Raw genomic sequence first — 57671 nt, 5'->3', positions numbered from 1 at the left:
GGCGCGCCAGTTGCGCAACCTGCCATGCACCGAGATCGGAGAAGATTTTGCGCGTCAGCTCTACGCTTTTCTCGCGCAGACGATGCACTTCTTCGTCGATGTTAATATCCAGTTTCTCATCCTGACGGCTTACCGCAGTCAGGGAATCGATTTTCGCTTCCAGCTCTGCAATCGGCTGTTCAAAATCTAGGAAATTCAGACTCATAGTATTCCTGTATTAGTCAAACTCCAGTTCCACCTGCTCCGAGCCGATAAGGCCACGCAGATCGTTGAGTAAACGATCGCTCGGAGAGACGCGCCATGTTGCGCCGAAACGCAACCGCGCGCGTGCATCCGCCCTCTGATAGTAGAGGTGCACTGGAATGGTTCCCGAACGGTGGGGTTCCAGAGACTGACGGAGTCGGTTTAAAAGCTGGTCATCAATTTGCCTGTCCGTCAGCGAGATAGCAAGCCCGCGAGCATATTTTTCCCGGGCTTCGTCAATGTCCATGACTTCACGGGCAGTCATTTTAAGCCCCCCGCTAAAGTCATCAAAGCTGACCTGTCCGCTGACGATAAGTATGCGGTCTTTTTCCAGCAACTGCTGATATTTATCCAGCGCGTCGGTGAATAACATCACTTCCAGCCGCCCGGAACGGTCATCCAGGGTACAGATGCCGATACGATTGCCGCGCTTGGTGACCATTACCCGCGCCGCAATCACCAGCCCCGCCGCCGTGGTCACTTTTCCACGATCGGTCGGATGCATGTCTTTGAGCCTCACGCCGCCGACGTAGCGCTCAATCTCTTTCAGATACTGGTTAATCGGGTGCCCGGTCAGGTACAGCCCCAGGGTCTCCCTTTCACCATCCAGCACCACCTGCTCAGGCCACGGCTGGCAGCTGGCGTAGGACTGTTCAATCTGCTCGGGCTCTTCCGCCAGTACGCCGAACATATCAGCCTGGCCGATGGCCTCGGCTTTGGCGTGCTGGTCGGCGGCTTTCAGCGCATCGCCCAGCGAATTCATCAGCGCCGCACGGTGCGGACCGAGACGATCGAACGCCCCGGACATAATCAGCTTTTCCAGCACGCGACGGTTGAGCTTTTTAATATCGGTCCGCGCGCAGAGGTCGAACAGCTCGCGGAAATAACCGCCGTTGTTGCGCGCCTCAATGATCGCTTCGATCGGCCCTTCGCCGACGCCCTTGATGGCGCCGATACCGTAGACGATCTCGCCGTCGTCGTTGACGTGGAAATGGTACAGGCCGGAGTTAATATCCGGCGGCAAAATTTTCAGCCCCATCCGCCAGCACTCGTCCACCAGGCCAACGACCTTCTCGGTGTTGTCCATATCGGCGGTCATTACCGCCGCCATAAACTCAGCCGGATAGTGCGCCTTAAGCCATAGCGTCTGGTAAGAAACCAGCGCGTACGCGGCGGAGTGCGATTTGTTAAACCCGTAACCGGCGAATTTCTCCACCAGGTCAAAGATTTTCATCGCCAGTTCGCCGTCAATGCCGTTTTTCTTCGCCCCATCCTCAAAGATAGAACGCTGCTTGGCCATCTCCTCCGGCTTTTTCTTACCCATCGCGCGACGCAGCATATCCGCGCCGCCGAGGGTATACCCGGACAGCACCTGGGCAATCTGCATGACCTGTTCCTGATACAGGATGATGCCGTAGGTCGGCTCCAGCACCGGTTTCAGGCTTTCATGCTGCCACTGCACGTCCGGATACGAGATCTCTTCTCGGCCGTGCTTACGGTCGATAAAGTTATCTACCATCCCCGACTGCAGCGGGCCCGGGCGGAACAGGGCCACCAGAGCGATCATATCTTCGAAGCAGTCCGGCTGCAGGCGTTTAATCAGATCTTTCATGCCGCGCGATTCAAGCTGGAAGACCGCAGTGGTTTCCGAGCGCTGCAGCATGTCAAAGCTTTTCTTGTCATCCAGCGGGATGGCGGCGATATCCAGCGGCCCTTCGCCGTTCTTCTCACGGCGCTTATTAATCATCTCCAGCGCCCAGTTAATGATAGTGAGCGTACGCAGACCGAGGAAGTCGAATTTCACCAGCCCGGCGTATTCCACGTCGTTTTTGTCAAACTGGGTAACCGGATGCAGCCCCTGCTCATCGCAATACAGCGGGGCGAAGTCGGTGATTTTGGTCGGTGCGATAACCACGCCGCCCGCATGCTTACCGGCGTTTCGCGTCACCCCTTCCAGCTTACGCGCCATGTCGATCAGCGCTTTCACTTCTTCGTCCGCCTCGTAGATCTCCGGCAGCTGCGGCTCGGCCTCGAAGGCTTTCGCCAGCGTCATGCCCGGATCGGGCGGCACCAGCTTGGAGATGCGGTCGACAAAGCCGTACGGGTGACCCAGCACGCGGCCCACGTCGCGGATGACCGCTTTCGCCGCCATGGTACCGAAGGTGATGATCTGCGATACCGCGTCGCGGCCATACATATCCGCCACGTGCTCGATAACCTGGTCGCGTTTCTCCATGCAGAAGTCGACGTCAAAGTCGGGCATTGAGACACGTTCCGGGTTAAGGAAACGTTCGAACAGCAGGTCGAACTCCAGCGGGTCGAGATCGGTGATCTTCAGCGCGTAGGCCACCAGCGAACCGGCGCCGGAACCGCGGCCCGGGCCGACCGGCACACCGTTATCCTTCGACCACTGGATAAACTCCATCACGATCAGGAAGTAGCCGGGGAAGCCCATCTGGTTGATCACCTGCAGCTCGATATCCAGACGCTCGTCGTATTCCGGCCGGCGCTTCGCGCGCACTTCCGGATCCGGGAAGAGGAATTCCAGCCGCTCCTCCAGACCTTCTTTCGATTTCATCACCAGGAAATCTTCCGTGGTCATATCGCCGGTCGGGAACTGCGGCAGGAAATATTCGCCAAGCCGCACGGTGACGTTGCAGCGCTTGGCAATTTCAACGCTGTTTGCCAGCGCTTCCGGAATATCGGCGAACAGCTCGCACATCTCTTCCTCGCTGCGCATATATTGCTGCGGCGAGTAGTTGCGCGGCCGTTTCGGGTCGTCGAGGGTGAAGCCGTCGTGAATAGCGACGCGGATTTCATGGGCGTCAAAGTCGCCAGTGTCGAGGAAGCGGACATCGTTGGTCGCCACCACCGGCAGACCACGCGCTTCCGCCAGCGCCACGGCGGCATGAAGATAACTCTCTTCATCCTGACGACCGGTGCGGATCAGCTCCAGAAAATAGCGATCCGGGAAATGCTCTTCATAGAAGGCGACGCACTGCTCAACCAGCGGCATGTTGCCGCGGATCAGGCTGACGCCGACGTCGCCTTTACGGCCGCCGGAGAGCAGAATCAGCCCTTCCTGATGTTCCACCAGCCAGTCGCGATCGATCCACGGCCCCAGGGCGCCGTAGCCGCGCTGATAGGCGCGGGAAATCAGCAGAGTCAGGTTCTGGTAGCCGGTGTTATTCGCCGCCAGCACGGTCAGCTCGGTAAATTCGTCGCCGAGCAGGTCGCACTGCACGTGGAAATCGGCGCCGACGATCGGCTTAATCCCCGCGCCGTGTCCCGTCCCGTAGAACTTCACTAGCCCGCAGAGGTTGGTGAAATCGGTGATCGCCAGCGCTGGCATGCCAAGCGAGGCCGCCTTCTTGACCAGCGGCCCGGTCTTTGCCAGCCCATCGATCATGGAATAGTCGCTGTGCACCCGCAGGTGTACGAAACGTGGTTCAGCCATCTTTAGATCCCGGTGACTTAGTTGGACGCCAGGCCCAGGGCACGCTTCACCGGGCCAAAACTGCGCCGGTGATGCTCTGTTGCGCCGTGTTCCTGCAGCTTCTGCAGGTGAACAGCGGTGGGATAGCCTTTATGCTGGGCAAATCCGTAGTGGGGAAATGCGAGGTCCAGCGTGGCCATTTCGGCGTCACGAGTGACTTTTGCCAGAATAGACGCTGCGCTGATTTCTGCCACCCGGCTGTCGCCTTTGACTACTGCCAGGGAGGGCATCGGTAGCGATGGGCAGCGGTTGCCATCGATCAGAACAAACTCGGGTACAATGCTCAGGCCGGCGACGGCGCGCTGCATCGCCAGCATAGTGGCATGCAGGATATTCAGCTCATCGATTTCGTGCGGCTCGGCGCGTCCCAGGCTCCAGCACAGCGCTTTCTCTTTAATCTCATCGAACAGCGCCAGACGACGCTTCTCGCTGAGTTTTTTGGAATCATTCAGACCCACAATCGGCTTCGCCGGATCGAGGATCACCGCCGCGGTCACCACCGCGCCAACCAGGGGGCCACGCCCGACCTCATCGACGCCGGCAACCAGATGGGTATGCGGATAGACGAACTCCATCATTGTTTTGCTAACTCCAGTACGGCATCCGCCGCCTGCTCATCGGCGTTGCAGCGGATCTGCTGATGCAGCGCGCGGAATGTCTCATGCATCTCATGACTGGTTTTGCCATCGGCCAGCAGCGGCTGCAGAGCGGCAGCCAGCGCCTGAGGCTCGCACTCATCCTGCAGCAGCTCTTTAACCAGCTCGCGCCCGGCAAGCAGGTTCGGCAACGAGACGTAGTCGGTTTTAACCAACCGCTTCGCCAGCCAGAAGGTGAACGGCTTCATGCGATAGCCAACCACCATCGGGCATTTCGCCAACATACACTCCAGCGCCGCCGTCCCGGAGGCCAGCAGCGCGGCGTCGCTGGCGATCATCGCATCGCGCGCCTGACCGTCCAGCATATGGACGATCATATCCGGCGCCGTCTCAGCTTTAATTCGCTCAAACTGCTCCCGCCGTTTGGCATTAACCAGCGGCACCACCACCTGCAGATCGGGATAGCTAGCCCGCAGAAGCTGAGCGGTTTTCAGAAAGTCCGCGCTGAGCATTTCGACTTCTGCGCCGCGGCTGCCGGGCAACAGCGCCAGGCAACGCACGTCGTGCGGGATCCCTAACCGATCGCGCGCTGCGCCTTTGTCAGGATCCAGCGGCATCGCATCCGCCATGGTATGGCCGATAAAACGGCAGGGAACGTTAAATTTGTCATAAAACGCTTTTTCGAAAGGCAGAAAGGCCAGCACCAGATCGGTGGATCTGCCGATTTTGAAAACGCGTTTTTGTCGCCAGGCCCAGACCGACGGGCTGACGTAGTGAATGGTTTTGATGCACTGCTTTTTCAGATTCCCTTCGAGGGTAATATTGAAATCAGGGGCGTCGATGCCGACGAAGACGTCGGGACGCAGCTCGCCGAAGCGGCGGGTCAAATCGGCGCGAATATGGAGTAAGCGACGCAGGCGACCGAGCACTTCAACAATCCCCATCACCGCCAGCTCTTCCATTTCGTACCAGGCTTCACACCCTTCCGCCTGCATCAGCGGTCCCGCCACGCCGACAAAGCGCGCATTCGGGATGCGTGCTTTGAGGGCGCGGATGAGGCCGGCGCCAAGAATATCGCCGGAGGTTTCTCCGGCGACCAGGGCAATCGTCAGGGGACGCTGTTCAGTCATTAACGAATCAAGCCGCGGGTAGAGCGGGCGAAGAAATCGACAAACGGCTGGACTTCAGGATGCTGAGTCGCCAGTTCGGCGATCTCCGGCTTGGCTTCTTCCAGCGTCTTGCCGCTGCGGTACAGCAGTTTATACGCGTTGCGGATCGCGGTAATCGCTTCCCGGCTGAAGCCGCGGCGTTTCAGGCCTTCGATATTGACGCCGAATGGCGTCGCATGGTTGCCCTGGGCAATCACGAACGGCGGAACGTCCTGCGCCACGCCGGAGCAGCCGCCAACCATAACATGTGAGCCAATGACGCAGAACTGGTGCACCGCGGTCATGCCGCCGATAATGACATAATCATCCAGCGAAACATGGCCCGCGAGCGTCGCGTTATTGGCCAGAATGCAGCGATCGCCAAGCGTACAATCGTGCGCCACGTGGGCGTTGATCATCAGCAGGTTATCGTTGCCCACCTTTGTTAATCCACCGCCCTGTACTGTGCCGCGATGAATGGTGACGCTTTCGCGAATGCGGTTGCGATCGCCAATTTCCACCCGGGTCGGTTCGCCAGCATATTTCAGATCCTGGTTAACTTCGCCGATGGAAGCGAACTGATAGATCTCATTGTCACGGCCGATTTTGGTGTGGCCATTAACGACAACGTGAGACTTCAGTACGGTGCCTTCGCCGATTTCGACGTTGGCGCCAACAATACAAAACGGACCAATGTGGACGTTAGCGCCAATCACGGCGCCTTCTTCTACAATGGCGGTAGGATGAACAAAAGCGGTTTTATCAATCACGTATCAGGCCTCCCGGCTACGCGCACACATCATCGTCGCTTCGCAAACCACTTTACCGTCAACCAGCGCAACGCCTTTGAAACGGGTCAGGCCGCGGCGGGTTTTCTCGAAAGTGACTTCCATAATCATCTGATCGCCTGGTACTACCGGGCGTTTGAAACGTGCTTCATCGATGCCCGCGAAGTAATACAGCTCGCCTGGTTCCAGTTTTCCAACGCTTTTGAATGCCAGAATCCCGGTGGCCTGCGCCATTGCTTCCAGAATCAGGACGCCCGGCAAAATCGGCTTACCAGGGAAATGCCCCTGGAAAAACGGCTCGTTTACAGAAACATTTTTTACTGCGCGCAGAAAACGACCTTCTTCAAAATCCAGCACGCGATCTACCAGCAGGAACGGGTAACGGTGAGGCAGAAGTTCCAGAATCTCTTCAATGTGCAGAGTATGAGTGTCAGTAGTCAAAATACTCTTCCTGTCTAAATGTACTAAAAGGCAATAATAACACGGCCTGCGGCAATCTTTTAGCGAATGCAACAGGCCGGAAATGTCATGTGACCAAATGATGAATTAGTCTTGTTGATTAACCTTGCGCTCAATCGCTTTCAGGCGCTTGCTCATCTCGTCAATATTCATCACCAGCGCAGCGGTTTTACGCCACGCCTTGTTCGGCTGCAGCGGAATACCGGAGGAGTATACGCCAGGTTCGCTGATAGGACGCATCACCATCCCCATCCCCGTGACGGTGACCTTATCGCAGATTTCCATATGGCCGTTAATCACGCTGGCGCCGCCAATCATGCAGTAGCGGCCGATTTTCAGGCTGCCTGCCATGATAACGCCGCCGGCAACCGCGGTATTGTCGCCAATCACCACGTTATGTGCAATCTGGCACTGGTTATCGATGATAACGCCGTTGCCAATCACGGTATCGTCCAGCGCGCCGCGGTCAATTGTGGTGCAGGCGCCGATCTCCACGCGATCGCCAATAATGACGCGACCCAGCTGCGGGATCTTCACCCAGTTGCCGCGATCGTTGGCGTAGCCGAAGCCATCCGCGCCGATCACCGTGCTGGACTGGATCAGGCAATTCTCGCCGATCTCAATCTCATGGTAAACGGTCACATTGGCCCACAGACGCGAGTCGGCACCTATTTTCGTATTTTTCCCAACGAAGCAGCCTGCGCCGATGACCACGTTATCACCCAGCACTACCCCGGATTCGATAACGGCGTTGGCGCCGATGGCAACGTTGCTACCCAGCTTCGCCGTCGGATCGATAACCGCGCTCGGCGCGATATCCTGTGCCGGCTGCGGCGTGGTATCCAGAATTTGAGCCATGCGCGCATAGGTCAGGTAGGGATTACGCACTACCAGCGCGGCGCTATGGGCAAAAGGCAAATCATCCTGCGTCATCACAACGGCAGAAGCCTGGCAAGCGGCCAGGTGCTCACGGTACTTAGGGTTGACCATGAAAGTGATTTGGCCCGTTTTCGCGCTCTGCATGGACGCAACGCCGGTGATGACGATGTCGCCATCACCGTGTAATTCTGCATCCAACTGCTGCGCGAGATCAGCCAGTCGAATTGAAGGCATTACTTATTTAACCTGTTTCAGCACATCAGCGGTGATGTCTTTTACATCGCTGCTGTTGTATGCAACGGCATTCGCGTCAACCACCAGATCGATGCTCTGATCTTTCGCTACGCTCTGTACGGCAGTCTGGATACGGGTCACCAGTTTGCCACGCTCTTCGTTGGAACGACGAGCGCGATCCTGTTCAAACGCCTGCGCTTTCTGGGAGAAGGTCTGGCGCTGAGCCATCACGTCTTTTTCCAGTTTGGTACGATCGGCGCCCGGCTTCATGGACTGCAGACGCTGCATTTTAGACTGCAGGTCGCCTTCCATACGCTGCAGTTCGCTAGCGCGGCCTTTGAACTCGTTTTCCAGCGTGTTGGAAACGCCAGTTTTCTGGGCAACCTGTTGGAACAGGCTGTTCATGTTCACCAGGGCAATTTTATCTGCCGCCTGAGCGGAAGTTACCATTGCCAAACCCAGACCTGCAGCTAATAACCACTTTTTCACAATAAACTCCTTACCATCCCATGAGTACCCAGGGGTACCGTTATTTGCGTGGCGAGGCGATAAACGCGTTATCGCCTACGGTCAGCGCTATACTGCACTTGCATTCCGTTGCCGCCAACAATTACCAGGTTTTACCAATGTTAAACTGGAACTGTTCGGCTTTGTCTCCATCGTACTTTTTGAACGGTTGGGCGTAGGAGAAGACCAACGGCCCCAACGGCGACATCCACTGCACGGCAATACCCGCAGACATACGGATGTTGCTCGGATCGCTGTAATCCGGATATCCAGCGTACGCGTTCGAATCCCAGTGAGTATCCCATACGGTACCCATATCCCAGAAGAAGGAAGTCCGGACCGAGTTCGCATATTTGTCACTAATAAACGGCGTCGGGGTAATCAGCTCCAGGCTGGCCACCGCCATGGCGTTACCGCCCACCGCATCATCGGATTTACACGGTGCGGATTCGGTGCTCTTACAGTCGTTGGTATAGCCGCTGTCGCCATCATGACGGCTGCTCGACGGGAAGTACACCGCCTTCGGACCAATGGTGTTCGACTGGAAGCCACGCACGGTGCTGGAGCCACCTGCATAGAAGTTCTCATAGAACGGCATCTCTTTGCCGCCGATACCATCGCCATAGCCAAAGCGGGTACGACCCAGCACCACCCATTCATGATCGTTGTCGATCGGCACATAGGTGGCGGTATCCAACGTCGCTTTGTAGTATTCGTTGTCCGAACCCGGAATGGTCACTTTACCGTTCAGGTTGACGCGCGAACCTTCCGTTGGGAAGAAGCCGCGGTCAAGCTTGTTATAGGTCCAACCGTAGTTGAAGGTGAAGTCATTCGCACTGAACGAGTTCCGGTCGTTGGTGTTGTCCGGATACTGGCCCATCGAGTTCAGGTAACGCCACATCGCCACCTGCGGCTGCATATTGGACAGGGAGTTATGCACATACCCGACGCCCGCGCGCAGCGTGTTGTATTCGTTGACTGGGAAGCCCAGCGTGACGTCTGTACCATAGCTTTTGTTGGTATAGTCAGACAGATCCGCATCGTTCGCGTCAAAGTCATTATAGAAGATACGACCGCCGAGGCTCACACCGTCTACGGTGAAGTACGGGTTGGTCACCGACAGCTCGGTATAGGTCTGGTAGTCGTTTTTGGTGCCGTTGATCCCGACAGCATAGCCAGTACCTAACCAGTTATCCTGCTGAACGCCCGCCTGGAAGCTGACGCCGCTCTCGGTACCGTAACCGATACCGAAGTTGAAGCTACCGGTGTTACGCTCTTTTACCTTGTAGACTACGTCGACCTGGTCCGGGCTGCCTGGTACGCGCTGGGTATCGGTATCGACCGTTTCGAAGAAGCCTAAACGGTTGAGACGGTCTTTACCCTGATCGACGAGGTCGCTGCCCAGCCACGCGCCTTCCATCTGGCGCATTTCGCGGCGCAGAACGGCGTCTTTGGAGGTGTCATTGCCTTCGAAGCGAATTTTACGCACGTAATAGCGGTTGCCCGCGTCGACGTTGACGTGCAGCTTAACGGTTTTATCGCTGTCGTTGATCTCCGGCTGCGACTGTACGCGCGGGTAGGCGTAACCATAACGACCCAACAGTTTCTTGATGTCGTTTTCCATCTTGGTCACTTTCGCGCCGTTATACAGTTCACCCGGCTCGACTTTGGTCAGCGCTTCGATTTCCGCGGAATGGCCGGCGAGGTTGCCCGTCACCTGCACCCCGGAAAACTTGTACTGATCGCCTTCGGTGATGTTGACGGTGATGTAGATCCCTTTCTTATCCGGCGTCAGGCTGACCTGGGTAGAATCGATGTTGAAACGGGCATAGCCGCGATCCAGGTAGTAGCTGCGCAGGGTTTCAAGGTCGCCCGCCAGTTTCTGCTTCTGGTATTTACGGTCGCCGACCACGTTCCACCACGGCACTTCATCGCGCAGCTGGAAGTGGGAGATCAGCTCATCAGTCGAAAACGCATGGTTGCCGACGATGTTGATCTGCTGAATTTTAGCGGAGACGCCTTCCTGGAAGACCAGTTTCAGGTCGACACGGTTACGCGGCAGCGGGGTAACGACCGCTTTGACGCTGGCGCTGTATTTACCGACGCTGTAGTAGAAATCCTCGAGGCCCTTCTCGATATCCGCGATGGTCGTGCGGTCAAGCGACTCGCCCACCCGAACGCCAGAGGCCTCAAGGTTCTGCTTGAGCATGTCATCTTTCACCGACTTATTGCCGGAGAAGGTGATGCTGGCGATCGTCGGACGCTCTTTCACCTGCACCAGCAGGGTATCACCATCGCGCAGGACGCGGACGTCCTCGAAGTTGCCAGTGGCAAACAGCGCGCGAATAGTGTTACTGATATCATCGTCGGTCACCGTATCGCCAGGACGCACTGGCATACTGAGGAGGGCCGCACCAACAGCGACACGCTGCAAGCCTTCGAAATGAATGTCCTTCACCACGAACCCTTCAGCACCGTATACAGTCGCGCTGCTAAACAGCAGCGACGCTATGAGCAACTTTTTCATCGCCATCGTTATTATGCGTTCTTCCTAACAAACTCTCTTATAACCGAGAGAAATCATTGAAAAGTGCAAGCCCCATTAACAGCACCAGCAGTATTGAGCCAATGCGATAACTAAAGTCTTGAACTCGCTCGGATACCGGCCCGCCCTTCAGCTTTTCAATCGCCAAAAACAGCAGATGTCCCCCATCCAGTACGGGTAGTGGGAACAGGTTGATGATTCCGAGGTTCACGCTAATCAGCGCAAGGAACATCAGATAATAAATCAACCCAAACTCCGCTGACATTCCAGCCCCCTGAGCGATAGAGATCGGCCCACTGAGGTTGTTCAGTTTGACATCACCGGTTATCAATTTACCCAGCATCCTGACCGTCAGCGACATCAGCTGCCAGGTTTTATCCGTGGCTTCAGCGATGGCGGCAAACGGTCCGTACTGACGTACTGTCTTGTATTCTTCAGGCAGCGGGATGACCTTTGGCACCACCCCTGCGAACCCTTCTGCCTTACCTTTCACCGTTTTTGCATCCGGCGTCAGGGTTAACGGCAGCGCACTCCCCTGCCGTTCAATCTCCAGCGCCAGCGCTTTGCCCGGATTATCGCGCACCAGATTAACAAACGTCATCCACTGCGTTAACGGTTGACCATCGACTTTAACGATCCGGTCGCCCGCTTGCAAACCTGCTTTCTGCGCTGCCGAGCCCGCCTGGACCTCCGCCAGCACCGTATCAATCTGCGCGCTGCGCGGCTGGATCCCCAGCGACGTGACGGGATCTTGCTTGTCTGGCTCAAACGCCCAGTGCCGCAGATCGACGATTTTATCCTGGCGCTGATTAGTCCCGAAAGGGGCGACGGTAAGTATTGTTTGCGGGTTGCCGATTTTGGCCACCAGCTGCAGACGCACCGCATCCCAATCAGGCGTTTCGATACCATCTATCGCTTTAAGTTCCGTTCCTTTTGCAATTTGTGCTTGCGCGGCAACCGAATTGGGCGTTATTTCACCCACTACCGGACGGACCCCAGGAACGCCGATGATGAAGACCAGCCAGTAGGCAAAGATAGCGAAAAGGAAGTTAGCGATGGGACCGGCGGCAATCACCGCCGCGCGCTGGCCGATGGTTTTATTATTGAACGCGTAGTGGCGCATCTCCGGCGCCACCGCTTCAACACGCTCATCCAGCATCTTGACGTAGCCGCCCAGCGGGATCAGGGCAATGACGAACTCTGTACCCTGCTTATCCATCCGCCGCCACAACGCTTTGCCGAAGCCGATAGAAAAACGCTCAACCCGGATACCGCAGCGACGCGCTACCCAAAAATGGCCAAACTCATGCACCGTAATCAGTACGCCAAGCGCAATGATAAAAGCTGCCAGATTCCAGAGCACGCTCAGCATATCACCTTCCGTCAAATCGTCCTGAAGACCAACAGTAGCAGACAGGCGAAGACCGGCACCGCCGCCGTCAGGCTGTCGATACGATCGAGAATACCGCCGTGTCCGGGAATCAAGTGCCCGCTGTCCTTAATGCCGGCCTCGCGCTTAAACATACTTTCCGTCAAATCGCCCAGCACCGAAGCCAGGGCGGCTACCACCGAACAGACCAGCAGCACCGTTGGCGTAACGTCAAGATGGGCCCACACCCCGTAGGCCCAGGAGATCACCGCCGCGGTCAGCAAACCGCCAAAAAAGCCCTGCCAGGTTTTTCCCGGCGAAACCTTCGGCGCCAGCTTGTGCTTGCCAAACATTTTGCCAAACATATAGGCGCCGGAATCCGCTCCCCAGACCAGAATCATCACGTACAGGAGCCACAGCGCACCGCTGTAATGGTTATCGGTATAGTGCCAGGCGCGCAGCGCCAGCATGCCCCAGAAAAACGGGACAATGGTCAGGATACCGAAGATGAGGCGCAGCACTTTAGAGTGACGCCAGAATGCCGCCGACGCCGGATAAGAGAGCACCAGCAGCAGCGCGACGATCCACCAGGCGAAAGAGGCCCACAGCGAGCCTTCAACCATCGGTTGATGAACGTCATAATGGTATTCCGGCAGCAGAAACAGCATCGCCGCCAGCAGAAGGCCGCACAACACCGCCAGCCAGACCCGCTGCGACGTCGAGGTGAAACCACTCAGTTGCCCCCACTCCCATGCGGCGAGCATACAGACCACCAGGGTCACGATAGCAAACCCCATAGGCGGCAATAAAAACAGCGCCGCAATGACGACGGGGATTAAGACGAAAGCAGATATCAGGCGATACTTCAGCAAAAGTGCCCCCCATCAGGCATGACTGCCACCCGGCTCAGTGCCGCCGAAACGACGCTCTCGATTAACAAAGGCATGGAGTGCACCTTCAAAGTCCTGTTCAGCAAAATCGGGCCAAAGAACATCCGTAAAGTAAAGTTCGGCATAGGCAATTTGCCAAATCAGAAAATTACTTATTCGGTGCTCTCCCCCGGTCCTAATAACTAAATCTACGGGAGCCAGTTCATGCATGCAGACCTGCTGACTCAGCATGTCTTCCGTGATCTGCTCAGGCAGCAGCGTCCCGTCCTGTACCTGTTTCGCCAGCAAACGAACGCCCTGGGTAATATCCCAGCGACCGCCGTAATTGGCCGCAATATTCAGCGTTAAGCCGGTATTGTTCGCGGTCAGCGCTTCCGCTTTGCGGATACGCTCCTGCAGGCGCGCATTGAAGCGCGTGGTGTCGCCAATAATCCGCAAACGCACATTGTGTCGGTGCAGGCTTTTGACTTCGCTATCCAGCGCCCAGACGAACAGCTCCATCAGCGCACTGACTTCCTGAGCCGGACGGTTCCAGTTTTCGCTGCTGAACGCGTATAACGTTAACGCCTCAATCCCATTATTCGCCGCGAAAGAGACCGCGCGACGCACGGATTTCGCACCGGCCTTGTGCCCGAAAGCGCGAATTTTACCTTGCCGTTTCGCCCAACGGCCGTTGCCATCCATAATAATGGCGACATGACGGCAGCCATGTGTGGGCGATATTTCGCTGACAGTTTGATTAGCAGACAACATCACGCGTTTTAAGTCCATAATAAGGATTAACTAGCCACCAAACAGAGGCCACCGGGCCGCGCTGGATACGCATTTTTATCCGGTGCCGGGGCTGCAGCCAATCGCAGAGAACAACCAAAAGCTTTACGCAAAAAAGCCGTGTTTTGCCACGGCCACCGTAATCTTTAACAACAAAATGCAACGATCGGGTGGCGCAGACTATATCACTGAAGCTTTGCGCCCACAAATATCACCGCGTTACGCCTGGGTGACCAACCGTTTCAGCTGTTGATGAGCAACCGCGCGGGCCTCAGCGTCGATAACCAGAACGTCATCAATGCTTTGCGGCTCCTGCAGGTTCATCTTATCCAGCACAATCTGGTTAACCGCCGCAATATCGGTAAAGCGGATATCGCCATGCAGAAACGCGGCAACCGACTCTTCATTGGCCGCATTCAGCGTGGTGGTCGCCGCCTGGCCGACGTCAAACGCCTCCATCGCCAGCTTCAGGCACGGATACCGCGTATAGTCTGGCGCGGAGAAGCTCAGATTGCTCAGCTGGCAGAAGTCCAGCGGCTTAGCGCCGGAGTTAAGCCGCTGCGGCCAGCCCATGGTATGGGCGATCGGCGTGCGCATATCCGGCTCTCCAAGCTGCGCCAGCACGCTGCCGTCCTGATAGCGAACCATCGAGTGGATCACCGACTGCGGATGGATAAGGACCTCCATCTGCCGGGCCGAGGCGTTAAACAGCCAGCGCGCTTCAATATATTCCAGGCCTTTGTTCATCATCGTAGCGGAGTCAACGGAGATCTTGCGTCCCATCGACCAGTTAGGATGACGGCAGGCCTGATCCGGCGTCATCGCCGCCAGTTCAGCTACCGCTGTATCACGGAAAGGCCCGCCCGAGCCGGTCAGCAGGATGGATGAAACGCCATTCTGCGCCAGGTCAGCGTATCCCAGATGCTGCTGAATTGTCTCCGGCATACTCTGAAAAATCGCGTTATGTTCGCTATCGACCGGCAGCAATCGCGCCCCCGACCGTTGAACCGCCTCCATGAACAAGCGACCGCAGGTCACCAGCGACTCTTTATTCGCTAACAACACCGTTTTCCCGGCGCGGATCGCCGCCAGCGTCGGCACCAGCCCCGCCGCGCCGACGATAGCCGCCATCACCTGATCGACCTCCTCCAGCGCTGCGACCTCTGCCGCCGCCTGCTGGCCGCTCAGCACCTCGGTACGGCAGCCATGTTCCTGCAGACGGGTGCGCAATCGCTCAGCGCTTTGCGCATCGTCCATCACGGCGTAACGGGGGGTAAATTCAAGGCATTGTTCAACCATACGGTCAACGTTTTTCCCCGCGACCAGCGCGGCGACGGAAAAGCGACCGGGATTATGGCGCACCACGTCCAGCGTGCTACAGCCAATGGAGCCGGTCGAACCGAGAACGGTTAATTGCTTCATGAGACGTCCAGAAGAGTGGAAACAGAATAAAAAGCAAAACGCCGCCAGCAAGCCCCTACGCAGCAATTATCAGGGATAAGACGGCGGCATTAGGCCTTCAACTTAGCGCTAAAGGCTACAAGGCCAGCGGTCGCAACGCAATCCCGAGAATTGAGCGTACAGTCTTCTGTACGGCGTTTCGGATTTTACTCAGACCAGACGCTGTCAGGCCCGAGTAAGGGCAGAGCATCAGAACTGCATCAGTTCTGCTTCTTTGTCTGCCAGCGCCGCGTCAACTTTCTTGATGGCGGCGTCAGTCATTTTCTGCACGTCGTCCTGAGAACGGCGATCGTCATCTTCGCTGATCTCTTTCTCTTTCAGCAGCGCTTTGACTTTGTCGTTGGCGTCGCGGCGAACGTTACGTACGGCAACACGCGCCTGCTCAGCTTCACCACGCACGATCTTGGTCAGATCTTTACGACGCTCTTCGGTCAGCGGCGGCAACGGAACACGAATATCGCTGCCGGCAGAGCTTGGGTTCAGACCGAGGTCGGACGCCATGATCGCTTTTTCAACGGCCGCGGACATAGAACGGTCAAAGACGTTGATTTTCAGGGTACGGGAGTCTTCGACGGTGACGCTGGCCAGCTGGCGCAGCGGGGTCGGCGTACCGTAGTATTCAACAACAATCCCGTCCAGCAGGCTCGGAGAAGCACGACCCGTGCGAATTTTGCTGATTTGGTTTTTGAATGCTTCGACGCATTTTTCCATGCGGATTTCAGCATCTTTTCTGATATCGCTAATCACGTTACGAATCCTTGAAAGCTTGTCTCAGTCAGACCAGACGGGGCACCCGTCGGAAAATGAGCTAAGTATAGTCAGATTTAATGAAAATCACCGGGTAATATCCCCGCGAAAGTAAAGCGGAATATTACCCGGATTTGGCGCTGACGGGAATTATTCCGTGATCAATGTGCCTTCTTTTTCGCCCATCACCACGCGACGCAGGGCGCCAGGTTTGTTCATGTTGAAGACGCGAATCGGCAATTTATGGTCACGCGCCAGGGTGAAGGCCGCGAGATCCATCACTTTCAGCTCTTTTTCCAGCACTTCGCTGTAGGTCAGCTGATCGTACATCGTGGCGGAAGGATCTTTGGCCGGATCAGCGGTGAATACGCCGTCAACCTTGGTGGCTTTCAGCACCACATCGGCTTCAATTTCAATACCGCGCAGGCAGGCTGCGGAATCGGTGGTAAAGAACGGGTTGCCGGTACCCGCGGAAAGGATCACCACGCGGTTGTTGCGCAGCAGGCTGATCGCCTCTGCCCAGCTGTAGTTGTCACACACGCCGTTCAGCGGAATGGCGGACATCAGACGAGCGTTCACATAGGCGCGGTGGAGCGCATCGCGCATCGCGAGGCCATTCATAACCGTTGCCAGCATGCCCATGTGGTCGCCCACAACGCGGTTCATACCCGCTTTCGCCAGACCAGCACCACGGAACAGGTTACCGCCACCAATTACTACGCCAACCTGAATACCCAGCTCAACCAGCTCTTTGATCTCCTGAGCCATGCGGTCAAGTATGCTTGCATCAATACCGAAGCCTTCTGAGCCCTGCAGCGCTTCGCCACTTAATTTCAGCAGAATACGTTTGTAGACGGGTTTTGCATTGGTAGCCATGTTTCTTTCCTGAGACTGTCAACGAATGAGATGTGAGAATTCCGGCGACATTGTATGTCGCATTTCAGCGCGGTCACTATAAGCAGTTGGCTGAATTTACAAAATGGGCGCAAAAAGAAGCCGCCCTCAGGCGGCTCCTTGTAAAAATTAAGACTGCTTGGACATCGCAGCAACTTCTGCTGCAAAGTCAGTCTCAACTTTCTCGATGCCTTCGCCCACTTCAAAGCGGATGAAGCCAGTCACGTCAGCGTTGTGCTCTTTCAGCAGCTGACCAACAGATTTGCTCGGCTCCATGACGAAAGGCTGACCAGTCAGAGAAACTTCGCCGGTGAATTTCTTCATGCGGCCTTCAACCATTTTCTCTGCGATTTCTTTCGGCTTACCGGACTGCATCGCGATGTCCAGCTGAACCTGGTACTCTTTCTCTACCACTTCAGCAGACACGTCTTCCGGCTTAACGAATTCCGGCTTGCTTGCAGCAACGTGCATTGCCAGCTGCTTAACCAGCTCTTCGTCAGCGCCTTTAGCGGCAACCAGAACGCCGATGCGCGCACCGTGCTGGTAGCTGCCCAGAACGTCGCCTTCCAGAACAGCGATACGACGGATGTTGATGTTCTCACCGATTTTAGCAACCAGGGCAACACGTTCTTCTTCGAACTGCGCTTTCAGAACTTCAACGTCGGAGATTTTACCCGCAACAGCGGCGTCCAGTACTTTGTCAGCAAATGCCTGGAAACCACCATCTTTAGCAACGAAGTCAGTCTGGCAGTTAACTTCCAGAATGTAACCGTAGTTGCCTTCGATTTTGGTTTTGATCACGCCGTCAGCAGCCACGTTGCCTGCTTTCTTCGCCGCTTTGATCGCGCCGGATTTACGCATGTTTTCGATTGCCAGCTCGATGTCGCCATTCGCTTCAGTCAGCGCTTTTTTGCAATCCATCATGCCTGCGCCAGTACGTTCGCGCAGCTCTTTTACCAGGGAAGCGGTAATTTCAGCCATTCTAAAATCCTCGGGAGATGTGGATACTGCCCGGCCAACGGCCAAACAGCGTAAATTGAAAAAAGGGGCCGATAATGGGCCCCTATTCATACACGGTACTAATAAGGGCTTAAACCTTATTATTCAGCTTCTACGAAGCTTTCTTCCGCCTGAGAAGCCAGGTCCTGAGAGCGACCTTCACGAACGGTAGCAGCAACAGCGCCCAGGTACAGGCTTACTGCGCGGATTGCATCGTCGTTACCCGGGATAACGAAGTCTACGCCGTCCGGATCAGAGTTGGTATCAACGATAGCAAATACCGGGATGCCCAGGTTGTTTGCTTCTTTGATAGCGATGTGCTCGTGGTCAGCGTCGATTACGAACAGTGCGTCCGGCAGGCCGCCCATGTCTTTGATACCGCCCAGGCTGTTTTCCAGCTTGTCCAGCTCACGAGTACGCATCAGCGCTTCTTTCTTGGTCAGCTTGTCGAAAGTACCGTCCTGGGACTGAGTTTCCAGGTCTTTCAGACGTTTGATGGACTGACGAACGGTTTTCCAGTTAGTCAGCATACCGCCCAGCCAGCGATGGTTCACGAAGAACTGGTCGCAGCTCAGAGCAGCGTCTTTTACCGCTTCGCTTGCAGCGCGCTTAGTACCAACGAAAAGGATTTTACCTTTACGAGCAGCGATCTTGTTCAGTTCAGCCAGAGCGTCGTTGAACATCGGTACGGTTTTCTCAAGGTTGATGATGTGAACTTTGTTACGCGCACCGAAGATGAACGGCTTCATTTTCGGGTTCCAGTAACGGGTCTGGTGACCGAAGTGAACACCAGCCTTGAGCATGTCGCGCATGGAAACAGTTGCCATGTTTAAAACCTCTATAGATTAAATTGGGGTTATGCCTCCACGTATCCCATATTACCGACCCCAAAGGGCACCCCGGAATATGTGCCGATACGTGTGTGTTGTTACACAAAGTGAGATTTGTCGCTCCCGTCCATCCTGTGTATCTGAGATGGATCGGAAGTCCGGCGCGCTTTATACCACAAAATCCACCCAGACACCAACTCTTGTTGACGTCGCGTGCTGTTAATGATTCTCAGTTTGGCACCAGCCTGCCCGGACTGTTACCATTGACAGGACTTACTCTATTATTGTCGAAAATATCGACACTGCTGGACATACTCCATGGCTATCTCTATTAAGACATCTGAAGATATTGAAAAAATGCGCGTTGCCGGTCGCCTGGCCGCTGAAGTGCTGGAAATGATCGAACCCTGGGTTAAGCCGGGCGTCAGCACTGGCGAACTGGACCGTATCTGTAACGACTATATCGTTAACGAGCAGAAGGCCATTTCCGCCTGTCTCGGCTATCACGGCTATCCGAAATCCGTCTGCATTTCGGTCAACGAAGTGGTCTGTCACGGTATCCCTGACGACGGCAAACTGCTGAAAGATGGCGATATCGTGAATATCGACGTGACCGTCATTAAAGATGATTTCCATGGCGATACCTCCAAAATGTTTATCGTCGGCAAACCGACGATTCTCGGCGAGCGCCTGTGCCGCATCACTCAGGAAAGCCTGTACCTGGCGCTGAAGATGGTGAAGCCGGGCATCAATCTGCGCACCATCGGCGCGGCGATCCAGAAATATGTGGAAGCGGAAGGATTCTCCGTGGTTCGCGAATACTGCGGTCATGGCATCGGCCGCGGCTTCCATGAAGAGCCGCAGGTGCTGCACTACGACTCGCCGGAAACCAACGTCGTGCTCAAACCAGGCATGACCTTTACCATCGAGCCGATGGTCAACGCCGGTAAAAAAGAGATCCGCAGCATGAAAGACGGCTGGACGGTGAAAACTAAAGACCGGAGCTTGTCTGCACAGTATGAGCATACTATTGTGGTGACAGACAACGGCTGCGAAATTCTGACGCTACGTAAGGATGACACCATCCCGGCGATAATCTCGCACGATGAATGATGAAAAGCCGGCGCCCGCCGGCTTTTTTATTAGATAGTTTTTTCTTATGGTGACGCGATGAGCAACTCATTACCTGACACAGCCTCCCCTCTTCTGCCCATCCCGCCGGAACATCCGGTGAGCTGGCCGCAGGGCGATCTGAACTGTGCTGCAATAAAGGCGCACATCGATACCTTTCAGCACTGGCTGGGCGAGGCGTTTGACGCCGGTATCGCCGCGGAGCTGCTCATTGCGGCGCGCACCGAATTTATCGACCAGCTGCTGCAGCGGTTGTGGATCGCCAGTGGATTCGAATCCGTCTGCGACCTGGCGCTGGTGGCCGTCGGCGGCTATGGCCGCGGCGAGCTGCATCCGCTTTCTGACGTCGATCTGCTGATCCTCAGCCGCAAAAAGCTGCCGGACGACCAGGCGCAAAAGGTCGGCGAACTGCTGACGCTGCTGTGGGACGTCAAACTGGAGGTAGGCCATAGCGTACGCACTCTCGAAGAGTGTTTACTGGAAGGGCTTTCAGATCTCACCGTCGCCACGAACTTAATCGAATCGCGCCTGCTGATCGGCGATGTCGCGCTGTTCCTTGAGCTGCAAAAACATATTTTTAGCGACGGCTTCTGGCCATCAGAAAAGTTCTTCGCCGCCAAGGTCGAAGAGCAGAACGTCCGTCATCAGCGTTATCACGGCACCAGCTATAACCTCGAGCCGGATGTGAAAAGCAGCCCCGGCGGCCTGCGCGATATCCATACGCTACAGTGGGTGGCTCGCCGCCATTTCGGCGCCACCTCAATGGATGAGATGGTCGGCTTCGGTTTTCTGACCGAAACCGAGCGCAATGAGCTCAACGAGTGTCTGCATCAACTGTGGCGTATCCGCTTCGCGCTGCATCTCGAACTCACTCGCTATGACAACCGCCTGCTTTTCGACCGCCAGCTCAGCGTCGCCCGCCGGCTCGGCTATGAAGGCGACGGCAACCAGCCGATTGAGCATATGATGAAGGACTTCTTCCGCGTCACCCGCCGGGTGAGCGAGCTGAACCAGATGCTGCTGCAGCTGTTTGAAGAGGCCATCCTTGCGCTGACCGAAGATGAAAAACCGCGCCCGATCGATGATGACTTCCAGCTGCGCGGCACGCTGATCGATCTGCGTGACGATACGCTGTTTATTCGCGAGCCGCAGGCCATTCTGCGCATGTTTTATATTATGGTGCGCAACAGCACCATCACCGGCATCTACTCCACGACGTTGCGCCATCTGCGCCACGCCCGCCGCCATCTGACCCAGCCGCTGTGCTATATCCCGGAGGCGCGCACGCTCTTTCTCAGCATGCTGCGCCATCAGGGAGCAGTGAGTCGCGGACTGCTGCCGATGCATCGTCACAGCGTGCTGTGGGCCTATATGCCGCAGTGGTCCCATATCGTCGGCCAGATGCAGTTCGACCTGTTTCACGCCTATACCGTCGATGAACACACCATCCGCGTGATGCTCAAGCTGGAGAGTTTTGCTAAAGAAGATACTCGTAGCCGCCACCCGCTGTGCGTGGAGCTATGGCCGCGCTTAACGCACCCGGAGCTGATTTTAATCGCCGCCCTGTTCCACGACATCGCCAAAGGGCGCGGCGGCGACCACTCGATCCTCGGCGCGCAGGATGTGCTGAAGTTTGCCGAGCTGCACGGGCTGAACTCCCGGGAAACGCAGCTGGTCGCCTGGCTGGTGCGTCACCACTTGCTGATGTCGGTCACCGCCCAGCGGCGCGATATTCAGGATCCGGAGGTGATTAAGCAGTTCGCCGAGGAAGTGCAAACGGAAAATCGCCTGCGCTATCTGGTGTGTCTGACCGTCGCCGATATCTGCGCCACCAACGAAACCCTGTGGAACAGCTGGAAGCAGAGCCTGCTGCGCGAACTCTATTTCGCCACTGAAAAACAGCTGCGTCGCGGCATGCAAAGCACCCCGGACATGCGCGAACGCGTGCGTCACCATCAGTTGCAGGCGCTGGCCCTGCTGCGGATGGACAATATTAATGAAGAGGCGCTGCATCAGATCTGGAACCGCTGCCGCGCCAACTATTTCGTGCGACATACGCCGACGCAGCTCGCCTGGCACGCCCGCAACCTGCTGCGCCACGATCTGAATAAGCCGATGATCCTCCTGAGCTCGCAGGCCACCCGCGGCGGAACGGAGATTTTTATCTGGAGCCCGGATCGCCCTTACCTGTTCGCCGCGGTGTGTGGCGAACTGGACCGTCGCAACCTCAGCGTCCACGATGCGCAGATCTTCACCACCCGCGACGGCATGGCGATGGACACCTTTATTGTCCTCGAACCCGACGGCAGTCCGCTGTCCGCCGATCGCCACGAAGCGATCCGCCAGGGTCTGGAACAGACCATCACGCAGCGCAGTTGGGAGCCCCCGGCGCCCCGTCGTCAGGCGGCAAAACTGCGTCATTTCTCGGTGGACACCGAGGTAAATTTCCTGCCGACCCATACCGATCGGAAATCGTTTCTCGAGCTGATAGCCCTTGACCAGCCCGGGCTGCTCGCCCGTGTCGGTCAGGTATTCGCCGACCTCGGAATTTCGCTTCACGGGGCGCGAATTACGACAATTGGTGAGCGAGTAGAAGATTTATTTATAATCGCTACCGCCGACCGGCGTGCCCTTAATAATGAGCTGCAACAAGAAGTGCAACAACGGTTGACAGCGGCCCTCAATCCAAACGATAAAGGGTGACGTATTTTTTTTAGTGAATGGAAAGAAACAATGCAGCAGTTACAGAACGTTATTGAGTCCGCTTTCGAGCGTCGCGCCGACATCACGCCGGCTAATGTGGACACCGTGACCCGCGAAGCGGTTAACCAGGTTATCGCCCTTCTGGATTCCGGCGCGCTGCGCGTCGCTGAGAAGATCGACGGTCAGTGGGTGACGCATCAGTGGCTGAAGAAGGCGGTACTGCTCTCTTTCCGTATTAACGATAACCAAGTTATCGATGGTGCGGAAAGCCGCTACTTCGATAAAGTCCCGATGAAATTCGCTGACTATGACGAAGCGCGTTTCCAGAAAGAAGGTTTCCGCGTGGTGCCGCCGGCAGCGGTGCGTCAGGGCGCGTTCATCGCCCGCAACACCGTGCTGATGCCGTCCTATGTGAACATCGGCGCCTACGTTGACGAAGGCACCATGGTTGACACCTGGGCCACCGTCGGCTCCTGCGCGCAGATCGGTAAAAACGTTCACCTGTCCGGCGGCGTCGGCATTGGTGGCGTACTGGAGCCGCTGCAGGCGAACCCGACCATCATCGAAGATAACTGCTTCATCGGCGCGCGCTCTGAAGTGGTTGAAGGGGTGATTGTCGAAGAAGGCTCCGTGATCTCCATGGGCGTTTACCTCGGTCAGAGCACCAAAATCTACGATCGCGAAACCGGCGAAGTCTTCTACGGCCGCGTGCCGGCTGGCTCGGTAGTGGTATCAGGCAACCTGCCGTCGAAAGATGGTAAATACAGCCTGTACTGCGCGGTGATCGTGAAGAAAGTCGATGCCAAAACCCGCGGCAAGGTCGGCATTAACGAACTGCTGCGCACCATCGACTAAAGCAAATAAAAAGCGGGAGATATCCCGCTTTTTTTATATTTGATGCTGGCGAAAATGGATTTTTTCGTTAATTATTCAATGGTTATGATGCTATCAAAGGTACCGTTATGTACGATAATCTGAAAAGTCTTGGCATTACCAACCCTGATGAGATCGATCGCTATAGCCTGCGGCAGGAAGCTAACAACGACATTCTGAAAATTTACTTTCAGAAAGACAAAGGCGAATTCTTCGCCAAGAGCGTGAAGTTCAAATATCCGCGTCAGCGCAAAACCGTCGTCGCCGACGGCGTCGGCCAGGGCTACAAAGAGGTCCAGGAGATCAGCCCGAACCTGCGCTACGTTATCGATGAGCTGGATCAGATCTGCCAGCGCGATCGCACTGAAATCGATCTCAAGCGTAAAATCCTCGACGATTTACGCCATCTGGAAAGTGTGGTCACCAATAAGATCAGCGAAATCGAAGCCGATCTGGAAAAGCTCACCCGTAAGTAAGCGCATCCCCGGCGGCGCGTCGCCTGGCCGGGCTGGCGGTATCGAGCCGCTACCGACAGTATACATCGTCCAAGGCCGGGTATGGCGAGTCGCTACCCGGCATTTTTTTACCTCCACGCCTTAGCGTTGTTCATCCAGCTGCAGCGCAATATACAGCAGCAGCCGGTCGTCAAAGCTGCCAAGATCCAGCCCCGTCAGCTCCGAGATACGATTCAACCGGTACTCCAGGGTATTGCGATGAATAAACAGCGCCTTTGACGTCGCCAGGGGCTGCACGTTATGGCGAAACCACACCTGCAGCGTTCGCCGCAGCAGCCCGTTGTTGTCCATCGCCTTGAGACGCGCCAGCGGACGGGCCAGCTCATTGGCCTGCCAGCCGCCGCGCAGGCTGTCAAGCAGCACCGGCAGCATCAGATCCTGATAGAAATAGCTGCGGCTCTCCGGCATTCGTTGCTTACCCACCATCATCGTCGTGCGTGCGGTACGGTAAGAGCGGGCGATACTCCCGGGACCGGTGAAGAAGTTGCCCAGCGCCACGCGGAAGCGGAGCTGCCCATTCTCTTTCATCCTGGCGATAAGCTGCTCGACGCGGCGGACGTGATCGTCTGCGTCCCAGCGGCCAAAGCTGTTCAGCGCCGGTTTCAACACCACCATTTCCGTGAGCGAGACAATGGCCACCAGATTATTGCGATCGGGGGTGGTCAGCGCGTTCTGCAGCTGCTGTAGCTCTGCCATCGCGCTGTCCACGCCGAGCTGGCCGCTGTCCACCTCAATCATCGCCACTACGCGCGGCTGATTCAGATCAATTCCTAAACGCTGCGCCCATTCGTTCAGCGCCGGGGTATGCTCTTCCGCCTGAATCAGGTTCATCACCAGCTCTTCGCGCAGACGGCTGTCCTGCGCCAGGAGATGCATCAGTCGCGACTGCTCCAGCATCATCTCAGCCGTCATGCACACCAGCTCGCCATATTTTCGCAGCGACTCCGGCTCGCCGGTCAGGCCGATCACCCCGACGATCTCCCCCTCCAGGCGCAGCGGCAGGTTAATGCCCTGGCGCACCCCGTGGAGATGGCGAGCCACCGCGTCGTCGATATCCACCACCCGCCCCTGGGAAAGCACCAGCAGCGCGCCTTCGTGCAATTCACCAATCCTTTCCCGATCGCCGCTGCCGATAATCCGCCCGCGGGCATCCATCACGTTGATGTTGGTATCGATGATGCGCATCGTCCGCGCCACAATATCCTGCGCCATTTTGGTATCAAGATGCCAGCCAGCCATGTAATCCTCCCCTTTGCAGGGCACCAGCATAAAAGAGTCGTTGCTCTGCTGCATTGTGCATATGCCCGAAGCCCGGGTGAGATATGTGGAGTTGTGGAAGCGGTCACAGAACGAAAAAAAGCCCCTGCCCTCGGCGAGGGAAGGGGCTGGAGAGCGAGCGCTGACTGTTACTGCAGCAGCAGATAGATAGAGGCGTCGCCGCGCTGAATGTTCAGCGCCAGCACGGACGGTTTGGCGTCGAAGATTTTCCGCAGATCGGCGATGTTTTTCACCGGCTGCTGGTTCGCCCCGACGATGACGTCGCCTTTCTTGAGGCCAATCTGCGCCGCCGGGGTACCGGCTTTCACATTATTGACCACCACACCTTTGTCCTGACCCTTGTTGCTCATTTCCGCCCCTTCAATCCCGTTGAAGATGGTGCTGGAGTCAACCTGGGTCTGGTTGCTCTGCTGCAGTTCGACGGTCACGGTCACCGGTTTGCCGTCGCGCAGCAGACCAAGCTCAACTTTGCTGCCGATAGGCATGGTGCCGACCTGGGCACGCAGCGCGGCGAAGCTGCTGATCGCCTTCCCGTTGAGAGAGGTGATCACGTCGCCGGCTTTAATGCCCGCTTTCGCGGCCGCCGAACCCGGCATCACCTGGCTGACAAAGGCGCCGCGCTGGGCGTCGACTTTCATCGCTTTCGCCAGCTCAGAGTTCAGTTCGGTCCCCATGATGCCGAGCTCGCCGCGTTTCACCTGGCCATATTTCACCATCTGCTCGGTCAGGTTTTTCACCATGTTGCTTGGGATAGCAAAACCGATACCGATGTTGCCGCCGTCCGGCGCCAGAATGGCGGTGTTGATGCCGATCAGCTCGCCGTTGAGGTTCACCAGGGCGCCGCCGGAGTTCCCGCGGTTAATCGCCGCATCGGTCTGGATAAAGTTTTCGTAGTTTTCCACGTTCAGGCCGCTACGACCCAGCGCGGAAACAATCCCGGAGGTCACGGTTTCGCCCAGACCGAACGGGTTACCGATAGCCACGGTGTAGTCGCCAACGCGCAGCGCGTCAGAGTCGGCGAGCTTAATCGCCGTCAGGTTTTTCGGATCCTGAATCTGAATCAGCGCGATATCAGAGCGCGGATCTTTGCCAACCACTTTGGCATCAAACTTACGGCCATCGCTCAGTTGAACCTTAATTGTGGTGGCGTTGTCCACGACGTGGTTGTTGGTCACCACATACCCCTTGGCCGCATCAATGATCACGCCGGAGCCCAGCGCCATAAATTTCTGCTGCTGGCCGCCGTCAGGCTGACCGCCCTGTCCGCCGCCCTGGCAAAACGGCGAACTCTGGAAAGGAGAACCGTCCTGGCAGAACGGCGAATTATCGCCAAAGAACTGCTGGAAGTTACGTGGCATCCGTGGGGTATTAACGGTGGTGCTACCTTCAACGTTAATGCTCACCACCGACGGCATCACCTTCTCCAGCATCGGGGCCAGGCTTGGCATCTGCTGTGCATTAGTGGCCGAAGATGCCGTTTCTGCCGCGCTCGCAGAGAGCGGGGACAACGCCAGACCTAAACTCAGAGCCAGTGCACTCATTGCTAACGTGGTTTTTTTCATCAGTTTCAATCTCAATATCAGAAAACGAAAGTTGCTGTGTACGTGACTATCAGAGTCATTTTATAGCGCTAAGTTCCGGAATTAAGTTTCTGGAAAAAGTAAAAATTTATTGTCCATCTTTACAAAACTCCAGCTTATTCCACCGCCATTAGCCGCCGATATTCATCCCACGCATACAAATCCGTCATCCCGCTGATATAATCCTGAATCAGACGGCAGCGATAATAGTATTCCATCAGCGCAAATTCAGGCGCCGTGCGCGCCAGCTTATTTACCGCTTCCACATAGGCCAGCCGGTGGCGGGTTGATAGTTTCTGATACAGCCGGGAGGCAATGGGTAAACGCCGTACCCGCTCCTGCGCCACTAATTCGCTGAAATCCTCGAGCGATAATTTCAGCAGCGGCTGATAGATATCCAGCAGGCCACTGATCACCCGGTAGCCCTGCAATTCCAGCTGCTCGACATCCGGATGGCTAAACACCTGTTTCATCGCCACATTTTTATAAAGCTCCAGCAGCTGACTGCAATCGCTGTCGTCCTCGAGCAGCGCATGATTAAAGTCGCCCGTAAAGATGGCCGGCAGGTTGTCAATAAATCGGCGCGCCGCGTAGGGCACCAGCTTATTCAGCGTGTTCACCCGCAAATACATAAAAAACTGATCTTCCGCGCTCTGTTTCAGGGAATTGGCTCGTGATTTCTCCCAGGCATTTTCCACTACCTGTGAGAATAACGATCCTTTTTCATGGCAGCCCCAAGCGTCGTAAAGATGCTGATAAAGCTGCTCAGCGCTGAAAATACGTTTTTCCACCGCGTCCTCGAGATCCGCGACGCAATATGAGATGTCATCCGCGGCTTCCATAATCCAGGTTAATGGGAACCGATTGTAAGGCGCCAGATCCAGTTCTTTACGCAGGCGCGCCACATACTCCTCTTCAGCTAAATAGTAGCCAGGCTTTTTCATTAAATAGCTGTGGCTGGCTGGCGTCGCCTCGGACCACCACGCCGGCCGAGTATATTTCAGAATACAGCCGACCTGCGCCCAGGTCAGATTCATGCGCATCAGCGTATGGACCAGACGAATGCCCTGGGCGTTGCCCTCAAAGCTGCAGAGATCCTGGCGCACTTTGCGGCGCAGCGCGTTAAGCGACGTTTCCCCTTCATGCAAGCGTAATGCCTGCACTTCACAGCGATCGTCGGTCAGCGGCTGCCCGAGCGCATCGCCGGGCGCCAGACGCTGGCGGAACCAGTCGTTAATCGCCGCCTCGCCAAAATGGCCAAACGGGGGATTGCCGATATCGTGCATCAGGCAGGCCATCTCCACCACGCTCTCGAATGGCCCGGTCAGCTCTTCCAGGCCATAATCTTCCAGCAGCCTCAGCTCTTTCAGCCGGCTCAGCACCTCTTTGGCGATATAGCGTCCCACCTGCTGCACCTCCAGCGAGTGGGTCAGGCGGGTACGCACTGCCGCGTTGCGCTCCAGCGGGAAGACCTGAGTTTTTTGCTGTAAGCGACGGATTGCCGGCGAGTTGACGATCCGTCCCCGATCGCTTTCGAAGATCCGCAGGATGTCGCGCTCCGTCTCGACACGCGGCGGCGAACGGAAGCGTCGACGCCAGTTTATCTTGTTGCGAAAATCAATCTTTGCCATAGCCTCTCCCGCGCGAGCAATACGCTTCCCCTTAAGCGCATGATAGACTATGCAACTAAACCTGACACATCGCGAGTAAATCTATGAAAATTGGCATTATTGGCGCTATGGAAGAGGAAGTTACCCTTCTGCGCGACAAAATCGAAAACCGCCAGACTATCACTATTGGCGGGAGCGAAATCTATACCGGCCAACTTCACGGCGTTGACGTCGCGCTGCTGAAGTCTGGTATCGGGAAAGTGGCGGCGGCGATGGGCGCGACCCTGCTGCTGGAGCGCTGCCAGCCTGACGTGATCATTAATACCGGCTCTGCCGGCGGCCTGGCGCCGACGCTGAAGGTCGGCGATATCGTCGTCTCCGATGAAGCGCGCTACCACGACGCCGACGTCACCGCCTTCGGCTATGAGTACGGCCAGTTGCCTGGCTGTCCGGCCGGCTTTAAAGCGGACGAAAAACTGGTGGCCGCGGCGGAGAGCTGCATTAACGCGTTAGATCTCAATGCCGTTCGCGGCCTGATCGTCAGCGGTGATGCCTTCATTAACGGCTCTGTCGGTCTGGCGAAGATCCGCCATAATTTCCCGCAGGCGATCGCTGTGGAAATGGAAGCGACCGCCATCGCTCACGTCTGCCATAACTTTAAGGTTCCTTTCGTGGTGGTTCGCGCCATCTCCGATGTGGCCGACCAGCAGTCTCACCTCAGCTTTGAGGAGTTCCTTGCGGTCGCCGCCAGACAGTCCACCCTGATGGTGGAGAATCTGGTACAGAACCTGGCACGTGGCTAAGTCGCTCTCCTTCGCGCTTGCCGCGCTGCTGTTACTCGCCCCGGCGTGGCTGCTGGCCGCGCCGCGGGTGATCACCCTCTCCCCCGCCAATACCGAACTGGCCTTTGCCGCCGGGATCACGCCGGTCGGCGTCAGCAGCTATTCCGATTATCCGCCGCAGGCCAAAACGATTGAGCAGGTTGCCAGCTGGCAGGGAATGAACCTGGAGCGCATCGTAGCGCTCAAGCCAGACCTGGTGCTGGCCTGGCGCGGGGGCAATGCCGAACGTCAGGTTAACCAGCTGCAGTCGCTGGGGATCCACGTCCTCTGGGTGCAGACTTCGACCATCGAAGAGATCATCGCCACCCTGCGTCAGCTGGCGCAGTGGAGTCCACAGCCGGAAAAAGCACAGCAGGCAGCGCAGGCGATGCAGCAGGAATACGATGCGCTGAAAGCGCGCTATGCCAGCGCGCCGAAGAAACGCGTCTTCCTGCAGTTCGGTTCCGCACCGCTATTCACCAGCGGCCCCGGCTCAATTCAGGATCAAGTGCTGAGGCTGTGCGGCGGCGAGAATATCTTTGCCGCCAGCCGCGTTCCCTGGCCGCAGGTGAGCCGCGAACAGGTGCTGGCCCGTCAGCCGCAGGCGATTGTGGTGACCGGCGACGCCAGCCGCATCGCCGAAGCGCAGCGCTTTTGGCAACATCAGCTCACCATTTCGTTGATTGCGTTACACAGCGACTGGTTTGAACGCGCAAGCCCACGTATTATCCTCGCCGCCAAACAACTTTGTGCGGCGCTCGACCAGGTAAAATAACCATCCGGCATACCGGATGTTCAGTGGGAATCAACGATGCTTGTCTATTGGCTGGATATTATTGGCACAGCTGTCTTCGCGATCTCCGGCGTTCTGCTGGCGGGGAAATTGCGTATGGACCCATTCGGCGTGCTGGTGTTAGGCGTGGTGACGGCCGTGGGCGGCGGTACCATCCGCGATATGGCGCTGGCGAATGGCCCGGTATTCTGGGTCAAAGATCCCACCGATCTGGTGGTGGCGATGGTCACCAGCATGCTGACCATCCTGCTGGTCCGCCAGCCGCGCCGGCTGCCGAAATGGATCCTGCCCGTTCTTGATGCCGTCGGTCTGGCGGTGTTTGTCGGCATCGGGGTGAATAAAGCGTTTCTCGCCGGCAGCGGCCCGCTGGTCGCGGTGTGCATGGGCGTGGTGACCGGCGTTGGCGGCGGGATAATCCGCGACGTGCTGGCGCGCGAAATTCCTATGATTCTGCGCACCGAGATCTACGCCACCGCCTGTATTGTGGGCGGCATTGTCCACGCCACCGCGCACGACACCTTTCATCTCCCGTTGGAGAATTCGGCGATGATGGGGATGGTGGTGACCCTGGTGATTCGTCTGGCGGCGATCCGCTGGCACCTGAAGCTGCCGACGTTTGCGCTGGACGATAACGGACGGTCATAAAAGCAAAACGGTAACCTGAGGTTACCGTTTTTAACGTTGGCGCCCTCTCGCAGAAGGGGAAGACGCCCGGTCGCACTCGCTTTACACGCTGAACGAGGATCCGCAGCCGCAGGTGCTTTTCGCGTTCGGGTTGGTCACGATAAAGCGCGAACCTTCCAGCCCTTCGGTATAGTCGACAGAGCCGCCGACCAGATACTGCAGGCTCATCGGATCAACCACCAGGCCGACACCCTGTTTCTCAATGGTCATATCCCCTTCGTTCACCTGATCGTCGAAGGTGAAGCCATACTGGAAACCGCTGCAACCGCCGCCGGTAATATACACGCGCAGTTTCAGGTTCGGATTATCTTCATCCGCAATCAGGTGTTTTACTTTATTGGCTGCGGCTTCGGTAAACTCCAGCGGCAACGCTACGTCATCACTCATTTTTTGCTCCCATTGATACTTCCGGCCGGTTAAAGAATAACCGGGCCTTTTGAGCCATTATCTAATACCCTGGTAAATCGTTCAAGTATTCTCCCGGGGCGCCTGCTGCGCTTTTGCCGCCTGCTCGGCCTCCTGCTTCGCCAGAGTACGTTGCAGAATGGTCGAATACAAAGGCTTACCGCCGAGGAATTGCGCCAGTAGTGTTGCGCCAAGGCAGGTAATAATCATTGGCAAAATGAGCTGATAGTTATCGGTCATCTCCAGCACCAGCACAATCCCGGTCAGCGGCGCGCGCACCGAGGCGGCGAGCAGCGCGCCCATGCCGGCGATAGCGAAGGTGCCGGCATCGAGATGGTAGGACGGAAACAGCGGGATAGCCGCCATGCCGAACGCCGTGCCCAGCAGCGTGCCGAGCGCCAGCATCGGGGCGAAGATGCCCCCCGGCGCGCCGGAGGAGAAGCAGATCAGCGTGGTCACCACGCGGGCAATAAAGATAAACAGCAGCAAACCGACGGAGAAGTTACCGGCGGCGGCGATGGGGATCAGGTTAAAGCCACCGCCCACCGCGGAGGGCTGCATCAGCCCCAGCAGACCGCAAAGCCCGCCGATGATCCCGCCCATTAACACCCATTTTTTGATGTTGCCGCCGTGAATGCGCTGGAACAGATCCTGGGTGCGCAGCACCAGAAAATTAAATAGCGGGCCGAAGCAGCCAAACAGCATCCCCAGCACCAGGTACAGCCACAGAGTGTTCACCGGGGCATTGCTCAGCTTGCCCACCTCTATAATTGCCGCCTCGCCGTTAAAAATGCGAAACACAATGCTCGACATGATCACGCCGGTAAATACCGCTTTAATGGAGATCAGGTTGTAGCGGAACTGCGGGCGCATCTCTTCGATGATAAACAGGATACCAGCCAGCGGCGCGTTAAAAGCCGCTGAGAGACCCGATGCCGCGCCGGTCGCCAGCAGCGTGTGCCGCGCTTCCGGACTGCGCATGCGGAAAATATCCAACACCATGCGCCCAATGTTGCCGCCAAGCTGCACCATCGGCCCTTCGCGTCCCAGCACCATTCCGGCGCCCAGGGTCCCCATGCCACCGATGAATTTAACCGGCAGCACGCGCCACCAGCGCACCGGCCGCAGCTCCTCCAGCGCCCCTTCGATCTCAGGGATCCCCGATCCGCCAGCCTCCGGCGCAAAGCGGCGCACGAGGAAATAGCCGACCATCGCCAGCAGCGCCGACAAGATAAACGCCAGCGGCCAGACCAGATACCAGTGGTCCGCTACCTGCGCCAGCGCGCCGATCCGCTGGTTCTGCACCCAGTTCACGCTCTTTTCAAACGCCACGCCCACCAGCCCGGCCAGCGTGCCGACCACCGCCGCCATAAACAGCACCGCCAGCGGCGTTTTATCGCGCTGAATTAAGCGGCGCACCGCATCGCCGCGACGCACCCGCACGAACTGATGTGCTTCAAAAGAGGGAGCTTCTGCTTTCATGCCGTTATCAATTATTGGTAATACAAATGAAGAGAGAGGCATTTTAGCCGCCCCGGCGCGCTGCGTCGTCAAAAAAATGCCCTTGCGGCACATTGTTTCAATTGGGCAAAACTTTCATAACCATCCTGGAATAACTTAGAATAGCCGATAAAACATTTTTCACGAACCAGGACCCTGGCCATGAGCAAATCTGAAAATCTGTACCATACTGCGCGCGAACTGATCCCCGGCGGCGTTAACTCGCCGGTGCGCGCCTTTACCGGCGTCGGCGGTACCCCGCTGTTTATCGAACGCGCGGATGGCGCTTACCTCTATGACGTGGATGGAAAGGCCTATATCGATTATGTCGGCTCCTGGGGTCCGATGGTGCTGGGCCACAACCATCCGGCGATCCGCAACGCGGTGATCGAGGCGGCGTCACGCGGCCTGAGCTTTGGCGCGCCGACCGAAATGGAAGTGAAAATGGCGGCGCTAGTGACCGAGCTGGTACCGACCATGGATATGGTGCGGATGGTGAACTCCGGTACCGAAGCCACCATGAGCGCGATTCGCCTGGCGCGCGGCTTCACCGGCCGCGACAAGATCATCAAGTTCGAAGGTTGCTACCACGGCCATGCCGACTGCCTGCTGGTGAAAGCCGGTTCCGGCGCGCTGACCCTCGGCCAGCCGAACTCGCCGGGCGTGCCGGCTGATTTCGCCAAACACACCCTGACCTGCACCTATAACGACCTCGCCTCGGTGCGCGCGGCGTTCGAGCAATATCCACAGGATATCGCCTGCATCATCGTCGAGCCGGTCGCCGGGAATATGAACTGCATTCCGCCGCAGCCGGAGTTCCTGCCGGGCCTGCGCGCGCTGTGCGACGAATTTGGCGCCCTGCTGATCATCGACGAAGTGATGACCGGCTTCCGCGTGGCGCTGGCGGGCGCGCAGGCTTATTACGGCGTGGAGCCGGATCTGACCTGTCTCGGGAAAATCATCGGCGGCGGGATGCCGGTAGGCGCTTTCGGCGGCCGTCGCGAGGTGATGGACGCTCTGGCCCCCACCGGCCCGGTTTATCAGGCCGGTACCCTCTCCGGTAACCCGATCGCCATGGCCGCCGGCTTCGCCTGCTTAAGCGAAGTGGCGCAGCCGGGCGTACATGAAACCCTCACCGAGCTGACCAACCAGCTGGCGCAAGGTCTGCTTGATGCGGCGCGTGACGCCGGGATCCCGCTGGTGGTCAATAACGTCGGCGGCATGTTCGGCATCTTCTTTACCGATGCCGAAACTGTCACCTGCTATCAGGATGTGGTGAAGTGCGATGTCGAACGCTTCAAGCGCTTCTTCCATCTGATGCTGGAGGAAGGCGTGTACCTGGCGCCGTCAGCATTTGAGGCTGGCTTTATGTCCGTGGCCCACAGCGAAGAAGATATCGACAATACCATCGACGCCGCGCGTCGGGTGTTTGCCAAACTGTAAGCTCCCTGCATGCCGGGTGACGCTCCGCTTACCCGGCCTACCAAACCCGCAATGGCACGGACCGTAGGTCGGATAAGGCGTTAGCCGCTACCCGAAAAAAAACGGCACCGTGCGGTAGCCCGGATAAAGCGCAACGCGCCGCTATCCGGGATCTTTCGCGCTAACGCCACGCGTTAGCGGCTCTGCTTTCTCAGCAAATAGATAAAGTACGGCGCGCCGATAAAGGTTGATAACAGCCCCGCCGGGATCTGGTAGGGAAACATGATCATTCGTCCGCACCAGTCGGCGAAGACCAGCAGCAGCCCGCCAGTCAGCCCGGAGATCACCATATGCGGCAGCGTGCGCCGGAAGCCCATCATCCGTGCGATATGCGGCGCCATCAGCCCGACGAAGCTCAGCGGGCCGATGGTCAGCGTCGCCGCCGCCGTCAGGCAGGCCGCCAGCAGCAGCAGAACAATCCGCGATGAGGTCAGCGCCATGCCCACCGCTCGCGCCGCCTCCCCGCCCAGCGGCAGGATGGTCAGCCAACGGCGACAGAGCGGCGCCAGCGCCAGCAGGAGCAGCATCACCGCGCCGCTGCGGACCACCCTCTCCGGCGTCGCGCTGTAGGTCGACCCTGAGATCCACGTCAGGATCTGCGCCATGCGCGGATCGCCGCTGGCCTGCAGCATCATCAGCAGCATGGTGAAGGCGGTACTGAGCGCCATCCCCGCCAGCAGCATCCGATGCGGCGAAAAGCCGCCGCGCCCGGCGGCCAGCATAATGATCAGCAAGGTGCCGGCCGCGCCAAGGCTCCCGGCCGGCAGCAGCCAGCCAAAGGCGTCGCCAGGGACGAAGAACAGCATCAGCACCACGCCAAAGGCGGCGCCGGAGCTGATGCCCAGCACTTCCGGACTGGCCATCGGGTTGCCGGTCAGGCGCTGGATAATACAGCCGGCGACCGCCAGCATCACCCCGGCGAACAGCGCCGACAGCACTCGCGGCCAGCGCCAGGGCAGCAGTTGCTCCAGCAGATCGCCGTGAGCCCACAGCCAACCGTGGGCATCGCGACCAAAGGCCAGCGCCACGCTCACCGCCAGCAGCAGCAACGCGACGCCCCCGAGAACAAACCCTTGCACGTGATAGCGCTCAGGCTGCACGTTATCGCCGCCGTTCATCACCGGGGCGCTGATGCTGCGCAGCCGCGGCAGCAGCCACAGCAGCAGCGGCGCGCCAATCAGGGCGGTGACCGAGCCGGTGGAGACTTCCCGCCATACCCTGCTCAGCCAGAGGATCACCTGATCTGAAAGCCACAGGAGCAGCGCGCCGATCAGCGCCGCCAGCAGCAGCCGGGCCAGCAGTCGACGGGCGCCGAGCATTTTCGCCAGCAGCGGCGCGAACAGGCCGATAAAGCCGATAATCCCGACCGCGTTGACCAGCAGCGCGCTCATCACGATCGCCAGCGTCAGGGCGCCGAGGCGCGCCAGAGACAACGCCAGCCCAAGGTTGCGCGCCACTCCGTCATCGAGCCCCATCAGGGTCAGCGGACGCAGCAGCAGCAGCGTGAGTACTGCGCCGCCCAGCAGCTGCGGCCACAGGCGCTGCGCCACGCTCCAGTCGGTTTGCGTCAGCGTCCCGGTGCTCCACAAGAACATACTCTGCAGCTGGTCGTGATGGAAAATCACCATCAGCTGGTTAAGCGCCCCGCAGTAGAGGCTGACCACCAGGCCCGCCAGGATCAGCGTTACCGGCGACAGGCGCTTGCCCCAGGAGACGCCAAACACCAGCGCTCCCACCAGACAGGCTCCGGCCAGCGCGGCAAACTGCGACGCCAGCACGCCGGGGATGGCCCACAGCGTAGTTACTGTGATCCCCAGTTGCGCGCCGGTGGCGACGCCAAGGGTGGTTGGCTCCGCCAGCGGATTGCGCAGCACCTGCTGGAACAGTACGCCGACCAGTCCCAGCCCGGCCCCCACCAGCAGTGAAACGGTCACCCGCGGCAGCAGGCTGTAATGAAACAGCATCTGGGCAATCCGATCGCTATCCGGCTGCCACAGCGCCTGCCGCCATTGCGCATAGGGCAAGGCGACGTTGAGATTGACGATGCTCAACGCGAAGGCGGCAACCAGCAGCCCGGCCAGCAGGATAATGGCTAACGGTGAAATACGCCTATTCATGCCGGATTCCCCTGGGCCTCGGCCAGCACGCGGGCAAAATGCATCGCCGACAGCGTCGCGCCATAGAACCACACCGCCGGAACGCGCTGGAAGCGCCCCGCGCGCACGAACGGCATCGCCTGCCACAGCGGGGTCGCCAGCAGTTGGGTCATCTCCCGCTCGTTACCATGATCGAAACAGATCACATCGGCCTCGTTAAATTCCGCCAGCCGGTCGATGCCAACGCTGACGCTGCCCCAGAACGCCGCTTCGCCGCGCCAGGCGTTTTTGATGCCAAAGCGATCGAGCACTTCCTGGAACAGGCAGTTTTCGCCAAAAACCAGTACATGGCGCGGATCGAGCAGGGAGATCATCAACAGCGGACGGTCGCCGCGCCCGGCAAAACGCGGCTTCAGGCTCGCCATCAGCGCCTCAAACTCCGCCAGGTGGTGCTGAGCCTGTTGTGTTTTGCCCAGCAGGTCAGCCATCTCCAGCAGCGAGCGCTGAGCCATCGCCAGCGGACGTTTGCCATCGCTGAAGGTAAATCCGCGGCCGGGGGCGATACGCGCCAGCTTCTCCGGCGACGGGCCGTAGCCTGCCGACCAGACGATAAATGACGGTTTCATCTGCGTCAGCAGTTCAAGATTGGGTTCGGTACGCAAACCGACATCGATCACCGAGTCGGGCAGCGCGGGTTCGTTCACCCACAGGCGATAGTTGGGGATATCGGCCACGCCGTAAGGCGTGACGCCCAGCGCCAGCAGCAGCTCCGCCGGCAGCCACTCCAGGGCGACCACGCGCTGCGGGTCAACGTTCGCCGCCTGCGCGCCGCGCATCTGCCACAGCAGCGGCGAGAGCGCCATCGCGGTCAGCAGGCGGCGTCGGGTTATCTGAGTCGGGGTCATCATCAATAGACAAAGCTTACCGGCGCCGCGCCGGCCGGGTGCGGCAGGATCCCCATCGGGATGCCGTAGATTTGTTCCAGGGTGTCGCTGCCCATCAGTTCCGCCGGCGTCCCCTGGGCGATCATTTCTCCGCCGCGCAGGGCCACCAGATAGTCGCAGTAGCGGGCCGCCATATTAATGTCGTGCAGGACGGCGATCACCGTCAGGCCGCGCTGCTGGCTGAGGCGATGCACCAGCGCGAGGACATCAACCTGATGGGCGATATCCAGCGCCGAGGTGGGTTCATCGAGCAGCAGACAGCGGCTATCCTGCGCCACCAGCATGGCGATCCACGCCCGCTGGCGTTCGCCGCCGGAGAGGCTGTCCACCAGGCGATGGGCGAGCGGCTTCAGTCCCACCAGCGCAATCGCCTCTTCCACTTTCTCGCGGTCCGCCGCGCCAGCTGAACTGCTGGTCGTGGTTCTCCGCCAGGCTGTTGGTGGCGCGGGTTAACGTTGAGGTGGTGGCGTAGTCGTAACGACCGCCCAGGGTCATGACCCACTTATCCCACTCCATCTGATCCTGCGCGTACAGGCCGGTCTGTTCCATCCGGTTGAGCACCGCGTACGGGAAGGTAACCTGAATATTCGGGTTGCCGTACTGCGGATTATTCATGCTGATAGGATCCGCCGTCCCGTAGTCGGCATCCACATCATTACGCATCCGCGAGTAGTCCACGCCGGTCAGCAGCGTATGGCTGACCGCGCCGGTGGCGAAATCAGACTGCAGCTGGGTATCGACGGTAAAGGTGTTCAGGTGCTCGTCGGAGCGCACATAGGCGCGATTCATGTAGCCCGGCGCGACATAGCCATTGCCGTACACCGAGCGATACAGGGTATCGACCTCGGCATAGCGCAGGTTCTGCCGCACGGTAAAGGTGTCATCGAACTGATGGGAGAAGCTGTAGCCCACCATCTTCTGGCGGCGGGAGATTTTATTATCCGCCTCGCCTTCATTGAAATCGGTTGGCAGCTTGTGCGCCTTACCGTTGGCGTCGTAATACGGCACCACGGTGCCTTCACGCGGCAGCCAGCCGTAGTAGCCCGCATCCGGGTCATTCTGGAAGTTGCTCAGGAATGTGAAGTCGGTTTTATCGTCCGGACGCCAGCTAAAGGAGGGCGCCACCGCGTAGCGGGTCGATTTCGCCATCTGCTGCTGGGCATCCTGGCTGCGGCCCAGGCCGGTCAGGCGGTAAGACCAGACGCCGGCATCATCAATGGCGTCGCTGAAGTCAAACCCGGTCTGCCACAGATTGTCGGTGCCCATCTTAAACTGCACTTCTTTCAGCGGCTCGGTGGTCGGGCGTTTGCTGACCATGCTGACGATACCGCCCGGGTTGCTGTTGCCGTACAGCACCGAAGTTGGCCCGCGCATCACTTCCACGCGCTCCAGGAAGTAAGGATCCATGGAGACTTCAGAGTAGTTATTCCCCTGCAGCTTCATGCCGTCCAGATACTGGTTGGTGTTGACGGTCGTCGAGGTGGTGAAGCCGCGAATGGTGACCACGTCATAGGTGGTCGAACTGCCGCGGGTGGAGAAGACGCTTGGCGTATAGGAGAGCGCCTCTTTTACCGTCGTCGGCTGGCGCATCTCCATCTCCTGGCGCGTCACCACCGACACAGACTGCGGCGTTTTTTCAATCGGGGTATCGGTTTTCGTCGCCGTAGCGGAGCGTTTCGCCGCGATGGTCGGCGCCGGTCCCCAGGCGCTTTCCTGGGCGGCCGGAGCGGCAACGACGGTGATGGTTTCTTCTTGCTTCGGTTGTTCTGCTGCCTGTGCGTAGACAGACATGCCGCTAACCGCCGTGGCTACTACAGCTGCGACTTTACGCAGCGAGTGGTTTGGCTGAGCAGTTTTTGGACGCGCCATGGGTATATCTCTGATGAAAGTGAATGATAACGTAAACGAGAATTATTATTATGACGGGCGATATAATAGGCGAAACGTCGAAGGCAAGGCAAGCGATATGCCTGTCGCTGCGGGTCGAGGGCTGAATTAATAACCAGATAGTTATTATGGAGTTAAAGAGCCGTTAACTTTTTTACAGACGTAAAAAAACCCCTTAATACTTTCGTCTTAAGGGGTCTGGTCTTAGGGCTTAAATCAGTTACTGCCGAACATATCCTTGATCCAGCCCGCGACGCCGTCGCTCTTCTCCTGCTGCTTCGGCGGCTGTTGCTGCGGTTGTTGTTGCTGCTGAGGCTGCTGCTGCCCGGACTGATTGAACGGGTTGTTCGCTTCCTGCTGCTGCAACTGCTGCTGCTGCATCATCTCGCCCTGGCGGCACAGCGCATCCGGCTGCGTCGTCCACACCGGCAGCGAACGCATCCCGCCGCTGCAGACGAAGTTGCCGTTGCTGTCCACGCCCATGTCGACCACATCTTCCGGCGGCGTCAGCACCAGCGGCGTTGGCGTCTGGTTCGCCAGATAACGCTGATAAATCGACATCGCACCGCTGGCGCCGTACAGTTTGGTTGGCTGGTTATTGTCGCGACCCACCCAGGTGATGGTCACCTGGCTACCGTCGATCCCGGCAAACCAGGTATCGACGTTATTGTTGGTGGTCCCGGTTTTCCCCGCCAGATGGAGGCCCGGATACTTCGCCCCCAGCTGACGCCCCGTCCCGCGCTGCACTACCTGCTGCATGGTCCACAGCGTCATGTAGGCCGCCTGGGCAGGCACCGCGCGCTCCGCCTGCGGGTAGCTCTGATACAGCACCGTGCCATCTTCCGCAATCACTGACCGCAGGGCGGAGAGTGGTGCACGGTTGCCGCCGCTGGCGATGGTCTGGAAGGCCTGGGCCACTTCAATCGGCGTCAGGTTCAGCGCGCCAAGCAGCATCGCCGGCACGGCGTTGAGCTGATTCTTCGGCGCCCCCAGTTTGGTCCAGGTATCGACCACCGCCGGCAAGCCCAGCGCCATCCCGAGGTTAACCGTCGGCACGTTCATCGAACGAGTCAGGGCATCTACCAGCATCACCTGACCGCTGAAGCGACGATCGTCGTTCTGCGGCGACCAGGTCTGGCCATTGGACAGGCGAATGGTCACTGGCGCATCGGCGATCCACGTATTCAGGCGATACTGATTCGGCTGGCTCAGCGCGGTCAGATAGGTCGCCGGCTTGGCCAGAGAACCAATCGACCGGCGGGCCTGCATCGCGCGGTTGTAGCCGGCGAACTGCGGCTCCGCGCCGCCGACCATCGCCCGCACTTCACCGGTAAAGCGGTCCACCACCACCATGGCGGTTTCCAGATCTGCCAGCTTGCGCTGTTTCTTCAGTACCGGGATCCCTTCAGTAGCCGCTTTTTCCGCGGCATCCTGCGCCACCGAGTCGAAGGTAGTGAAGATCTTCACGCCGGAGAGATCTTTTACTTTATCGCCCAGCTTCGCCTGCAGCTCCTGACGCACCATCTGCATGAACGCCGGCTGTGGTGAAATGACCCCGCCGCGCGGCTGCACGCCCAGCGGACGCGCGCTCAGCATGTCGTACAGCTCCTGGTCGATGACCTGCTGCTGCTGCAGCAGACGCAGCACCAGATTGCGTCGCTCAAGGGCCAGCTTCGGGTTGCGCCACGGGTTATACACCGAGGCCCCTTTCACCATCCCCACCAGCAGCGCCTGCTGGTCGAGGCTCAGCTCTTCCACCGGACGGCCAAAGTAGTACAGGCTGGCCAGCGGGAAGCCGCGAATTTCGTTATCGCCGCTCTGACCGAGGTACACCTCGTTCATGTACAGCTCAAGGATGCGATCCTTGCTGTAGCGGGCGTCGACGATCAGCGCCATGTACGCTTCGTTGGCTTTACGCCAGTAGGAGCGCTCGCTGGAGAGGAACAGGTTTTTCACCAACTGCTGGGTCAGGGTACTTGCCCCTTGCACCGTCCGGCCTGCCGTCAGGTTCGCCAGCACCGCACGGCCGATGGAATAGAGGCTGATGCCATCGTGCTCGTAGAAGTGGCGGTCTTCGGTCGCCAGCAGTGTATCCACCAGCAGGTCAGGGAAGCCGCTGCGCTTCACGAACAGACGCTGCTCGCCGTTCGGCGACTGCAGCATGGTAATAAGCCGCGGATCGAGGCGGAAGAAACCGAACTGGCGGTTGTTATCCATATTCTCGATGGTTTCCAGATGGTCGCCGTCGAAGGTCAGACGCGCGCGCACCTGCCCTTCTTTACTGTCCGGGAAATCGAACGGACGGCGGATCATCTCGATGCTGTTGGCCTGCACCGTATATTCGCCGGGACGCGTCATCGCGCTAACCTGACGATACTGGGTGGCGTTCAGCAGACGCACCATCTCGTTTTTGCTGATCTGCATGTCCGGCTCAAGGTTCACCATCCGTCCATAGACCGCAGCCGGCAGCTCCCAAACTTTACCGTCGATGCGGCTGCGGATTTTCTGGTCGAGGTAGACGCCATAGGCGGCAATCAGCACCGCGAAGACAATCCCCAGCTTGACCAGCAGCCACAGCCAGCTGCGCTTACGACGAGGCTTGCCACCTTTGCCTTTGGCTTTTCTCGGCACCGGTTTCTCATCCTCATAATCATCGTCATCATACTCGTCGTCGTAGTCCTCTTCCCGGACCCGGCGACGGGTGACTTTCTGTTTTGTCGGACGTGAGGGTCTTCCCTTACGTCCGATAGGCTCGCGGTCATCTCCCGCCATGCTTTTTCTCCGCAACGTTCAGGCGCAAAGGCCTGATTCTCAATACTTCCTCCGTTCAGAGGAAGAAGAAATCTCTCAAATTAACGTTCAGGCTGCTCATCCTCAGGACGACAACCTGCTGGCGGGCAGAACGCGCCGCCCACCTTTCAAAGGGTTGCTTTGCTTCGCTTCACATGATACTAACAATAGAAATTCACCATAAAATCAATGTGTTAAACGCATCACTGGCAGAATAAGTCAGAACATAGCACGTAATGTTCAGGGCATACAGGATAGCACTAAAATGCGACATTCTTAACCAGCATTTTACCTCGTGCTTACGTAACAAGATGGGAAAGAGTATGTTTTTTAATAACATAAAAAATGACGCTCGCCCTGATGCCAAATGCGGCGGCATCGCCTCAGACTGAAAATATATTTCCTGGACGACAGCATTTATTATTGAGAGAAGTAAAGGGGATGAATCGAGTTTCTGCCAATAAAAATGAGAGGCTGTTAACATTTATGTAGAATAATATTTTATGATGACACCAGGGAAATATTTGTTAAACTAGCGGCCAGTGATTCATTATTTTGATTACTCTACTATGCGCATTCCACTTATATTCCCGCTTTGCGTGGTGGCCTTACTCTCTGGCTGCCAACAGAAACCCGCCTCAACGCTCAGTCCGGCCATCAGTAGCCAGGCGCAGCTCGAGCAGCTCTCGTCCGTGGCGGCAGGAACGCGCTATCTCAAGAATAAATGTAATCGTAGCGATCTGCCCGCCGATGAAACTATTTATCGGGCGGTGGTGAATGTCGGCAAAGCGCGCGGATGGGGAAATATTGACCCGGCAACGTTAAGTCAAAATAGCGACCGGCTTTACCAACAGCTTTTACAGGACAGCACCCCGGAAGCCACACAGTGCAGTCAATTTAATCGCCAGCTTGCTCCCTTTATTGCCAGCCTACGCGGCGACTAAGCAAAATATCTTCAACGCGCATTGAATTGCGCTTGCTCCTTATTCGCCTTTCGGCTCCTCGTCAATTTTCCCGCCGGGCCAGTCCTCCAGCGCCGCGAGGGTAAAGGTCGTGCCATTGAAGCTAAAGATCGTCACATCCTGCTGGATCTGCTCCACCACCAGATTGGGCAGCGGGGAATCGCCCTCGGTCCACGCTTTGCCGTTTAACACAATGCTGCGCTTTTCCGCTAACGAGGCGTAGACATGGGCGCTGTAGCGCAGAGGCGGCAGCGTATCGCTGTCCACCACCGGCGCGGCGGGCGCGCTGGCTTTTGCCGCCGGCGGCGGCGTCTTTGGCGCGGCCTCTCCGGCAGCGGTTAACGGCAGAAGCGCCGCATGCGCCACCGGCAAGGGCAGCGTTTGCGGCGGTGCCGGGTGACGCCACTGCTCGCCGCCAAACCAGCCGAGCGCGATAAATAATCCGGCGTACAGCGGGATAATCCAGCCAGGGATCTGCACCATCCGGCCGCGGACCACCGGCGCGTCCGCCAGTGTGGTGGGCGGCTGATGCGCCACCAGCGGGGGGATCCCTCTTTCACTGTCATCACGAACAATCACAACGGTCTCCTGTTCCCTCACGATAACGAGAAGGCGCCCTTACGGGCGCCCCACGTCACCTTATTTACTGCTCACCGGCAGGCCGGCGCCCTGCGATTCGCCCTGCGGCAATTCGAGGACGGCAACCGACCAGGCCGGCAGCGTGACCGAGCCGTCAGCGGCAACCTGCACGCCGCTGGCCAGCGACCGGTCGCCCGCCGCCTGCTGAATAGCGCTCAGCTGGAGCGATGTGCCGGCGAAATCCTGCAGCGTCCGGCTTTCCGGGGCAGCGTTGATCGCCACCACGATGCCGTCGACGCGGCTGTCCAGGCTGGCGCCAGCCTGGATCCCGTCATCGATGGTCATCACCAGCAGACCAGTCTGCTGATCGGCGCCGGTATTGCGGAAGTCCACGCGCTGCATCACCGTCGCGCCGTCGCCGAGGGTAAACAGCGGCGACGATTTACGCAGCGCGGTCAGCTCCTGATAAAACGCGGTCATCTGCTTGAGCTCGGCTTCGCCCGGGGTGGCCACCCAGTCCTTCACGCGGGCGATGATGTCATAGTTGCTGCCATCATCGCTGCTGCGCGGCATACCGACGTTGTAGTTGTTGTCCTGCAGGGAGTAGTCCACGCGGTTAAACCAGTCGCCGGAATCATACGAGTCGCGGGTAAAGGATTTAGAGCGCAGCAGCTCTGAGCCCTGCTGGTCAAAGGCGATCCCCTGGCCGAGCATCACCGTCGCCAGCGACACCGCCTGCATCCGGACGCGGGTATCGAGATCTGCCTCCTGAGCGGCTTTATAGCTGATCATGTCCCACAGCGTCTGGTTATCGTGTTTTGACACATAGTTCACGACTTCCGTCGGATCAGCCGCGTAGCCGCCTGGCGCACCGTTATAGTCAATCTCGCTGCCTCTCTTCACCGCGCCGTCTTTGTCGATCAGCACGAAGTCCGCAAGGTTACCGGCCATGCCGAGACGGGTCAGATCGGCGAGGTGACGCGCCTGATCGTCGGTCAGGGTGGTCAGCTCATTCGGCAGAACGCCGGCCCCGCTGCCCACGCCCTGGTTCTGGCGCAATGCATCACCGGAGTCGAACGGCCCGCCGCCGCGCACGGCGTCGCGCAGACGATCGGAGAACGTGCCGATCCCGGTGCCTTTGAGATTGATTTGCGAGGCAATTTCAAAGCGATCGCTCTGGTTGGAATCCCAGCCTTCGCCAAAGAAGTAGATATCCGGGTTCAGCGCTTTAATGCGTTCCCAGGCCGAGAGGATCTGCGCTTTCGGGTGGTAGCCCATCAGGTCGAAGCGGAAGCCATCGATCTTATAATCGGTGGTCCATACCGCCAGTGAATCGGCGATAAGCTTGGCGAACATCCGGTGCTCTGGCGCCGAGTCGGAGCAACAGGTAGCCGATTCCACGCTGCCGGTAGTTTCGTTCAGACGCTGATAGTACCAGGGGACGATCTTATCCAGTACCGAAGTGCGGTCGGTCGGGCCGGCGGCGTTGGTGTGGTTGTACACTACGTCCATAATGACGTTCATTCCCAGATCCTGCTTGATCGCCTGAATCATGGTGCGGAACTCTTTAATGCGCGCCGTGCCTTCCGGATCGGTGGCGTAGGATCCTTCCGGTACCGTGTAGTGGAACGGATCGTAGCCCCAGTTATAGGAGTCGGTCTGCGCCACCAGCGTATTCAACGCCTGCACCTGCGGGTTATCCTTGCTATCGTTCTGCTTCAGCTGAGTCAGCACCTCTTCAACCGTCGAACCGCTGTCGCAATAGCCCGCGAACTCGCTGCTCTTCACCGCGCTGTTGACCTCGCACAGGCGACTGAACGGCTGCTGAATATCGGCGACTTTGTCGCTGAACTCATTGACCGTCGCCAGATCGAAGACCGGCAGCAGCTCAATATGGGTCACGCCCGAGGCCGACAGCTGTTTCAGATGCTGGACCATATTGCTCTCCTGGGCGGTGAGCGCCAGATACTTACCGCGCAGCTCCGCAGGAACGGTTTGATCCCAGGCGGAGAGATCGCGAATATGCGATTCGTGGATCGTCATTTTCGCCAGGTCGGCTTTGGTTTTCTGCGCGTGCGGCATCGTCAGCCCGTCCCAGCCTTCCGGCTTCAGCGCGCTGTCGTTCAGATCGACCACCTGGCTGTACTCCGAGTTGGTCGACAAACTATGGGCGTAGGGATCGGTCACTTCGTACTGCTCGACTTTACGCGACTGCGGGTGGTAGACCGTCATCGCGTAGCGGTAGAACGCGCCTTTCAGGTCGCTCCCGCCCTGCCAGGACCAGGCGCCGGAGGCGCTGTCGCGGGTCATCGGGTGACTGGCTATCACTTTCTTGTCCGCGCTATAGATCACCAGCTCGACCTGCTGCGCCGTGGGCGCCCAGACGCGGAAGGTCACGCCGCTATCGGTTAGCTGGGCGCCATAGCTCAGCGCCTCGGCGGCGGCGGCATAGGTATCGTCCAGTACGCCGGCGGTCTGCACCTGGGTGGCGGAGCTCAGGATCCCGTCGCTTTCGGCGGATATCGCCACCGTCTCGCCCTGCAGCAATTCATCGACGTTGACGTCATCCGGCAGCTTAAAGGCAGGATAGCTAGCGAGATGCGGGAAGCGCATGCTCACCTGCTGGCTGACGGTGGTGGGGGTCAGCTTGACATATTTATCGGTAAATTCGCCGTTACTGTCGGCAGCCACCTTACTGCTGTGGCTGTAATAGAGGCGCACAATGGGTTTATTTTCCCCGCCCGGCCACAGCAGAGTGGTCTTATCGACCCAATGCGCATCGGCCAGCGCCACGCCAAAGGCGGCGCGGAAGGCGTCGGCGCGGGAGTCATAGACCGCGCTGTTGCCGGCGATGACCGATACCGTCCGATCGGTGAAATCGCTGAAAGAGACGCGCAGGTCGCTGTCGATAAGCTTATTGGTGCCATCGCGGACGATAACGTTGATACATCCGCTCTCTTTGGTCAACGGGATCACCCAGTAAGGGCCATATTTGTCGCTGCCGGTCGGCGTGGTGCTGACATCATTCCAGTCCGCCACCGGCGCGCTCAGCGCATCGCAGGTTTCGTTATTCCACAGATAGAGGTTTTTGCTGGCATAGTCCGCCGGCGTGCTGCTGGTGATGCCGGCGATATCGACGAGATGAATGACAGCCTGGTTGGCAGAGGCCTGTACCGCTTCGCCAGGGACGGCAACGTCCGGTAAACGGACGACGACATCCTGTGGGTCGGGCGTGCCGGGATTACCTGGGTCGCCAGGTGAGCCAGAGGAAGAGGAGGAAGAGCTGTTATCACAGCCACTCAATAATACTAACGATCCAATAAATAGGGCATGACAGGTATATCTGAGCATTCGATAGTCCCTAATATGCTTATTAAATTATAAAAGGTAAGAAAGGATGAATATCTTTACAGCGCGCTAATTAGATATTTTTGCTTTCCCAGGCGCAATCATCCCCCACAAATGAGAGGGGGGCGTAGGAAGCCGGGGGAGTAAATGAATAAAGGGAATGACGACCGCAAACCGCAAACTGATTATGATTCGCCACGCTTATCGCCACTCTCCGGCAATAATTCATTCAAAAGCCAATAATCACCTACCTGTTTCGGTAGGGTATTACGCCAGCGTGCAGAAAAATAAATTAGCAAAGGAATTAAAATGCCAGTTTCTGTGATGGGGTTAACAAATATAAATAAAGGGATAATTAAATTATTACCCCAAATTGTGACGCTCATCATATTAATAACCGCCATTCCGCAGCTGGCGAAATTAACCTGGCGGGTGGTATTCCCTGTCAGTTCTGAGGATATTTCCGCCCTGCCGTTAACCGCACCTCCGGCAGCGGAACCGGAATTAAAAAACGTGCGGCCCGCATTTACCCTGTTTGGCCTGGCGGCTAAAAACCCCCCCGCGCCAGCGGCGGCCACCAGCCTCAATCAGGTGCCGGTTTCCAGCCTGAAGCTACGTCTGGCCGGGCTGCTCGCCAGCAGCAACCCGGCGCGATCCATCGCGATTATTGAAAAGGGAAATCAGCAGGTTAGCCTTAGCGTCGGCGATACCACCCCGGGGTACGATGCGCAGATCGCTGCCATCCTGCCAGACCGGATCATCGTCAACTATCAGGGGCGCCAGGAGGCCATTTTATTATTTAACGATACCCGCGCGCCGTCGTCATCGCCCGCCGCCGCGCCCCGTCCGCCCCTGATGAAGCGACTCCGCGAGCAGCCGCAAAATATCCTCACGTATTTAACGATTTCGCCGGTACTCAGCGGCGACAAACTGCAGGGCTATCGACTTAACCCTGGCAAAGACCCCTCGCTGTTTCGCCAGGCCGGCCTACAGGCAAATGATTTGGCGATTACCTTAAATGGCATCGATTTACGCGATCAGGAACAAGCGCAACAGGCGCTGCAGAATTTGGCCGACATGACCGAAATAACGCTAACCGTTGAGCGGGAAGGCCAACGACACGATATTGCTTTCGCCCTGGGGGATGAATAATTGCCAACCATGAAACGCCTGCGAAAAATGCTGCCTGCGCTGCTGATATTAACCCCGCTGCTATTTTCCCCGGCCGCCGCGGAGGAATTTTCCGCCAGTTTTAAAGGCACCGATATCCAGGAATTTATCAATACCGTCAGCAAAAACCTGAATAAAACGGTGATTATCGATCCCAGCGTACGCGGTACTATCACCGTGCGCAGTTACGATATGCTCAATGAAGAGCAATATTATCAATTCTTCCTCAGCGTGCTGGATGTATACGGCTTCGCCGTGATTAATATGAATAACGGCGTGCTGAAGGTGGTCCGCGCTAAAGATGCCAAGACCTCGGCCGTTCCGGTCGCCAGCGAGGCCGCGCCGGGCGAAGGCGATGAGGTCGTCACCCGGGTGGTGCCCCTGACCAACGTCGCCGCCCGCGATCTCGCGCCGCTGCTCCGCCAGCTGAACGATAACGCTGGCGCCGGCAGCGTGGTCCATTATGAACCCTCCAACGTCCTGCTGATGACCGGCCGCGCGGCGGTGATCAAACGCCTGCTGACTATTGTCGAACGCGTCGACAACGCCGGGGATCGCAGCGTGGTGACCGTGCCTCTCTCCTGGGCCTCCGCCGCGGAGGTGGTCAAACTGGTTACCGAACTCAATAAAGACACCAGCAAATCGGCGCTGCCGGGATCGATGGTGGCGAACGTGGTGGCCGATGAGCGTACCAACTCGGTGCTGGTGAGCGGCGAGCCAAACTCGCGCCAACGCATTATCGCCATGATCAAACAGCTCGACCGCCAGCAGGCGGTGCAGGGCAACACCAAAGTGATCTACCTGAAGTACGCCAAAGCCGCCGATCTGGTGGAGGTCCTGACCGGGATCAGCAGCTCGTTGCAGAACGATAAGCAAAGCGCCAAACCGGTGGCCGCGATCGATAAAAATATCATTATCAAAGCCCACGGCCAGACCAACGCCCTGATCGTCACCGCCGCGCCGGACGTGATGAACGATCTGGAGCGAGTGATCGCCCAGCTGGATATCCGCCGCCCGCAGGTGCTGGTGGAGGCGATTATCGCCGAAGTGCAGGATGCCGACGGCCTCAATCTCGGTATCCAGTGGGCCAATAAAAACGCCGGCATGACCCAGTTCACCAACAGCGGTTTACCGATATCCAGCGTCATCGCCGGCGCCAACCAGTACAACAAAGACGGCACCATCAGCAGCTCGCTGGCCAGCGCCCTCGGCTCGTTTAACGGTATCGCCGCCGGTTTCTATCAGGGGAACTGGGCGATGCTGCTGACCGCCCTCTCCAGCAGTACCAAGAACGATATTCTGGCCACCCCCAGCATCGTCACTCTCGACAATATGCAAGCCACCTTCAACGTCGGCCAGGAAGTCCCGGTGTTAACCGGCTCGCAAACCACCTCCGGCGACAACATCTTTAATACCGTCGAGCGCAAAACCGTGGGCATTAAGCTGAAGGTGAAGCCGCAGATTAACGAAGGCGATGCCGTGCTGCTGGAGATTGAGCAGGAAGTATCTAGCGTCGCCGATTCGGCCTCCAGCACCAGCAGCGATCTCGGAGCGACCTTTAATACCCGGACGGTGAATAACGCCGTGCTGGTCGGCAGCGGCGAAACGGTGGTGGTTGGCGGGCTGCTGGATAAAAGCGTCACCGATACCGCCGACAAAGTGCCGCTGCTCGGCGACATCCCGGTGATCGGCGCGCTGTTCCGCTCCGACAGCAAGAAAGTGTCGAAGCGCAACCTGATGCTGTTTATCCGCCCGACCATTATTCGCGACCGCGATGAGTACCGCCAGGCCTCTTCCGGCCAGTACACCGCCTTCAACGATGCGCAAACCAAACAGCGGGGCAAAGAGAGCAGCGAAGCATCGCTCAGCAACGATCTGTTGCACATCTACCCGCAGCAGGAGACCCAGGCCTTCCGCCAGGTCAGCGCCGCCATTGACGCTTTTAACCTCGGAGGCCGCCTATGACGCCAGCCGCCGAACGCCGTCCGCTGCTGCCCTTCGCCTGGGCCCGCGCGCACCATCTGGTGCTGCTGAGCGACGGCGAACGCTGCGAAGCGCTGTGCCGCGCGGACACCGCCGCCCGGGCGCTGCTTGAAGCGCGCCGCCTGGCGGACGGGCCGATGAGCGTCAGCCGTCTGGCGCCGGACGCGTTCGAGAAAGCGCTGGTGCTCAGCTATCAGCGCGACTCGGCGGAAGCGCACCGGATGATGGCCGACATCGGCAATGAGCTTGACCTCTATACCCTCGCCGAAGAGCTGCCGGATACCGACGATCTGCTCGACAGCGAGGACGATGCGCCGATTATCCGTCTGATCAACGCCATGCTCACCGAGGCTATCAAAGAGAAAGCCTCCGATATCCATATCGAAACCTATGAGCGCCATCTGCAGATCCGCTTTCGCGTCGACGGCGTGCTGCGGGAAATTCTCCGCCCGCAGCGGCGGCTGGCCGCGCTGTTAATTTCGCGTATCAAGGTGATGGCGAGCCTGGACATTGCGGAAAAACGGGTTCCCCAGGATGGCCGCATGGCGCTGCGCATCGGCGGGCGGGCGATAGACGTGCGCGTCTCCACCCTGCCCTCCAGCCATGGGGAACGCGTGGTGCTGCGCCTGCTGGACAAAAACAGCGTCAACCTGGATCTGCTGACGCTGGGCATGCCCCCCGCCCTGCTCGACCAGGTCGACGCGCTGATCGCCCGGCCACACGGCATCATTCTGGTCACCGGGCCGACCGGATCCGGGAAAAGCACGACGCTCTACGCCGCCCTCAGCCGCCTCGACGCCCGGGAGCGCAACATCATGACCATTGAAGATCCGGTGGAGTATGAGCTGGAGGGCATCGGCCAGACCCAGGTCAACGCCAAAGTCGAGATGACCTTCGCCCGCGGCCTGCGCGCCATCCTGCGCCAGGATCCGGACGTGGTGCTGGTGGGCGAAATCCGCGATGGCGAAACCGCGCAGATCGCCGTTCAGGCCTCGCTCACCGGCCACCTGGTGCTGTCGACGCTGCACACCAACAGCGCGCTGGGCGCTATTTCCCGCCTGCAGGATATGGGCGTGGAGCCTTTTTTACTCTCCACGTCGCTGCTGGCGGTGATGTCGCAGCGGCTGGTGCGCCAACTGTGCCCGCACTGCCGTCAGCCCACGCAGGCGGATGCCGACACCGCCCGGCAGATGGCGGTCCCGACCGGCACGCCGCTGTGGCGGCCAAAAGGCTGCGCCCGGTGTAATTTCACCGGCTATCGCGGACGCACCGGCATTCACGAGCTGCTGCCGATCGACGACCGCGTCCGCGCCGCCATCCACCGCGGCGAAAACGAGATCACCCTGATCCAGCAGCTGGGGCCGGCCTGGCAGACCCTGCGCCATGCCGGGCGCGATAAAGCGCTGGCGGGGATCACCAGCTGGGAGGAGGTGATGCGGGTCACCGAACAGCAAACGGCGGACAGCGTCTGAGATGGCCCTGTTTCGCTATCAGGCGCTGGACGCGCAGGGCAAAACCCGCCGCGGCGTTCAACAAGCCGACTCCGCCCGCCACGCCCGCCAGCTGCTGCGGGACAAAGGCTGGCTGGCGCTGGAAGTGGCCGCCGCCGACCCGGCGAGCCGGCTGTGGCGCGGCGGGCTCCTTACCCGGCGCACCAGCGCCGGTGATTTAGCCCTGCTCACTCGCCAGCTGGCCACCCTGGTCGCCGCCGGCATTCCGCTGGAGAAAGCGCTCGATGCCGTCGCCCAACAGTGCGAAAAGGCGCCGCTGAGAACGTTAATGGCCGGGGTGCGGAGCAAAGTGCTCGAAGGCCATTCGCTGGCGGAGGCGATGCGCGGCTATCCCGCCTGCTTCGACGGCCTGTTCTGCGCCATGGTGGCGGCTGGCGAAACCTCCGGCCATCTCGACGGCGTGCTGAATCGGCTGGCGGACTATACCGAGCAGCGCCAGCAGCTTCGCGCCCGCCTGCTGCAGGCGATGATCTACCCCATCGTGCTGACGCTGGTCGCCATCAGCGTGATCGCCATTCTGCTCTCCACCGTGGTGCCGAAAGTCGTCGAGCAGTTTGTCCATCTTAAACAGGCCCTGCCCTTCTCTACCCGGCTGCTGATGAGCCTGAGCGACATGGTGCGCAGCGCGGGCCCCTGGCTGGTGCTGCTGTCGTTACTGGCGCTGCTGGGGCTGCGCTATCTGCTGCGCCAGCCTGCCCGGCGGCTCGCCTGGGACCGGGCGCTGCTGCGCCTGCCGGTCATCGGCCGCGTGACGCGCAGCGTCAACAGCGCGCGCTACGCCCGCACCTTAAGCATTCTCAACGCCAGCGCGGTGCCGCTGCTGCTGTCGATGCGCATCAGCGCGGGCGTTCTCAGCAATGCCTGGGCGCGCAGCCAGCTGGAGACCGCCAGCGAGTCGGTGCGCGAAGGCGTCAGCCTGCATCGCGCGCTGGAGGCCACGGCGCTGTTTCCGCCGATGATGCGCTACATGATCGCCAGCGGCGAACAGAGCGGTGAGCTGACCGCCATGCTGGAGCGCGCGGCGGAGAACCAGGACCGGGAACTGAGCGCGCAGATCCAGATGTCCCTCAGCCTGTTTGAACCCCTGCTGGTGGTCACCATGGCCGGCATGGTGCTGTTTATCGTGCTGGCCATCCTGCAGCCGATCCTGCAACTGAATACCCTTATGAGTATGTGACTGTATTAATGGAGAAAACTATGCAACGGCAACGCGGCTTCACGTTACTGGAAATTATGGTGGTGATCGTCATTCTCGGCATCCTCGCCAGCCTGGTGGTACCCAACCTGATGGGCAACAAGGAGAAAGCGGACCGCCAGAAGGTGGTCAGCGATCTGGTGGCGCTTGAGGGGGCGCTGGACATGTATAAGCTGGACAACAGCCGCTACCCGAATACCGAACAGGGTCTGCAGGCGCTGGTGACCGCCCCGGCCGTCGAGCCGCATGCCCGCAACTACCCGGAAGGCGGCTATATCCGCCGCCTGCCGCAGGACCCATGGGGAAATGAGTATCAGCTGTTAAGCCCCGGTCAGCATGGCGCCATCGACGTCTTCAGCGTCGGCCCGGACGGGATGCCCGACACCAATGACGACATCGGCAACTGGACCCTCGGGAAGAAATAGTGTCTCAGCGCGGTTTCACCCTCCTGGAAATGATGCTGGTCCTGCTGCTGATCGGCGTCAGCGCCAGCATGGTGCTGCTGGCGTTTCCCTCCGCCCGCACCCAGGAGGCCACGCAGATCCTGGCGCGCTTTCAGGCGCAGCTGGATTTTGTCCGCGAGCGCGGGCAGCAAACCGGCCAGCTCTTCGGGATCGTTATCCACCCTGACCGCTGGCAGTTTATGCGCCTGCAGCCTGCCGACGAAGGCGCCCCGGCGGCGGCTGACGACCGCTGGGGCAACGCGCAGTGGCTGCCGCTGCAGGCCGGGCGCGCCACCACGGCGGAAACCCTCCCGCGGGCCAGGCTGACGCTGCGCTTTCCCAACGGCCAGGCGTGGACGCCGGGCGAGCAGCCCGACGTGATCATCTTTCCCGGCGGCGAAGTCACCCCGTTTCAGCTGCGGATTGACGCCGCGACGGGCATCAACATCGACGCCCAGGGCGACAGTCAGCCGCTGGCGGCGCGGGAGCAGCCATGAAACGCGAGAGCGGAATGACGCTTATCGAAGTGATGGTCGCGCTGGTGATTTTCGCCCTCGCCGGCCTGGCGGTGATGCAATCCACCCTGCAGCAGACGCGGCAGCTCGGGCGTATGGAAGAGAAAGTCCTCGCCAGCTGGCTGGCGGATAATCAGCTGGTGCAGCTGCGGCTGGAGAAACGCTGGCCTGCCCTCAGCTGGTCTGAAACCACCGTGGAGGCCGCCGGGACGCGCTGGTTCGTCCGCTGGCAGGGGGTGGAAACCGCGCTGCCGCAGCTGCGGGCGCTGGACGTGGAGGTCCGGCGGCAAAAAAGCGATCCCGCGCCGCTGGCGACTCTGCGCACCTGGGTGACGCCGCCATGATAACGAAAATGCGCGGTTTCACCCTGATTGAAACGCTGCTGGCGCTGGCTATCCTCGCCGTCCTCAGCGCCGCCGCCGTGATGGTGCTGCAGAACGTCATCCGCGCCGATGGCCTCACCCGTGAGAAGAGCCAGCAGATCGCCGCCCTCCAGCGCGCTTTTCGCCAGATAGCCGACGATGTCACGCACATCATTCCCCGTCGCGCCAGAAACAGCGACACGCTTTTCTTTGCCGGACGTTTTCAGTTGCAGAGCGATGACTGGGGGCTGGCCTTCAGCCGCAGCGGCTGGCCGAATCCGCTGGGGATCCTCCCGCGCTCGGAGATCCAGAACGTCAGCTACCGCCTGCGCCAGCAGCAGCTTGAACGGCTGAGCTTCGATCAGCAGGATCCGCTGACCGGCAGCCAGCCGACGGTCCGGGTGCTGCTGCGCGGGGTGACGGCGTTTCGCCTGCGGTTTTATGCCGACGGCCGCTGGCAGGAGACCTGGGACCGCTCGCAGACGCTGCCGCAGGGGCTGGAGATCACCCTGACCCTGGCGAACAGCGGGGAGATAACCCGCCTGTTTTTACTTACCCCGGGGGGCGGCCAGTGAAAAATCGGCAACGCGGCGTCGCGCTCCTGATGGTGCTGTTCATCCTCGCCCTGATGATGATCCTCGCCAGCGCCATGACCGAACGCACCTCGGTCATGTATCAACACACCGCCGTGACCCTCGATAATCTGCAGGCCAGATGGTACGCCCTGGCGGCGGAAAACATGGCCGCCGCGCTGCTGCAACGCGACGCGCTGGACTCGCCCAGTCAAACGAACCTGGCGCAAACCTGGGCGCAGGAGGGACGCCGCTTTACCCTCGACGAGGGCGAAATCCTCGCCACGATCCGCGACGGGCACGCCTGCTTTAACCTCAATGCCATCAACCATCGCGCGGATGAGACCAGCGGCGAAACGCCCTACCCGACCGACGTCTTCGTCCGGCTGCTGGCGCTGCTCGGCGAATCACCGCTGCGCGCCAGCCAGATCGCCGCCGCCCTCGGCGACTGGACGGACAGCGACGGCCAGCCGCGACTGAACGGGGCGGAGGACGAGGTTTATATGGCGCAAACCCCGGGCTATCTCGCCGCCAACCAGCCGATGCAGGACGTCAGCGAGCTGCGCCTGCTGGCCGGTATGGACGCCGCGCTCTATCAGCGCCTGCTCCCCTTCGTCTGCGTCCAGCCGGATGACGCGCTGCAGGTCAATGTCAACACCCTGCGGCCCTCACAGGCCGCCCTGCTGGTGGCCCTCTTTCCCGGCGATCTGACGCTGCAGGAGGCGCAACAGCTGTTGCACAACCGCCCGCGAACCGGGTGGAGCAGCGTCGCCGCGTTTCTCGCGCAGCCTACGCTGCAGAAAACCGATACCACGCTCGCCCGCCCCTGGCTGACGGTGCGCAGCACACGCTTTATCGCCGCCTTCACCGTGGTGACCGGCAACCTTCGCTTTCAGCTGCACAGCGTCCTGCAACAGGAGGGGCGCGCCTTTACCGTCGTCCAGCGGCGATACGGACTTTCTATGGTGGTTGATGAATAAGTTTAACGCTTCCCCCCAGGCCATGCTGATCGTGCGCTTCGCCCCCGGGCAGGCGCCGCTGCACTGGCAACTCTTCGCCCCCGGCGATCCGCATCACGAAGCCCGCGGCCGGTGGCCGGCTGACGACGCCAGCCCTTTCCCGGCGCTGGCGGCGCATTATCCAGCCTGGGTGCTGATCCCGGCCAGCGACTGCGCGTTTCACCCCCTCAGCCTGCCGGCGGGCCTGCGTAAACCGCCGCTGCAGGTGGCCCCGTTCCTGTTGGAAGAGCAGCTGGCCGACGATGTGGAAGCCACCCATTTTGCCCTGCTCCACCGCCAGCAGGCCCAGTGCGAGATCGTCGCCGTGCAGCGGCAAAAAATGCGCGACTGGCTGGCGCGCTGCGAGTCGCTCTCCCTACGCCCCCTGGCGTTGACGCCCGATGTGCTGGCCCTGCCCTGGCAACCGCCGGCGTGGAGCGCGGTGCAGGTGGACGAGCAGTGGCTGATCCGCCACCAGCCATGGAGCGGCATGGCGGCGGAAAGCTCCTGGCTGGCGGAGCTGCTGCAGGGCGAGGCGGAAGAGCACGTCATCGACAGCTATTCGCCGCCGCCCGCGGCGCCGGGAGCGTGGCGCGCGCAGCCTGCGCAGACGCTGCTCTCCCTCGCCGCAAATCATCCGGCGGCGCAGAAGCTCAGCCTGCTGCAGGGAGAGTTTGCCATCCGCCGTCGGCAGCCTGCGCAGGGGAGCTGGCGTCCGGCGCGGTATGCCGCGCTGGCCCTGGCGCTGCTGGCGGCGGTGAATAGCGTTCTGGATCATCGCGATCTGGCGCGCCAGGCCGAGGCGGCCCAGCAGGCCAGCCGGGCCTACTATCATCGCTGGTTTCCTACGGAGAAAAAGGTGATTAACCCGCGACTGCAGATGCAGCAGCATCTGCAAACCCTCGCCCGTCAGGCGCAGCATGCCCCCCTCGTCGACCGCCTCAGCGCGTTGCAGAACATCATCAGCGACACGCCGGGGATCCGCCTGCGGGCGCTGAGCTGGGATGCCGCGGGCAACCGTCTGCAGCTGGATATCGCCGCGGCCTCTTCCCGGGCGCTGGAGCAGTTCACCCAGCGGGCGCAGCCGCGGTTTCGCGTCCGGCCAGGCGACATGACCACGAAACCGGATGGCATTGAGGGACAACTGACGCTGGAGGAAAACGATGGCTAATCTGTTTATCTGGTGGCGGCAGCGCACGCCGTCGGAGCAGCGCCTGCTGCTCGGACTCGCGGGGCTGCTGGTGGTGTGCGCCCTCTGGTACGGGCTGTGGCAGCCCTGGCGAGCCCGCGAGGCGCAGTGGCGGCAAACCCTGGTGAAAGAACAGGCCAGCCTGCGCTGGATGACGCAGCAGGGGCCGCGCCTGCAGCAGCTCAGCCAGCAGCCCGCGCCGGCGGCAAAAGAGGCGCTCACCGCGCTGGTGATGCGCGAGGCGGCGAGCCACGGGCTGGAAGTCGTTCGTCTGCAGCCGCAGGGAAAACGTCTTCAGGTCACCCTTCAGCCCTGCGCCTTTCAGGCGCTGATGGACTGGCTGGACGCCCCGGCGATGCGCGGCGTCAACGCGGTCTCGCTATCCGTAACCGCACAGCCGTCGCGGCCGGGCTGGGTCACGGTCAACCATCTGCTGCTGGAGCGCGACGATGAAAGCTAACGGGTTCGCGGTTGGGCTACTGCTGGCGCTCTATCTGCTGTGGTTGACCGCCACCGCCCCGGCGCGCCTGTTAGTCCCGATGCTGCCGCCCGAGGTACAGGTGGCCAACCTCAGCGGCAGCATCTGGCGCGGCGCGGCGCAGTCAGTCTCCTGGCGCGGCGAACGACTTGAGCGGCTGACGTGGTCGCTTACCCCGGCTGGCTGGCAGATCGCGCTCAGCGATCCCCGCGGCGTGGAGGGTCAGGCCCGGCTGTGGGGCATCCGCGATCTGCGCCTGCAGGAGGGGCGGCTCACCGCCCCCGCCAGCCTGCTCGGTCGCTGGCTAACGCCGACCATGCCCGTCAGCGCCGACGGAGAGGTCACTTTCAGCCTGGCCGAAGCGCACTTCAGCGAGGGGCGCTGTCAGCAAATCACCGCCGGACGCGCGCAGTGGCGT

Annotated in this window: 49 protein-coding genes and 2 pseudogenes (2 of these 51 running past the window's edge); 22 read left to right on the top strand and 29 right to left on the bottom strand. The window is 59.2% G+C overall.

Annotation, left to right across the window (positions count from 1 at the left end; translation table 11 throughout):
* From accA to rpsB, 17 genes are all read right to left on the bottom strand, one after another.
* On the bottom strand, positions 1-205 hold the 5' portion of the coding sequence (gene accA, locus MKS11_RS17210; protein ID WP_004204460.1) for an acetyl-CoA carboxylase carboxyl transferase subunit alpha. The gene continues 755 nt to the left of window position 1, outside the view; the window shows 205 of its 960 coding nt (coding positions 1-205); its start codon is at positions 203-205; the stop codon falls past the left edge of the window.
* Between the two features lie 12 nt (positions 206-217).
* Positions 218-3700, bottom strand: a complete 3483-nt coding sequence (gene dnaE, locus MKS11_RS17205; protein WP_017900653.1) for a DNA polymerase III subunit alpha — start codon at positions 3698-3700, stop codon at positions 218-220.
* Between the two features lie 17 nt (positions 3701-3717).
* Positions 3718-4317: a ribonuclease HII gene (rnhB, locus tag MKS11_RS17200; protein ID WP_004204458.1), complete on the bottom strand. Its 600-nt coding sequence runs from the start codon at positions 4315-4317 to the stop codon at positions 3718-3720.
* Entirely contained in the window at positions 4314-5465 is a 1152-nt protein-coding gene (lpxB, locus tag MKS11_RS17195; protein ID WP_087771107.1) for a lipid-A-disaccharide synthase, read from the bottom strand. The genes rnhB and lpxB overlap by 4 nt, the downstream gene beginning before the upstream one ends.
* Positions 5465-6253, bottom strand: a complete 789-nt coding sequence (gene lpxA, locus MKS11_RS17190; protein ID WP_004204455.1) for an acyl-ACP--UDP-N-acetylglucosamine O-acyltransferase — start codon at positions 6251-6253, stop codon at positions 5465-5467. The genes lpxB and lpxA overlap by 1 nt, the downstream gene beginning before the upstream one ends.
* 3 nt (positions 6254-6256) lie before the next feature.
* Positions 6257-6712, bottom strand: a complete 456-nt coding sequence (gene fabZ, locus MKS11_RS17185) for a 3-hydroxyacyl-ACP dehydratase FabZ (protein WP_004145858.1) — start codon at positions 6710-6712, stop codon at positions 6257-6259.
* A 105-nt stretch (positions 6713-6817) separates the two neighbouring features.
* Entirely contained in the window at positions 6818-7843 is a 1026-nt protein-coding gene (lpxD, locus tag MKS11_RS17180) for a UDP-3-O-(3-hydroxymyristoyl)glucosamine N-acyltransferase (protein ID WP_087771106.1), read from the bottom strand.
* Positions 7844-7846: 3 nt separating this feature from the next.
* Complete coding sequence (gene skp, locus MKS11_RS17175) at positions 7847-8332, bottom strand: molecular chaperone Skp (RefSeq protein WP_002889325.1); 486 nt, start codon at positions 8330-8332, stop codon at positions 7847-7849.
* Positions 8333-8453: 121 nt separating this feature from the next.
* A complete protein-coding gene (gene bamA / locus MKS11_RS17170) occupies positions 8454-10883 on the bottom strand; it encodes an outer membrane protein assembly factor BamA (protein ID WP_004204452.1) in 2430 nt (809 codons plus the stop codon).
* A 31-nt stretch (positions 10884-10914) separates the two neighbouring features.
* Positions 10915-12267 carry a sigma E protease regulator RseP gene (gene rseP, locus MKS11_RS17165; protein WP_049092268.1) on the bottom strand — a complete coding sequence of 451 codons (1353 nt, stop codon included), beginning with the start codon at positions 12265-12267 and terminating at the stop codon, positions 10915-10917.
* Positions 12268-12278: 11 nt separating this feature from the next.
* Positions 12279-13136: a phosphatidate cytidylyltransferase gene (gene cdsA / locus MKS11_RS17160; RefSeq protein ID WP_023292047.1), complete on the bottom strand. Its 858-nt coding sequence runs from the start codon at positions 13134-13136 to the stop codon at positions 12279-12281.
* A 12-nt stretch (positions 13137-13148) separates the two neighbouring features.
* Positions 13149-13907 carry a (2E,6E)-farnesyl-diphosphate-specific ditrans,polycis-undecaprenyl-diphosphate synthase gene (ispU, locus tag MKS11_RS17155; protein ID WP_002889316.1) on the bottom strand — a complete coding sequence of 253 codons (759 nt, stop codon included), beginning with the start codon at positions 13905-13907 and terminating at the stop codon, positions 13149-13151.
* Positions 13908-14144: 237 nt separating this feature from the next.
* Positions 14145-15347 (bottom strand): 1-deoxy-D-xylulose-5-phosphate reductoisomerase, encoded by a 1203-nt coding sequence (ispC, locus tag MKS11_RS17150; protein ID WP_065904252.1) that lies wholly within the window; start codon positions 15345-15347, stop codon positions 14145-14147.
* A gap of 228 nt (positions 15348-15575) precedes the next feature.
* Positions 15576-16133: a ribosome recycling factor gene (gene frr, locus MKS11_RS17145; protein WP_002889308.1), complete on the bottom strand. Its 558-nt coding sequence runs from the start codon at positions 16131-16133 to the stop codon at positions 15576-15578.
* Between the two features lie 150 nt (positions 16134-16283).
* Positions 16284-17009, bottom strand: coding sequence for a UMP kinase (gene pyrH, locus MKS11_RS17140; protein WP_002889306.1), 726 nt, complete (start codon positions 17007-17009; stop codon positions 16284-16286).
* A 147-nt stretch (positions 17010-17156) separates the two neighbouring features.
* Positions 17157-18008, bottom strand: coding sequence for a translation elongation factor Ts (tsf, locus tag MKS11_RS17135; RefSeq protein ID WP_004151930.1), 852 nt, complete (start codon positions 18006-18008; stop codon positions 17157-17159).
* A 119-nt stretch (positions 18009-18127) separates the two neighbouring features.
* The gene (gene rpsB / locus MKS11_RS17130) at positions 18128-18853 is read right to left on the bottom strand and encodes a 30S ribosomal protein S2 (protein WP_004204447.1); all 726 of its coding nucleotides are present in this window, start codon (positions 18851-18853) and stop codon (positions 18128-18130) included.
* 321 nt (positions 18854-19174) lie between these two features.
* On the opposite strand from rpsB, the gene map reads away from it, so the two are divergent.
* The 4 genes from map (at position 19175) to MKS11_RS17110 (ending at position 24039) form a co-directional block, all read left to right on the top strand.
* Positions 19175-19969 carry a type I methionyl aminopeptidase gene (gene map, locus MKS11_RS17125; protein ID WP_004204446.1) on the top strand — a complete coding sequence of 265 codons (795 nt, stop codon included), beginning with the start codon at positions 19175-19177 and terminating at the stop codon, positions 19967-19969.
* Positions 19970-20026: 57 nt separating this feature from the next.
* Complete coding sequence (glnD, locus tag MKS11_RS17120; protein WP_259595599.1) at positions 20027-22690, top strand: bifunctional uridylyltransferase/uridylyl-removing protein GlnD; 2664 nt, start codon at positions 20027-20029, stop codon at positions 22688-22690.
* A 30-nt stretch (positions 22691-22720) separates the two neighbouring features.
* The gene (gene dapD / locus MKS11_RS17115) at positions 22721-23545 is read left to right on the top strand and encodes a 2,3,4,5-tetrahydropyridine-2,6-dicarboxylate N-succinyltransferase (protein WP_002889295.1); all 825 of its coding nucleotides are present in this window, start codon (positions 22721-22723) and stop codon (positions 23543-23545) included.
* Between the two features lie 107 nt (positions 23546-23652).
* A complete protein-coding gene (locus MKS11_RS17110) occupies positions 23653-24039 on the top strand; it encodes a DUF3461 family protein (RefSeq protein ID WP_002889292.1) in 387 nt (128 codons plus the stop codon).
* A gap of 120 nt (positions 24040-24159) precedes the next feature.
* On the opposite strand, the gene cdaR is transcribed toward MKS11_RS17110, so the two are convergent.
* From cdaR to dgt, 3 genes are all read right to left on the bottom strand, one after another.
* Complete coding sequence (gene cdaR, locus MKS11_RS17105) at positions 24160-25317, bottom strand: DNA-binding transcriptional regulator CdaR (RefSeq protein WP_087771111.1); 1158 nt, start codon at positions 25315-25317, stop codon at positions 24160-24162.
* Between the two features lie 167 nt (positions 25318-25484).
* Positions 25485-26918: a serine endoprotease DegP gene (degP, locus tag MKS11_RS17100; protein WP_004145870.1), complete on the bottom strand. Its 1434-nt coding sequence runs from the start codon at positions 26916-26918 to the stop codon at positions 25485-25487.
* Between the two features lie 134 nt (positions 26919-27052).
* A complete protein-coding gene (dgt, locus tag MKS11_RS17095) occupies positions 27053-28567 on the bottom strand; it encodes a dGTPase (protein WP_043521970.1) in 1515 nt (504 codons plus the stop codon).
* A gap of 83 nt (positions 28568-28650) precedes the next feature.
* Between dgt and mtnN the strand changes: the two genes are divergently transcribed.
* Genes mtnN through MKS11_RS17080 form a run of 3 tightly spaced genes read left to right on the top strand, consistent with a single transcriptional unit; the run spans position 28651 to position 30805 of the window.
* Entirely contained in the window at positions 28651-29349 is a 699-nt protein-coding gene (gene mtnN / locus MKS11_RS17090; RefSeq protein ID WP_004204440.1) for a 5'-methylthioadenosine/S-adenosylhomocysteine nucleosidase, read from the top strand.
* Positions 29342-30142 (top strand): vitamin B12 ABC transporter substrate-binding protein BtuF, encoded by an 801-nt coding sequence (btuF, locus tag MKS11_RS17085; protein WP_004204438.1) that lies wholly within the window; start codon positions 29342-29344, stop codon positions 30140-30142. The genes mtnN and btuF overlap by 8 nt, the downstream gene beginning before the upstream one ends.
* A 36-nt stretch (positions 30143-30178) precedes the next feature.
* On the top strand, positions 30179-30805 hold the full coding sequence (locus MKS11_RS17080; protein WP_004204437.1) for a TRIC cation channel family protein: 627 nt from the start codon (positions 30179-30181) through the stop codon (positions 30803-30805).
* Between the two features lie 81 nt (positions 30806-30886).
* On the opposite strand, the gene erpA is transcribed toward MKS11_RS17080, so the two are convergent.
* Entirely contained in the window at positions 30887-31231 is a 345-nt protein-coding gene (erpA, locus tag MKS11_RS17075; RefSeq protein WP_002889275.1) for an iron-sulfur cluster insertion protein ErpA, read from the bottom strand.
* Positions 31232-31312: 81 nt separating this feature from the next.
* Positions 31313-32731: a H(+)/Cl(-) exchange transporter ClcA gene (gene clcA, locus MKS11_RS17070; protein WP_087771103.1), complete on the bottom strand. Its 1419-nt coding sequence runs from the start codon at positions 32729-32731 to the stop codon at positions 31313-31315.
* Positions 32732-32911: 180 nt separating this feature from the next.
* On the opposite strand from clcA, the gene hemL reads away from it, so the two are divergent.
* A complete protein-coding gene (gene hemL, locus MKS11_RS17065) occupies positions 32912-34192 on the top strand; it encodes a glutamate-1-semialdehyde 2,1-aminomutase (RefSeq protein WP_004204435.1) in 1281 nt (426 codons plus the stop codon).
* Positions 34193-34365: 173 nt separating this feature from the next.
* Here the strand turns inward: hemL and fhuB are convergent, their stop codons facing one another.
* The 5 genes and pseudogenes from fhuB to mrcB all read right to left on the bottom strand — a co-directional run bounded on the left by fhuB (position 34366) and on the right by mrcB (position 41930).
* Positions 34366-36348, bottom strand: a complete 1983-nt coding sequence (gene fhuB / locus MKS11_RS17060) for a Fe(3+)-hydroxamate ABC transporter permease FhuB (protein ID WP_049003563.1) — start codon at positions 36346-36348, stop codon at positions 34366-34368.
* Complete coding sequence (fhuD, locus tag MKS11_RS17055; protein ID WP_049116584.1) at positions 36345-37235, bottom strand: Fe(3+)-hydroxamate ABC transporter substrate-binding protein FhuD; 891 nt, start codon at positions 37233-37235, stop codon at positions 36345-36347. Before fhuD ends, fhuB begins: the two co-directional genes overlap by 4 nt.
* Positions 37235-37672: pseudogene (locus MKS11_RS17050) on the bottom strand (ATP-binding cassette domain-containing protein); the annotation flags it as partial. The gene fhuD and the pseudogene MKS11_RS17050, both read right to left, overlap by 1 nt.
* A pseudogene (gene fhuA / locus MKS11_RS17045) lies at positions 37662-39140 on the bottom strand (ferrichrome porin FhuA); the annotation flags it as partial. The pseudogenes fhuA and MKS11_RS17050, both read right to left, overlap by 11 nt.
* A gap of 234 nt (positions 39141-39374) precedes the next feature.
* The gene (gene mrcB / locus MKS11_RS17040) at positions 39375-41930 is read right to left on the bottom strand and encodes a bifunctional glycosyl transferase/transpeptidase (protein ID WP_023319766.1); all 2556 of its coding nucleotides are present in this window, start codon (positions 41928-41930) and stop codon (positions 39375-39377) included.
* 587 nt (positions 41931-42517) lie between these two features.
* Between mrcB and gspS the strand changes: the two genes are divergently transcribed.
* Positions 42518-42892 carry a type II secretion system pilot lipoprotein GspS gene (gene gspS / locus MKS11_RS17035; RefSeq protein ID WP_023319765.1) on the top strand — a complete coding sequence of 125 codons (375 nt, stop codon included), beginning with the start codon at positions 42518-42520 and terminating at the stop codon, positions 42890-42892.
* 39 nt (positions 42893-42931) lie between these two features.
* Here gspS and gspB read toward each other — a convergent pair whose 3' ends face one another.
* Both gspB and pulA read right to left on the bottom strand, forming a co-directional pair.
* Positions 42932-43489 (bottom strand): type II secretion system assembly factor GspB, encoded by a 558-nt coding sequence (gene gspB / locus MKS11_RS17030; RefSeq protein ID WP_004204426.1) that lies wholly within the window; start codon positions 43487-43489, stop codon positions 42932-42934.
* A gap of 60 nt (positions 43490-43549) precedes the next feature.
* Complete coding sequence (pulA, locus tag MKS11_RS17025; RefSeq protein ID WP_043521982.1) at positions 43550-46840, bottom strand: pullulanase-type alpha-1,6-glucosidase; 3291 nt, start codon at positions 46838-46840, stop codon at positions 43550-43552.
* A 184-nt stretch (positions 46841-47024) separates the two neighbouring features.
* On the opposite strand from pulA, the gene MKS11_RS17020 reads away from it, so the two are divergent.
* The 13 genes in view from MKS11_RS17020 to MKS11_RS16960 are tightly spaced (at most 20 nt apart) and all read left to right on the top strand, a layout consistent with a single transcriptional unit that may run on beyond the window.
* Positions 47025-47162, top strand: a complete 138-nt coding sequence (locus tag MKS11_RS17020) for a hypothetical protein (protein ID WP_032426032.1) — start codon at positions 47025-47027, stop codon at positions 47160-47162.
* Complete coding sequence (gene gspC, locus MKS11_RS17015; protein WP_064189490.1) at positions 47147-47989, top strand: type II secretion system protein GspC; 843 nt, start codon at positions 47147-47149, stop codon at positions 47987-47989. Before MKS11_RS17020 ends, gspC begins: the two co-directional genes overlap by 16 nt.
* A gap of 9 nt (positions 47990-47998) precedes the next feature.
* Positions 47999-49972 (top strand): GspD family T2SS secretin variant PulD, encoded by a 1974-nt coding sequence (gene pulD, locus MKS11_RS17010; RefSeq protein ID WP_004204420.1) that lies wholly within the window; start codon positions 47999-48001, stop codon positions 49970-49972.
* Positions 49969-51462 (top strand): type II secretion system ATPase GspE, encoded by a 1494-nt coding sequence (gene gspE, locus MKS11_RS17005; protein ID WP_017901153.1) that lies wholly within the window; start codon positions 49969-49971, stop codon positions 51460-51462. Before pulD ends, gspE begins: the two co-directional genes overlap by 4 nt.
* A gap of 1 nt (position 51463) precedes the next feature.
* Complete coding sequence (gene gspF, locus MKS11_RS17000; RefSeq protein WP_004204418.1) at positions 51464-52678, top strand: type II secretion system inner membrane protein GspF; 1215 nt, start codon at positions 51464-51466, stop codon at positions 52676-52678.
* A 20-nt stretch (positions 52679-52698) separates the two neighbouring features.
* Positions 52699-53121, top strand: coding sequence for a type II secretion system major pseudopilin GspG (gene gspG / locus MKS11_RS16995; protein WP_004204417.1), 423 nt, complete (start codon positions 52699-52701; stop codon positions 53119-53121).
* Positions 53121-53636 (top strand): type II secretion system minor pseudopilin GspH, encoded by a 516-nt coding sequence (gene gspH / locus MKS11_RS16990; protein WP_004204416.1) that lies wholly within the window; start codon positions 53121-53123, stop codon positions 53634-53636. Before gspG ends, gspH begins: the two co-directional genes overlap by 1 nt.
* Entirely contained in the window at positions 53633-53998 is a 366-nt protein-coding gene (gspI, locus tag MKS11_RS16985) for a type II secretion system minor pseudopilin GspI (RefSeq protein ID WP_069734362.1), read from the top strand. Before gspH ends, gspI begins: the two co-directional genes overlap by 4 nt.
* Positions 53995-54591 carry a type II secretion system minor pseudopilin GspJ gene (gene gspJ / locus MKS11_RS16980; protein WP_064189489.1) on the top strand — a complete coding sequence of 199 codons (597 nt, stop codon included), beginning with the start codon at positions 53995-53997 and terminating at the stop codon, positions 54589-54591. Before gspI ends, gspJ begins: the two co-directional genes overlap by 4 nt.
* Complete coding sequence (gene gspK, locus MKS11_RS16975) at positions 54588-55568, top strand: type II secretion system minor pseudopilin GspK (protein ID WP_077259420.1); 981 nt, start codon at positions 54588-54590, stop codon at positions 55566-55568. Before gspJ ends, gspK begins: the two co-directional genes overlap by 4 nt.
* A complete protein-coding gene (gene gspL, locus MKS11_RS16970) occupies positions 55561-56757 on the top strand; it encodes a type II secretion system protein GspL (RefSeq protein ID WP_057213470.1) in 1197 nt (398 codons plus the stop codon). The genes gspK and gspL overlap by 8 nt, the downstream gene beginning before the upstream one ends.
* Positions 56750-57235: a type II secretion system protein M gene (locus MKS11_RS16965; protein WP_004204409.1), complete on the top strand. Its 486-nt coding sequence runs from the start codon at positions 56750-56752 to the stop codon at positions 57233-57235. The genes gspL and MKS11_RS16965 overlap by 8 nt, the downstream gene beginning before the upstream one ends.
* Positions 57225-57671, top strand: the 5' portion of a protein-coding gene (locus tag MKS11_RS16960; RefSeq protein ID WP_053810754.1) for a type II secretion system protein N. It continues 282 nt past the right edge of the window; 447 of the gene's 729 nt are visible here — the first part of the coding sequence; it begins with the start codon at positions 57225-57227; the stop codon falls past the right edge of the window. The genes MKS11_RS16965 and MKS11_RS16960 overlap by 11 nt, the downstream gene beginning before the upstream one ends.

It is taken from the genome of Klebsiella sp. K5-45, from assembly GCF_030128605.1.
GTDB classification, from domain to species: Bacteria; Pseudomonadota; Gammaproteobacteria; order Enterobacterales; family Enterobacteriaceae; genus Klebsiella; species Klebsiella quasipneumoniae.
Note: the sequence above shows the minus strand (reverse complement) of the source record. Positions and strands in the feature narration are given on the sequence as shown.

What these genes read in the sequence shown, in the direction of transcription:
- dnaE (WP_017900653.1), bottom strand. Translation starts at nt 3,700, where the DNA reads ATGGCTGAACCACGTTTCGTACACCTGCGGGTGCACAGCGACTATTCC.
- rnhB (WP_004204458.1), bottom strand. Translation starts at nt 4,317, where the DNA reads ATGATGGAGTTCGTCTATCCGCATACCCATCTGGTTGCCGGCGTCGAT.
- lpxB (WP_087771107.1), bottom strand. Translation starts at nt 5,465, where the DNA reads ATGACTGAACAGCGTCCCCTGACGATTGCCCTGGTCGCCGGAGAAACC.
- lpxD (WP_087771106.1), bottom strand. Translation starts at nt 7,843, where the DNA reads ATGCCTTCAATTCGACTGGCTGATCTCGCGCAGCAGTTGGATGCAGAA.
- bamA (WP_004204452.1), bottom strand. Translation starts at nt 10,883, where the DNA reads ATGGCGATGAAAAAGTTGCTCATAGCGTCGCTGCTGTTTAGCAGCGCG.
- rseP (WP_049092268.1), bottom strand. Translation starts at nt 12,267, where the DNA reads ATGCTGAGCGTGCTCTGGAATCTGGCAGCTTTTATCATTGCGCTTGGC.
- ispU (WP_002889316.1), bottom strand. Translation starts at nt 13,907, where the DNA reads ATGTTGTCTGCTAATCAAACTGTCAGCGAAATATCGCCCACACATGGC.
- ispC (WP_065904252.1), bottom strand. Translation starts at nt 15,347, where the DNA reads ATGAAGCAATTAACCGTTCTCGGTTCGACCGGCTCCATTGGCTGTAGC.
- pyrH (WP_002889306.1), bottom strand. Translation starts at nt 17,009, where the DNA reads ATGGCTACCAATGCAAAACCCGTCTACAAACGTATTCTGCTGAAATTA.
- tsf (WP_004151930.1), bottom strand. Translation starts at nt 18,008, where the DNA reads ATGGCTGAAATTACCGCTTCCCTGGTAAAAGAGCTGCGCGAACGTACT.
- rpsB (WP_004204447.1), bottom strand. Translation starts at nt 18,853, where the DNA reads ATGGCAACTGTTTCCATGCGCGACATGCTCAAGGCTGGTGTTCACTTC.
- map (WP_004204446.1), top strand. Translation starts at nt 19,175, where the DNA reads ATGGCTATCTCTATTAAGACATCTGAAGATATTGAAAAAATGCGCGTT.
- glnD (WP_259595599.1), top strand. Translation starts at nt 20,027, where the DNA reads ATGAGCAACTCATTACCTGACACAGCCTCCCCTCTTCTGCCCATCCCG.
- dapD (WP_002889295.1), top strand. Translation starts at nt 22,721, where the DNA reads ATGCAGCAGTTACAGAACGTTATTGAGTCCGCTTTCGAGCGTCGCGCC.
- MKS11_RS17110 (WP_002889292.1), top strand. Translation starts at nt 23,653, where the DNA reads ATGTACGATAATCTGAAAAGTCTTGGCATTACCAACCCTGATGAGATC.
- cdaR (WP_087771111.1), bottom strand. Translation starts at nt 25,317, where the DNA reads ATGGCTGGCTGGCATCTTGATACCAAAATGGCGCAGGATATTGTGGCG.
- degP (WP_004145870.1), bottom strand. Translation starts at nt 26,918, where the DNA reads ATGAAAAAAACCACGTTAGCAATGAGTGCACTGGCTCTGAGTTTAGGT.
- dgt (WP_043521970.1), bottom strand. Translation starts at nt 28,567, where the DNA reads ATGGCAAAGATTGATTTTCGCAACAAGATAAACTGGCGTCGACGCTTC.
- mtnN (WP_004204440.1), top strand. Translation starts at nt 28,651, where the DNA reads ATGAAAATTGGCATTATTGGCGCTATGGAAGAGGAAGTTACCCTTCTG.
- MKS11_RS17080 (WP_004204437.1), top strand. Translation starts at nt 30,179, where the DNA reads ATGCTTGTCTATTGGCTGGATATTATTGGCACAGCTGTCTTCGCGATC.
- erpA (WP_002889275.1), bottom strand. Translation starts at nt 31,231, where the DNA reads ATGAGTGATGACGTAGCGTTGCCGCTGGAGTTTACCGAAGCCGCAGCC.
- clcA (WP_087771103.1), bottom strand. Translation starts at nt 32,731, where the DNA reads ATGAAAGCAGAAGCTCCCTCTTTTGAAGCACATCAGTTCGTGCGGGTG.
- hemL (WP_004204435.1), top strand. Translation starts at nt 32,912, where the DNA reads ATGAGCAAATCTGAAAATCTGTACCATACTGCGCGCGAACTGATCCCC.
- fhuB (WP_049003563.1), bottom strand. Translation starts at nt 36,348, where the DNA reads ATGAATAGGCGTATTTCACCGTTAGCCATTATCCTGCTGGCCGGGCTG.
- fhuD (WP_049116584.1), bottom strand. Translation starts at nt 37,235, where the DNA reads ATGATGACCCCGACTCAGATAACCCGACGCCGCCTGCTGACCGCGATG.
- mrcB (WP_023319766.1), bottom strand. Translation starts at nt 41,930, where the DNA reads ATGGCGGGAGATGACCGCGAGCCTATCGGACGTAAGGGAAGACCCTCA.
- gspS (WP_023319765.1), top strand. Translation starts at nt 42,518, where the DNA reads ATGCGCATTCCACTTATATTCCCGCTTTGCGTGGTGGCCTTACTCTCT.
- pulA (WP_043521982.1), bottom strand. Translation starts at nt 46,840, where the DNA reads ATGCTCAGATATACCTGTCATGCCCTATTTATTGGATCGTTAGTATTA.
- MKS11_RS17020 (WP_032426032.1), top strand. Translation starts at nt 47,025, where the DNA reads ATGATTCGCCACGCTTATCGCCACTCTCCGGCAATAATTCATTCAAAA.
- gspC (WP_064189490.1), top strand. Translation starts at nt 47,147, where the DNA reads ATGCCAGTTTCTGTGATGGGGTTAACAAATATAAATAAAGGGATAATT.
- pulD (WP_004204420.1), top strand. Translation starts at nt 47,999, where the DNA reads ATGAAACGCCTGCGAAAAATGCTGCCTGCGCTGCTGATATTAACCCCG.
- gspE (WP_017901153.1), top strand. Translation starts at nt 49,969, where the DNA reads ATGACGCCAGCCGCCGAACGCCGTCCGCTGCTGCCCTTCGCCTGGGCC.
- gspF (WP_004204418.1), top strand. Translation starts at nt 51,464, where the DNA reads ATGGCCCTGTTTCGCTATCAGGCGCTGGACGCGCAGGGCAAAACCCGC.
- gspG (WP_004204417.1), top strand. Translation starts at nt 52,699, where the DNA reads ATGCAACGGCAACGCGGCTTCACGTTACTGGAAATTATGGTGGTGATC.
- gspI (WP_069734362.1), top strand. Translation starts at nt 53,633, where the DNA reads ATGAAACGCGAGAGCGGAATGACGCTTATCGAAGTGATGGTCGCGCTG.
- gspJ (WP_064189489.1), top strand. Translation starts at nt 53,995, where the DNA reads ATGATAACGAAAATGCGCGGTTTCACCCTGATTGAAACGCTGCTGGCG.
- gspL (WP_057213470.1), top strand. Translation starts at nt 55,561, where the DNA reads ATGAATAAGTTTAACGCTTCCCCCCAGGCCATGCTGATCGTGCGCTTC.
- MKS11_RS16965 (WP_004204409.1), top strand. Translation starts at nt 56,750, where the DNA reads ATGGCTAATCTGTTTATCTGGTGGCGGCAGCGCACGCCGTCGGAGCAG.